This is a genomic window from Paeniglutamicibacter gangotriensis Lz1y (assembly GCF_000348945.1).
Taxonomy (GTDB): Bacteria; Actinomycetota; Actinomycetes; order Actinomycetales; family Micrococcaceae; genus Paeniglutamicibacter; species Paeniglutamicibacter gangotriensis.
Genome location: NZ_AOCK01000009.1, coordinates 1 through 57,671, shown reverse-complemented (window position 1 = coordinate 57,671; position 57,671 = coordinate 1). Strand labels below are relative to the sequence as shown.

Annotated in this window: 52 protein-coding genes (1 of these 52 running past the window's edge); 27 read left to right on the top strand and 25 right to left on the bottom strand. The window is 62.2% G+C overall.

Going from position 1 to position 57,671, the window contains the following annotated elements:
- Nucleotides 1-1,397, bottom strand: partial view of an FAD-dependent oxidoreductase gene (locus ADIAG_RS14400; RefSeq protein ID WP_007272129.1) — the 5' portion only. Its footprint begins 448 nt before the window's first position; only the first 1,397 of its 1,845 coding nucleotides appear in the window; the start codon lies at nt 1,395-1,397; the stop codon falls past the left edge of the window.
- A gap of 306 nt (nt 1,398-1,703) precedes the next feature.
- On the opposite strand from ADIAG_RS14400, the gene ADIAG_RS14395 reads away from it, so the two are divergent.
- On the top strand, nt 1,704-2,759 hold the full coding sequence (locus ADIAG_RS14395; RefSeq protein WP_007272128.1) for an AraC family transcriptional regulator: 1,056 nt from the start codon (nt 1,704-1,706) through the stop codon (nt 2,757-2,759).
- A gap of 16 nt (nt 2,760-2,775) precedes the next feature.
- Here ADIAG_RS14395 and ADIAG_RS14390 read toward each other — a convergent pair whose 3' ends face one another.
- Nucleotides 2,776-3,363, bottom strand: coding sequence for a type II toxin-antitoxin system PemK/MazF family toxin (locus ADIAG_RS14390; RefSeq protein ID WP_007272127.1), 588 nt, complete (start codon nt 3,361-3,363; stop codon nt 2,776-2,778).
- Nucleotides 3,364-3,498: 135 nt separating this feature from the next.
- Between ADIAG_RS14390 and lepA the strand changes: the two genes are divergently transcribed.
- Nucleotides 3,499-5,343 carry a translation elongation factor 4 gene (lepA, locus tag ADIAG_RS14385; protein ID WP_007272126.1) on the top strand — a complete coding sequence of 615 codons (1,845 nt, stop codon included), beginning with the start codon at nt 3,499-3,501 and terminating at the stop codon, nt 5,341-5,343.
- A gap of 2 nt (nt 5,344-5,345) precedes the next feature.
- On the top strand, nt 5,346-6,575 hold the full coding sequence (gene hemW, locus ADIAG_RS14380; RefSeq protein ID WP_007272125.1) for a radical SAM family heme chaperone HemW: 1,230 nt from the start codon (nt 5,346-5,348) through the stop codon (nt 6,573-6,575).
- 79 nt (nt 6,576-6,654) lie between these two features.
- On the opposite strand, the gene ADIAG_RS14375 is transcribed toward hemW, so the two are convergent.
- A complete protein-coding gene (locus ADIAG_RS14375; RefSeq protein ID WP_007272124.1) occupies nt 6,655-7,068 on the bottom strand; it encodes a DUF4870 domain-containing protein in 414 nt (137 codons plus the stop codon).
- A gap of 213 nt (nt 7,069-7,281) precedes the next feature.
- Nucleotides 7,282-8,139 (bottom strand): DUF3097 family protein, encoded by an 858-nt coding sequence (locus ADIAG_RS14370; protein ID WP_007272123.1) that lies wholly within the window; start codon nt 8,137-8,139, stop codon nt 7,282-7,284.
- A gap of 257 nt (nt 8,140-8,396) precedes the next feature.
- On the opposite strand from ADIAG_RS14370, the gene hrcA reads away from it, so the two are divergent.
- The 3 genes from hrcA to ADIAG_RS14355 are packed head-to-tail and all read left to right on the top strand — an operon-like array spanning nt 8,397 to nt 11,390.
- A complete protein-coding gene (hrcA, locus tag ADIAG_RS14365; RefSeq protein WP_007272122.1) occupies nt 8,397-9,410 on the top strand; it encodes a heat-inducible transcriptional repressor HrcA in 1,014 nt (337 codons plus the stop codon).
- A 49-nt stretch (nt 9,411-9,459) separates the two neighbouring features.
- On the top strand, nt 9,460-10,596 hold the full coding sequence (gene dnaJ, locus ADIAG_RS14360) for a molecular chaperone DnaJ (RefSeq protein ID WP_007272121.1): 1,137 nt from the start codon (nt 9,460-9,462) through the stop codon (nt 10,594-10,596).
- Nucleotides 10,593-11,390, top strand: a complete 798-nt coding sequence (locus tag ADIAG_RS14355) for a 16S rRNA (uracil(1498)-N(3))-methyltransferase (RefSeq protein ID WP_007272120.1) — start codon at nt 10,593-10,595, stop codon at nt 11,388-11,390. Before dnaJ ends, ADIAG_RS14355 begins: the two co-directional genes overlap by 4 nt.
- Before the next feature lie 85 nt (nt 11,391-11,475).
- On the opposite strand, the gene ADIAG_RS14350 is transcribed toward ADIAG_RS14355, so the two are convergent.
- Nucleotides 11,476-12,405, bottom strand: a complete 930-nt coding sequence (locus ADIAG_RS14350) for a GerMN domain-containing protein (protein WP_007272119.1) — start codon at nt 12,403-12,405, stop codon at nt 11,476-11,478.
- Nucleotides 12,406-12,797: 392 nt separating this feature from the next.
- Here ADIAG_RS14350 and ADIAG_RS14345 point away from each other — a divergent pair, with 392 nt between their 5' ends.
- From ADIAG_RS14345 to ADIAG_RS14315, 7 genes are all read left to right on the top strand, one after another.
- The gene (locus ADIAG_RS14345; protein ID WP_407636055.1) at nt 12,798-13,913 is read left to right on the top strand and encodes a PhoH family protein; all 1,116 of its coding nucleotides are present in this window, start codon (nt 12,798-12,800) and stop codon (nt 13,911-13,913) included.
- Entirely contained in the window at nt 13,910-14,383 is a 474-nt protein-coding gene (gene ybeY / locus ADIAG_RS14340) for an rRNA maturation RNase YbeY (RefSeq protein WP_007272117.1), read from the top strand. Before ADIAG_RS14345 ends, ybeY begins: the two co-directional genes overlap by 4 nt.
- Nucleotides 14,383-15,693, top strand: coding sequence for a hemolysin family protein (locus tag ADIAG_RS14335; RefSeq protein WP_007272116.1), 1,311 nt, complete (start codon nt 14,383-14,385; stop codon nt 15,691-15,693). The genes ybeY and ADIAG_RS14335 overlap by 1 nt, the downstream gene beginning before the upstream one ends.
- Nucleotides 15,690-16,661 carry a GTPase Era gene (era, locus tag ADIAG_RS14330; RefSeq protein ID WP_007272115.1) on the top strand — a complete coding sequence of 324 codons (972 nt, stop codon included), beginning with the start codon at nt 15,690-15,692 and terminating at the stop codon, nt 16,659-16,661. The genes ADIAG_RS14335 and era overlap by 4 nt, the downstream gene beginning before the upstream one ends.
- 272 nt (nt 16,662-16,933) lie before the next feature.
- The gene (gene leuA / locus ADIAG_RS14325; RefSeq protein ID WP_007272114.1) at nt 16,934-18,673 is read left to right on the top strand and encodes a 2-isopropylmalate synthase; all 1,740 of its coding nucleotides are present in this window, start codon (nt 16,934-16,936) and stop codon (nt 18,671-18,673) included.
- A gap of 112 nt (nt 18,674-18,785) precedes the next feature.
- A complete protein-coding gene (gene recO / locus ADIAG_RS14320; protein WP_043475252.1) occupies nt 18,786-19,538 on the top strand; it encodes a DNA repair protein RecO in 753 nt (250 codons plus the stop codon).
- Nucleotides 19,535-20,359 carry an isoprenyl transferase gene (locus tag ADIAG_RS14315; protein WP_007272112.1) on the top strand — a complete coding sequence of 275 codons (825 nt, stop codon included), beginning with the start codon at nt 19,535-19,537 and terminating at the stop codon, nt 20,357-20,359. Before recO ends, ADIAG_RS14315 begins: the two co-directional genes overlap by 4 nt.
- Before the next feature lie 14 nt (nt 20,360-20,373).
- Here ADIAG_RS14315 and ADIAG_RS14310 read toward each other — a convergent pair whose 3' ends face one another.
- Nucleotides 20,374-21,561 carry an alpha/beta hydrolase gene (locus ADIAG_RS14310; protein WP_007272111.1) on the bottom strand — a complete coding sequence of 396 codons (1,188 nt, stop codon included), beginning with the start codon at nt 21,559-21,561 and terminating at the stop codon, nt 20,374-20,376.
- Between the two features lie 61 nt (nt 21,562-21,622).
- On the opposite strand from ADIAG_RS14310, the gene ADIAG_RS14305 reads away from it, so the two are divergent.
- On the top strand, nt 21,623-22,714 hold the full coding sequence (locus tag ADIAG_RS14305; RefSeq protein ID WP_007272110.1) for a quinone-dependent dihydroorotate dehydrogenase: 1,092 nt from the start codon (nt 21,623-21,625) through the stop codon (nt 22,712-22,714).
- Between the two features lie 76 nt (nt 22,715-22,790).
- On the opposite strand, the gene ADIAG_RS21650 is transcribed toward ADIAG_RS14305, so the two are convergent.
- The 4 genes from ADIAG_RS21650 to ADIAG_RS14290 form a co-directional block, all read right to left on the bottom strand.
- Nucleotides 22,791-22,934 carry a hypothetical protein gene (locus ADIAG_RS21650; RefSeq protein WP_007272109.1) on the bottom strand — a complete coding sequence of 48 codons (144 nt, stop codon included), beginning with the start codon at nt 22,932-22,934 and terminating at the stop codon, nt 22,791-22,793.
- Between the two features lie 258 nt (nt 22,935-23,192).
- Nucleotides 23,193-24,728, bottom strand: coding sequence for a choline-sulfatase (gene betC, locus ADIAG_RS14300; protein WP_007272108.1), 1,536 nt, complete (start codon nt 24,726-24,728; stop codon nt 23,193-23,195).
- Nucleotides 24,729-25,760: 1,032 nt separating this feature from the next.
- Nucleotides 25,761-25,967: a hypothetical protein gene (locus ADIAG_RS20385; protein WP_152426176.1), complete on the bottom strand. Its 207-nt coding sequence runs from the start codon at nt 25,965-25,967 to the stop codon at nt 25,761-25,763.
- A gap of 332 nt (nt 25,968-26,299) precedes the next feature.
- Nucleotides 26,300-26,887, bottom strand: coding sequence for a DUF3043 domain-containing protein (locus ADIAG_RS14290; protein WP_007272106.1), 588 nt, complete (start codon nt 26,885-26,887; stop codon nt 26,300-26,302).
- A 71-nt stretch (nt 26,888-26,958) separates the two neighbouring features.
- Here ADIAG_RS14290 and ADIAG_RS14285 point away from each other — a divergent pair, with 71 nt between their 5' ends.
- The 6 genes from ADIAG_RS14285 (at nt 26,959) to ADIAG_RS14260 (ending at nt 33,009) form a co-directional block, all read left to right on the top strand.
- A complete protein-coding gene (locus ADIAG_RS14285; RefSeq protein WP_007272105.1) occupies nt 26,959-28,368 on the top strand; it encodes a dipeptidase in 1,410 nt (469 codons plus the stop codon).
- Between the two features lie 108 nt (nt 28,369-28,476).
- Nucleotides 28,477-28,851 carry a HesB/IscA family protein gene (locus ADIAG_RS14280; RefSeq protein ID WP_007272104.1) on the top strand — a complete coding sequence of 125 codons (375 nt, stop codon included), beginning with the start codon at nt 28,477-28,479 and terminating at the stop codon, nt 28,849-28,851.
- 207 nt (nt 28,852-29,058) lie between these two features.
- On the top strand, nt 29,059-29,934 hold the full coding sequence (gene ctaC, locus ADIAG_RS14275; RefSeq protein ID WP_043475205.1) for an aa3-type cytochrome oxidase subunit II: 876 nt from the start codon (nt 29,059-29,061) through the stop codon (nt 29,932-29,934).
- A 6-nt stretch (nt 29,935-29,940) separates the two neighbouring features.
- Nucleotides 29,941-31,659 carry an aa3-type cytochrome oxidase subunit I gene (ctaD, locus tag ADIAG_RS14270; protein ID WP_007272102.1) on the top strand — a complete coding sequence of 573 codons (1,719 nt, stop codon included), beginning with the start codon at nt 29,941-29,943 and terminating at the stop codon, nt 31,657-31,659.
- Nucleotides 31,660-31,661: 2 nt separating this feature from the next.
- Nucleotides 31,662-32,063 carry a cytochrome c oxidase subunit 4 gene (locus tag ADIAG_RS14265; protein ID WP_007272101.1) on the top strand — a complete coding sequence of 134 codons (402 nt, stop codon included), beginning with the start codon at nt 31,662-31,664 and terminating at the stop codon, nt 32,061-32,063.
- Between the two features lie 160 nt (nt 32,064-32,223).
- The gene (locus ADIAG_RS14260; protein ID WP_007272100.1) at nt 32,224-33,009 is read left to right on the top strand and encodes a GntR family transcriptional regulator; all 786 of its coding nucleotides are present in this window, start codon (nt 32,224-32,226) and stop codon (nt 33,007-33,009) included.
- A 752-nt stretch (nt 33,010-33,761) separates the two neighbouring features.
- On the opposite strand, the gene ADIAG_RS21645 is transcribed toward ADIAG_RS14260, so the two are convergent.
- The 5 genes from ADIAG_RS21645 to ctaE all read right to left on the bottom strand — a co-directional run bounded on the left by ADIAG_RS21645 (nt 33,762) and on the right by ctaE (nt 38,411).
- The gene (locus ADIAG_RS21645; protein WP_161623962.1) at nt 33,762-33,944 is read right to left on the bottom strand and encodes a hypothetical protein; all 183 of its coding nucleotides are present in this window, start codon (nt 33,942-33,944) and stop codon (nt 33,762-33,764) included.
- 183 nt (nt 33,945-34,127) lie between these two features.
- The gene (qcrB, locus tag ADIAG_RS14255; protein ID WP_007272098.1) at nt 34,128-35,804 is read right to left on the bottom strand and encodes a cytochrome bc1 complex cytochrome b subunit; all 1,677 of its coding nucleotides are present in this window, start codon (nt 35,802-35,804) and stop codon (nt 34,128-34,130) included.
- Between the two features lie 3 nt (nt 35,805-35,807).
- On the bottom strand, nt 35,808-36,851 hold the full coding sequence (gene qcrA / locus ADIAG_RS14250) for a cytochrome bc1 complex Rieske iron-sulfur subunit (RefSeq protein WP_007272097.1): 1,044 nt from the start codon (nt 36,849-36,851) through the stop codon (nt 35,808-35,810).
- Between the two features lie 68 nt (nt 36,852-36,919).
- Complete coding sequence (gene qcrC / locus ADIAG_RS14245; RefSeq protein ID WP_007272096.1) at nt 36,920-37,708, bottom strand: cytochrome bc1 complex diheme cytochrome c subunit; 789 nt, start codon at nt 37,706-37,708, stop codon at nt 36,920-36,922.
- 64 nt (nt 37,709-37,772) lie between these two features.
- A complete protein-coding gene (gene ctaE / locus ADIAG_RS14240; RefSeq protein WP_083874154.1) occupies nt 37,773-38,411 on the bottom strand; it encodes an aa3-type cytochrome oxidase subunit III in 639 nt (212 codons plus the stop codon).
- Nucleotides 38,412-38,557: 146 nt separating this feature from the next.
- Here ctaE and trpD point away from each other — a divergent pair, with 146 nt between their 5' ends.
- Nucleotides 38,558-39,610: an anthranilate phosphoribosyltransferase gene (gene trpD / locus ADIAG_RS14235; protein ID WP_043475203.1), complete on the top strand. Its 1,053-nt coding sequence runs from the start codon at nt 38,558-38,560 to the stop codon at nt 39,608-39,610.
- A 425-nt stretch (nt 39,611-40,035) separates the two neighbouring features.
- Here trpD and ADIAG_RS14230 read toward each other — a convergent pair whose 3' ends face one another.
- The 8 genes from ADIAG_RS14230 to ADIAG_RS14200 all read right to left on the bottom strand — a co-directional run bounded on the left by ADIAG_RS14230 (nt 40,036) and on the right by ADIAG_RS14200 (nt 48,379).
- Nucleotides 40,036-40,314, bottom strand: coding sequence for an Lrp/AsnC family transcriptional regulator (locus ADIAG_RS14230; protein WP_007272093.1), 279 nt, complete (start codon nt 40,312-40,314; stop codon nt 40,036-40,038).
- A 58-nt stretch (nt 40,315-40,372) separates the two neighbouring features.
- Nucleotides 40,373-40,756, bottom strand: coding sequence for a DUF3054 domain-containing protein (locus ADIAG_RS14225; protein WP_007272092.1), 384 nt, complete (start codon nt 40,754-40,756; stop codon nt 40,373-40,375).
- 66 nt (nt 40,757-40,822) lie between these two features.
- Entirely contained in the window at nt 40,823-43,081 is a 2,259-nt protein-coding gene (locus tag ADIAG_RS14220; protein ID WP_007272091.1) for a PQQ-binding-like beta-propeller repeat protein, read from the bottom strand.
- 379 nt (nt 43,082-43,460) lie between these two features.
- Nucleotides 43,461-44,258, bottom strand: a complete 798-nt coding sequence (locus ADIAG_RS14215) for an SGNH/GDSL hydrolase family protein (protein ID WP_007272089.1) — start codon at nt 44,256-44,258, stop codon at nt 43,461-43,463.
- Between the two features lie 161 nt (nt 44,259-44,419).
- Complete coding sequence (locus ADIAG_RS14210; RefSeq protein ID WP_007272087.1) at nt 44,420-45,565, bottom strand: glycosyltransferase family 4 protein; 1,146 nt, start codon at nt 45,563-45,565, stop codon at nt 44,420-44,422.
- 704 nt (nt 45,566-46,269) lie between these two features.
- Nucleotides 46,270-46,533, bottom strand: a complete 264-nt coding sequence (locus ADIAG_RS20995; protein ID WP_083874150.1) for a type II toxin-antitoxin system RelE family toxin — start codon at nt 46,531-46,533, stop codon at nt 46,270-46,272.
- Nucleotides 46,530-46,817, bottom strand: coding sequence for a type II toxin-antitoxin system RelB family antitoxin (gene relB, locus ADIAG_RS14205; RefSeq protein WP_051059949.1), 288 nt, complete (start codon nt 46,815-46,817; stop codon nt 46,530-46,532). Before relB ends, ADIAG_RS20995 begins: the two co-directional genes overlap by 4 nt.
- 938 nt (nt 46,818-47,755) lie before the next feature.
- A complete protein-coding gene (locus tag ADIAG_RS14200; protein ID WP_152426175.1) occupies nt 47,756-48,379 on the bottom strand; it encodes a hypothetical protein in 624 nt (207 codons plus the stop codon).
- A gap of 712 nt (nt 48,380-49,091) precedes the next feature.
- Here ADIAG_RS14200 and zapE point away from each other — a divergent pair.
- Both zapE and ADIAG_RS14190 read left to right on the top strand, forming a co-directional pair.
- Complete coding sequence (gene zapE, locus ADIAG_RS14195; protein WP_007272084.1) at nt 49,092-50,288, top strand: cell division protein ZapE; 1,197 nt, start codon at nt 49,092-49,094, stop codon at nt 50,286-50,288.
- Nucleotides 50,285-50,953 (top strand): peptide deformylase, encoded by a 669-nt coding sequence (locus ADIAG_RS14190; RefSeq protein ID WP_007272083.1) that lies wholly within the window; start codon nt 50,285-50,287, stop codon nt 50,951-50,953. Before zapE ends, ADIAG_RS14190 begins: the two co-directional genes overlap by 4 nt.
- 208 nt (nt 50,954-51,161) lie before the next feature.
- Here the strand turns inward: ADIAG_RS14190 and ADIAG_RS14185 are convergent, their stop codons facing one another.
- The gene (locus ADIAG_RS14185) at nt 51,162-53,201 is read right to left on the bottom strand and encodes a S9 family peptidase (RefSeq protein ID WP_007272081.1); all 2,040 of its coding nucleotides are present in this window, start codon (nt 53,199-53,201) and stop codon (nt 51,162-51,164) included.
- Nucleotides 53,202-53,241: 40 nt separating this feature from the next.
- Between ADIAG_RS14185 and ADIAG_RS14180 the strand changes: the two genes are divergently transcribed.
- From ADIAG_RS14180 to ADIAG_RS14165, 4 genes are all read left to right on the top strand, one after another.
- Nucleotides 53,242-54,114: a putative RNA methyltransferase gene (locus ADIAG_RS14180; RefSeq protein WP_007272080.1), complete on the top strand. Its 873-nt coding sequence runs from the start codon at nt 53,242-53,244 to the stop codon at nt 54,112-54,114.
- Nucleotides 54,115-54,273: 159 nt separating this feature from the next.
- Nucleotides 54,274-54,741, top strand: a complete 468-nt coding sequence (locus ADIAG_RS14175) for an NfeD family protein (protein WP_007272079.1) — start codon at nt 54,274-54,276, stop codon at nt 54,739-54,741.
- A gap of 59 nt (nt 54,742-54,800) precedes the next feature.
- Entirely contained in the window at nt 54,801-55,736 is a 936-nt protein-coding gene (locus ADIAG_RS14170; RefSeq protein ID WP_007272078.1) for an SPFH domain-containing protein, read from the top strand.
- Between the two features lie 181 nt (nt 55,737-55,917).
- Nucleotides 55,918-56,289 (top strand): RNA polymerase-binding protein RbpA, encoded by a 372-nt coding sequence (locus ADIAG_RS14165; RefSeq protein ID WP_007272077.1) that lies wholly within the window; start codon nt 55,918-55,920, stop codon nt 56,287-56,289.
- A 99-nt stretch (nt 56,290-56,388) separates the two neighbouring features.
- Here the strand turns inward: ADIAG_RS14165 and ADIAG_RS14160 are convergent, their stop codons facing one another.
- The gene (locus ADIAG_RS14160) at nt 56,389-57,117 is read right to left on the bottom strand and encodes a polyprenol monophosphomannose synthase (protein ID WP_007272076.1); all 729 of its coding nucleotides are present in this window, start codon (nt 57,115-57,117) and stop codon (nt 56,389-56,391) included.
- Between the last annotated feature and the right edge of the window lie 554 nt (nt 57,118-57,671).

Sequence of the window (57,671 nt, the reverse complement as noted above, 5' to 3'; positions counted from 1 at the left end):
TCCGGGCGGGGTCCGCCATCGGTGACCACGGCGCTGGAATCGTAGAACTGGCCGATCTCGGTGCCCTGGGCGTTGAACTCGTAGTCCTTGTTATCAAGTGCCTTGCGCAAGGCCTTGCGCCGGGCTGCCCCCTCGGGGGAATTTTCCTTGCGGAGCTTGAGTTTTTCGACGAAGTCCTCGTCGGTGGTTGCATCGGTCACGCCCAACGCGTCGAAAATCGGTTTGTACTCCCGCCCGGAGTTGTTAGCCCGGGTGACGATCTGCTTGGCGACCGGAGCACGTTCAACGGAGTAGGTCTCCAGCAGCTCTTCGCCGGCGTGCCCCTTGATCACCGCGGCAAGCTTCCATGCCAGGTTGTACGCATCCTGGATGGAGGTGTTGGAACCCAGCCCGTGGCTTGGCGGATGCTTGTGGATGGCATCTCCGGCACAAAAGACCCGGCCCTTTTGCAAGTGGGTGGCGTACTGCTCGTTGTTGCCCCACAGCGAGTACCCCAGGATCTCGACGTCTAGGTCCTCGATGCCCACCAAATTGCGGATGACGCGGATTGCCTCGTCGTTGTCGAGCACCGGGGGCTCACCGTTGATGTCGAAGCCCCAGCAGATCAGCCATTCGTTCCACGGCCGGACCATGCGGATCAACCCGGCCCCCAATCCGCCGATGTTTGAACCTGGATTGAACACCCAGTAGAGGATCGAGGGTCGGTGTGCCGCGAGGTGGGCGAGGTCGGCCTTGAAGGTGATGTTCATGGAGCCGCCGATGTCCATGGCCCCCTCCATCGGCAGGTCGATGTCCGCGGCGACCTTGGAGCGTGCACCGTCGGCGCCGATGAGGTACTTGGCCCGGATGGTGTATTGGTGCCCGGTGAGTCGGTTCAGCACCTGTACGCTCACGCCCTCGGCGTCTTGGGTGTGACTGAGGTACTCGGTGGAAAATTGAGTCTGGGTGCCACGCATGGTGGCGTTCTTGAGCATGATCGGTTCCAGTAGCGTCTGCGGGATGTCACAGGGCATCGAGGGGGAGGCCAGCTCGTAGTCGGCGCGGCGGTCGGGGCGCAGGCCCCAGGTGGGGCGGCGCCCGATTTCCTCGCCGGCCATCGACTCGCAGTAGACCGTGTCACCCATCAACTCATGCGGTGTCGCCTCGGCCAAGACCTGGTCTTCGATTCCCGCATCGCGAAGCACCTCCATGGTGCGCTGGTTGGTGATGTGGGCCCGCGGGGTGTTGGCCGTCCAGCGGTACTTGGTGATCATAATGTTCTCGATGCCCTGGTTGGACAGGAACAAAGCGGCCGAGCTGCCGGCCGGGCCGGAGCCGATGATCAGGACGTCGGTCTGAACGATATTGGCGGTCTCCGGGGAGATCGTTTCGGTGATTCCATCGTTGAAAACAGGCATTGGGTGCCTCCCTTGCTTGGAGTGGTGCTCACTGCCCGTGGCGGGAGGTGCTAGGAATTCCTCCAGTGTTGCAGCTCACAATCAGCTGCGGGCCGGCCGCGCAGGATCATGGCCGGAAAGTGTCAAAAGCCGTCTGTTGCGTGCAAAATTCGCATCCGGGAGCAGGCTGGAGCGTCGCCACCAGACCTTAGCGGGCAGCCTTGTCGGGCCGCCGACGCGAGACGAGGAAAGTGGACGGCGCACTATGCCATCGGGTCAATGGGTAGACTTTCGACCGGTTGTGATTCGCGCTACACTGCTGGGGCCATGGACAAAAACACACGTGATGCCCTGCGGCAGGTTGCTGCCACGGGCCAGGCGCCAGATACCCCGAGTGCTGTCGCGCCCGCGGCTAGGGCTGCCCAGCGCTTGCAATTCAGCACGAACGGGATTCCGTCGGGCAACCGGATGGAGTTGTGGGAACATCACAATGCCAAGGCGCTGCTACCTCTGGATATCCGCACCATAGATGACTCGCCCCTGCGGGCCAGGGAACTGAGCCTGCGTTACGGGTCTCTGCGGTTTGCTGGGGTGCGAGGCAGTGCGCAGGTCGTGGAGCGCAATGAACGATTCATCAGGCAGCATCCCACCGGCGTGGTGGCGATCTGCTTTGCCCTGGAGGGGGAAACGTTCTTCTTCCACCGTGACGGCAACGAATCGCTGAAGCCGGGACAGGCCATCATCTACGATGCGGACCTGCCGTTCATGCGTGGTTTCAGCAAGGGTCTCAAGGAGCTGGTCCTGACGATTCCGCGGGATGACTACATGGAGCTTTCCGGCGGCACATCGCTGGTTCGTCCACAGGTCGTGGATTTCAACCAGGGCACTGAAGCGAACCAGCAGATGCGGGCATTGGCCCGGCTGGTCAGCGACAGTCTGGCTGAGCGGGTCAGTGGTGACCCGGTCCCTGCGGTGTGCCCGGAAGGCGCCGCGCTGGATATGTTGGGGCTGTTGGCCTCCGGGGGCCGCGATGGGCCGGGGCCGGGGCACCTCTTCGCTGCCCGCAACTACATCGAGGAACACCTGCATGATCCGGGCTTGGATATCACGGGGATCTGCTCGGCCATTGGCGTCAGCGAACGCCAGCTCTCGCGGATCTTCGCGGCCGCAGGGGAGCCGCCGGCTAGCTTCATCAGAGAACGCCGACTGGGCAAGGCCCGAGAGGTGCTGATCGATCCGGTCCACGGGTCCAGGTCCGTGGGCCGGATTGCGGGGGAGCTTGGCTTTGCCTCGCAGAGCTACTTCACACGGGCTTTCAAGGCACGGTTCGGCATCGCGCCGTTGGCGCTGCGCCGGGAGGCCTTGGGCGGCACCGACACCTAGGCGGTGCCCCGCCGGGTCAATTGGACGAGAGTTTCTCGGCGACCTGGGCGAAGCGATTGCTGTCGAGGATGGCGCCCTCGCGGCGGACCCCTGCTTCGCTCAGGCGGATGACCCGATCCAGCTTCACTTCGCTGGGCCGCCCCTGCCTGTCCCACGGCCCGGTTCCGATGTCCACATAGTCGCGGTCACGGTTCTCTGCGTTGTTGTGGTCCTTGGATGTGAGCATCAGGGCGAGCAGGTGCTTGCCCTCGCGTCCAACCAGCAGCACGGGGCGGTCCTTGCCCTGCGAATGGTCCTCCTCGTAGGGGACCCACGCCCAGACGATTTCCCCGGGATCCGGCTGCCCATCTGCTTCGGGCGCATATTTGGCTGCCACACGCCCGACGTAGTCGCCCGGATATCCGCCGAACTCCCAGGAGTCGCCGGAGCCGGTCGCCGCCGGTGCGCTTCGGGGCGGGGTGCTTGCGGACTTTCGCCCCGCCGGTGCGTGGCCGGCCGTACCCTGCGGACCGGTGCGTCCGGGCCGCTGTGCGGTGGACCCCTTGAGGGCGGAGGAGAGCACGCGGCCCAGGAGCCTGAGGACGGTATTGGTATTGAACTTCATGTGCACAAACTATCAGTTGCGCGCCCTTCCCGAGTCGCAGTGCCACACCGTGGCCACAACCATGGGAGAATGGCCTGTGCAAAGTATTTTGCACATCATCCAATACTTTTCGTCCCCCTTAGCGAGGTCCCTTACGTGTCACCCATGGCCCGCACCGCACCGGTGCCTGCCGCGACTGATCCGGCGATCATCAGAAACTTCTGCATCATCGCCCACATCGACCACGGCAAGTCGACCCTGGCCGACCGGATGTTGCAGCTCACCGGAGTCGTCTCCTCACGCGATATGAAGGCCCAGTACCTGGACCGGATGGACATCGAACGTGAACGCGGCATCACCATCAAGTCCCAAGCGGTACGCATGCCGTGGGAACTCGACGGAGTCTCCTACGCACTGAACATGATCGATACCCCCGGGCACGTCGACTTCACCTACGAAGTCTCCCGTTCGCTGGCAGCCTGCGAAGGCGCGATCCTGCTGGTAGACGCCGCCCAGGGCATCGAAGCCCAGACGCTGGCGAACCTGTACCTGGCCATGGAAAATGACATGACGATCATTCCCGTGCTCAACAAGATCGACCTCCCCAACGCGGACCCCGAGAAGTACGCCGCAGAGATCGCCAAGCTCATCGGGTGCGAACCCGAAGACATCCTCCAGGTCTCGGGCAAGACCGGCATGGGTGTCGAAGCACTGCTAGACAAGGTAGTCAGCGAGCTGCCGGCCCCACAGGGCGACCCAAACGCTCCCGCACGTGCCATGATCTTCGACTCGGTCTACGACACCTACCGTGGCGTTGTCACCTACGTCCGTGTAGTGGACGGCAAAATCTCACCGCGCGAAAAAGTGCAGATGATGTCCACCGGAACCACCTACGAGCTGCTGGAAATCGGGGTCTCCTCACCGGAACCCAAGCCCAGCAAGGGACTAGGCGTCGGCGAGGTCGGCTACCTGATCACTGGCGTGAAGGATGTGCGCCAATCAAAGGTCGGCGACACCGTCACCAACTTTGCCAAACCTGCCGCCGAGTCACTGGGCGGTTACGAAGACCCGAAGCCGATGGTGTTCTCCGGCCTGTACCCGATCGACGGCTCCGACTACCCGGCGCTGCGCGACGCACTGGACAAGCTCCAGCTCAACGATGCGGCACTGACCTACGTCCCTGAGACCTCCGTGGCCCTGGGCTTCGGTTTCCGCGTCGGCTTCCTGGGTCTGCTGCACTTGGAAATCACCCGCGAGCGGCTCGAAGCAGAATTCAACCTCGACCTGATCTCCACGGCACCCAACGTGGTGTACGAGGTCATGACCGATGACAAGGTGCTGCGCACCGTCACCAACCCCTCCGAGTTCCCCGACGGGAAGATCCTCGAGGTCCACGAGCCCATGGTCGCGGCCACCATCCTGGCGCCCAACGAATTTGTTGGTGCCATCATGGAGCTGTGCCAGGCCCGACGCGGCACCATGCGCGGCATGGACTACCTCTCCGAAGAACGCGTGGAGATCCGCTACTGGCTTCCGCTGGCCGAGATCGTCTTCGATTTTTTCGACATCCTCAAATCAAAAACCCGCGGCTACGCCTCGCTGGACTGGAAGGCCGACGGCGAACAGGTCTCGGATCTGGTCAAGGTCGACATCCTGCTCCAGAGCGAGCAGGTTGATGCCTTCAGTGCCGTCACACACCGCGACAAGGCTTACGCCTATGGGTTGATGATGACCCAAAAGCTCCGCGAACTGATTCCGCGCCAGCAGTTTGAGGTGCCGATCCAGGCCGCCATCGGCTCGCGCATCATTGCCCGCGAATCGATCCGCGCCATCCGTAAGGATGTTTTGGCCAAGTGCTACGGCGGCGATATTTCCCGTAAGCGCAAGCTGCTCGAAAAACAGAAGGCCGGCAAGAAGCGCATGAAGATGGTCGGTCGTGTCGAGGTCCCGCAGGAAGCCTTCATCGTCGCGCTGTCTTCCGACGAGCCCAAGAAAAAGTAGTCATGCCCTCTGCCTTGCCCCTCGGGGATCCGGCGCCGTCGAACGGGTTGCTTCCGGCAACCTGCCTCGACGGCGCCGCGGAGCGCACCTTCTCCATCTACGTGCACATCCCGTTTTGCGCCGTGCGCTGCGGGTACTGCGATTTCAACACCTACACGGCGCATGAGCTTGGCTCCGGCTCCAGCCAGGACACCTACGCCGAGGCAGTCTCCACGGAGATCGCCTTCGGTGCGCAGGTGCTTGTCGATTCCGGGCTGCCGACACGCGAGGTCTCCACCGTCTTCTTCGGCGGAGGAACCCCGACGTTGCTGCCGGCCGCGGACCTGGTCCGGGTGCTGGCCGAAATCCGCAAGCAATGGGATCTGGCCCCGGATGCAGAAATCACCACGGAGGCCAACCCCGATTCGGTGACCCGCGAATCCCTGCAGGAGCTTAAAGACGGCGGGTTCACCCGCGTGTCGATCGGCATGCAGTCAGCGGTCCCACACGTACTGGCGACCCTGGACCGCACACACAACCCCGACCGGGTAGGCCTGGCCGTTGACTGGGCGAAAGAAGCCGGGTTGCAGGTCAGTGTGGACTTGATCTACGGCACGCCGGGGGAGTCGATCAAGGACTGGCGTACCTCCGTGGCCACGGCGCTGAGCTACGACCCGGACCACATCAGCGCGTACGCGCTGATCATCGAGGAGGGCACCCGGCTGGCCGGGCAGATCCGCCGCGGTGAAGTAGCCAACATCGACGACGATGACCACGCAGATAAGTACCTGATCGCCGACGAACTCTTTGCCGCCGCCGGGTACTCCTGGTACGAAGTCAGCAACTGGTCCAGGGACGAATCCACGCGTTGCCTGCACAACCTGGCCTACTGGCGCGGAGGCGACTGGTGGGGTGCAGGCCCCGGCGCGCACTCGCACGTGGGTGGGCTGCGCTGGTGGAACGTCAAGCACCCGGCCGCCTATCAGCAGCGCATCGACGCCGGCACCTCACCGGCCGCCGGACGGGAAACCCCCGACGCCGAAGCCCGCTATCTGGAGGAAGCCATGCTGCTGACCCGGATTGTGGACGGCATGGAAACCTCCGCGCTGCAGCCCGCGGGACGCGCGGCCATCGCCGGGCTGATCGCCGACGGTTTGGTGGTGCCTGAGGCGGCGTTCGCCAAGAAGGTCGTGCTGACCTTGCAGGGCCGGCTGTTGGCCGATGCGGTACTGCGCCGGCTACTGGACTTCTGAGCCCATAAAGAAAGACGGTGTGGTTGCCGGCCCCGCACAGGGGAAGGCAACCACACCGTCTTTTTTGGTGTGTGGGGAGTTAGCGGAAGAGTCGCAGGTTCAGGCCATAGCGGTAGGGACGCGACTTGTTGACGTTGATACCCGCGCGGACCCCGTTGATGGTCAGGAAGAGCCAGATGGCTACGACCAGGACCGCGAAGATCCATCCGATGCCCGGCAACAGGGAGAGCAAGTGGAGCACGATCGCCACGATGGTCAGCGGGAAGGTGAAGTTCAGTGCTTCCTTGGATTCCTGGGCGGTGAACGGGCCGCGTGAGCGGAACACCGAGTAGATGATCAACGCGGGGATGCAGCCAAGGATCGCCCCGAAGTGCGCAATGGTCGCCCACTGGCGATCTTCGGACGGAGTCAAGGGCAAGGGTGCGGCCGAGGAACCTTCGAATCGATCCGACTGGCTGTCGCCGCCGGGTGCATTTCGTGCCTCGTGTACCACTGCTGGAGTCCTCTTCGTCGCGTTGGGTGGATCGGTGGCCAGTTTATCCTCAATCCGATGTCTGAAGTGAACACGCAAGGCCCTTTTTGACGCATTTTGGCCCCGCGTTTGGTTTCGTTGTGGATTCGTGATGAATCAGGCCACTTTGCGGTGGCCTTCGCCACCAATCGGTGAGCAAACTCACGGGGGAATCGGGGAGCGGATCGGGAGCGGCTAGGTGTGGTCGCCTGCGGTGAGGAAGTCGATGACCTCTTCGACCCGGCCCAGCAGTGAGGGTTCCAGATCTGCATACGAGCGCACCTGGCCCAAGATCCGTTCCCAGCCCTGGGCAACATCGATTTGCTCGGCGTGCGGCCAACCCAGTCCCTTCAAGATCCCCGTCTTCCAATCGGTCCCGCGGGGAACCACCGGCCACGCGCGGATCTTCAGCACCGAGGGCTTGATGGCCTGCCAAACATCGACGTAGGGGTGCCCGACAATCAGCACGTTGCCTGCTGCCCCCGGAACCCGCATTGCCTCGGCGGCGATCTTCGCCTCCTTGGTCCCGGGCAGCAGGTGGTCAACCAGGATGCCGAGTTTGCGCTGCGGGGAGGGAGCAAAGGTGCGGATGAATCCGGCCAGGTCATCGACGCCATGCAACGGCTCCACGACGATGCCTTCGACGCGCAGGTCGTGGCCCCAGACCTTTTCTACCAGCTGGGCATCGTGCTTGCCCTCGACCCAGATGCGGCTGGCGCGGGCGGTGCGGGCCTTTAAATCGGTGACCACGCGTGAGCCCGAGGCGCTGCGTGCTGTTCCCCGGGCGGCCGGGGGAGCGGCGGCGGGTTCGATGATCTCCACCGGTTCTCCCTCCAGAAGGAAGCCGAAGCCGGCGCGGAAGGACTTGGCGCGCCCATGACGGTCCTCCAGAACGAGCACGCGCATGCCACCTGCTTTTTCGGTGCGCACCACCTCGCCGACCCACCCGCTCTCGACGTCTTCGAGGAGCAGGCCCAAGGCCAGGGGGACCTTGCGCAATGCGCGCTTCTTGGGGGCGCTGATGTCTTGCGCGCCCCAGCCGTGGTAGCTCATCGTGTCACTTTCGCTTCTTGCCCCGCACCCGGTTGCCGGGAACGGAAAGCCGTGGATGGTGGCTAATCGCACCTATGTGTCGAACGCGGCACCGCGGTCTCAGACCAAACCATGCTAACAAGAGCCGCCGGACGTATTAGACTTGGCAGTTGAACGTGTCGAGTGCCAACTTGTCCTCCCGGGGTCCGACGCCCCACCACGGGCTGCAACAATGCCCGGAGGGCCAAGGGGGAACTGTTTGTCAGGAGAGGGTGGGGATGACCGAACCGCGTCGGCTCGAAGTCCTTCGAGCCATCGTCGAGGACTATGTGCAGTCCCGTGAGCCCGTAGGCTCCCGTGCGCTGCTCGATCGGCACAACCTCGGCGTTTCCGCCGCCACGATCCGTAACGACATGGCGTCCTTGGAAGAAGAGGGCTTGATCGTCGCCCCGCACACCTCTTCCGGACGGATCCCCACCGAAAAGGGTTACCGGCACTTCGTGGACCAGATCGGTGACATCAAGCCGCTCTCTTCCGCGGAAAGACGTGCGATTGCCGCACTGCTCGAGGGCTCCCACGATGTGAACGACGTATTGGAAAATACCGTGCGGTTGCTGGCAGGGATCACCCGTCAGGTGGCCCTGATTCAGGTTCCGCACTATTCCAATGCGACGGTGCGCCACATCGAACTGGTTGGTCTCGGTGCCGGGCAGACGCTGGTGGTGCTCATCGCCTCCAGCGGCAAGGTCGACCAGCGGGTGATCCTGTTGCCCTCCCCGGTGGGCGAAGACGAGCTAGGCAGGCTGCGTACGCTGCTGCTCTCGGTGCTCGGCTCCAAGCCGATCTCACAGGTGGAACGGCTCTCGAACGGGATCAGCGATCTCCTTGATCCGCGCCTGGTCCCGGCGGCCACGGCCGTCACCGAGGCGCTGGGGGCCTTGGCCCGTAATTCGGCGGTGGATCGGATCATCACCGCCGGCACCGCGAACCTGGCCCGTTCCAATATTGATTTCCCGCTGAGCATCACCCCGGTGCTCGAAGCACTGGAAGAACAGGTGGTGCTCTTGCGCCTGTTCTCGGAGCTGGAGCAAGACGCCCACGGGATCGCCGTGGGCATCGGCACCGAAAACCAGTACGGTCCGCTGACCGAGGCCTCGGTGGTCGCCACCGGCTACGGCCCCGGTGAACAGGCCATGATCGGGGTGCTGGGACCCACGCGGATGAACTATCCGACCTCGATGGCCGCGGTGCGTGCCGTGGCCCGATATCTTTCCAGAATCCTGGCCGGCTGATGCAGGTCAATACAATTTTTTTGAAGCACGAAAGGACACAGCGAGCACTGTGAGCACCCATTACGAAGTCCTGGGCGTCAACAAGGACGCAACTGGCGAAGAAATCAAGAAGGCCTACCGCAAACTGGCCCGCAAGCTGCACCCGGATGTGAACCCGGGTGAGGACGCGAGCGAGAAATTCAAGCTGGTCACCCGCGCCTACGAGGTGCTCTCCGATACCGACAAGCGCGCCAACTACGACGCCACGGGCAACGAGAACGGCAACGGCCAAACCGGCTTCGGCGGCGGGGGAGGCTTTGGCGGCGGAGGCGGCTTTGGGGACATCTTCGAGCAGTTCTTCGGTGGCGGCGGAGCCCAGGGACCGGCATCGCGCACCCAGCGCGGCCGTGATGCGCTGATCACCGCCACCATCGATCTGGCCGACGCCGTCGCCGGGACCGTGTACCCGCTGGAAATGGAAACAGCAGTCACCTGCAAGACCTGTGAAGGCAGCTGCTGCCGCCCGGGTAGCTCGCCGGTGACCTGCACCATCTGCCGCGGTGCCGGACAGGTGCAGCGCCCGGTGCGTTCCTTCCTGGGCCAGATGATGACGGTGGAAACCTGTGCTGCCTGCCGCGGCTACGGCACCACCATCGATGACCCGTGCATCGACTGCAACGGCCAGGGACGCATCCGTGAACGCATCTCCAAGCAACTCAAGGTACCCGCCGGCGTAGCCAGCGGCACCCGCATCCACCTGGCCAACCAGGGCGAGGCGGGACCCGGCGGAGGACCCAACGGTGACCTCTACGTTGAGCTCGAGGTCCGCCGGCACAAGATCTTCGAACGCGACGGCGTTGACCTGCACGCACGCATGAACGTACCGATGACGGCAGCTGCTCTCGGTGCCGACCTGGAACTGGAGACCTTCGATGGCCTCCAAGTGATCGAGGTCGAATCCGGGTCTCAGTCCGGGGACACCGTGCGACTGACCGGTCTGGGCGTTCCGCGGCTGCGCGGCGGCAAGCGCGGGGACATCATCGTGCACCTGCAGGTTGAGACCCCCACCAAGGTTGATGCCGCACAGCGCGAGCTGCTGGAGCAGCTGGCCAAGCTGCGTGGCGAGGAATTCGCCGAGGGCCGCATGGAAAACAGCGGCGGCATGTTCTCCCGCCTGCGCGGGAAGCTGGGCAACCTGGGCGCATGAGCAACCAGTGTTTCTTTCTGGCTCCGGGTGAACTCGACGATGCCCGCGTAGGCACCGAACTGTGCCTCGAGGGGCCCGAGGGCCACCACGCGGTCACGGTCAAGCGCGTGCGCGTGGGGGAACTGATCGATCTGGTGGACGGCGGCGGGGCCCGAGCCGTTGCCGAAGTGACAGGCACGGAGAAGGCTTCCCTGGTGGGAGTCGTGCGCGATATTCAGCGCGAGCCCCGGCCGCCGGTGGCCATCACCCTGGTGCAGGCACTGGCCAAGGGCGATCGCGACCTGCAGGCCGTGGAATCGGCCGTGGAACTGGGCATCGACGCGGTGACTCCGTGGCAGTCCGAGCGTTCGATCGTACGCTGGAATGAAGCCAAGGCCGCTAAGGCGCACGCCAAGTGGGAATCCACGGTGCTGGCCGCGGTTAAGCAGTCCAGGCGCACCTTCCGCCCCGAGGTCCGCCCGATGCTGACCAGCGCCGCACTGACCCATGAGATTGCCGGGCGCATGGCCGGTGGTGCACCGACATTGGTGGTCATCCTGCATGAGGCGGGAACCGATTCGCTGGCCGGCACCGTGAACCGCTGGCTGGAAGCGAACCCCGCCACCCAGGAAACCGCCGGGGACCCGGAGATCATGCTGGTGGTGGGTCCCGAGGGCGGGATCACCGATGCTGAACTAGAGAAGTTCGTGGCAGCCGGCGCCCGAGTGGCGCTGCTGGGCCAGCATGTGTTGCGTGCCTCCACTGCCGGTCCCGCCGCGCTGGTGCTGGTCCGCCACCTGCTGGGCCAACTTTAGGCCCCAACACGAGAAACCACACAGAAGCACCCCCGGAGGAATTCCTCCGGGGGTGCTTCTGCTGTAACTACTTCTTGAGGTGTTGCTACTTTGAGACGGTGAAATCTTTGGTCTCGGTCCCGGCATGCTTACCCGTGGCGGCATCAACACCCCAGACGGAGAACGTGTATTCACCCGGGGAGAGCACGTAGGTGAAGGAGAACTCGTTCTGGTCCAGCGACTGCCCACCGGTGTGCAGATCACCCGAGGCCACCACCGCGTCGGAGGCCTCGGCCGGGTCGCGGCTGGTGATTTCCCAAAATTCCCCACCGGAGAAGGCTGCGCTGACGCCGTGGAAAGTGACTTGGCCGGACTTTGTGCTCCTGCCGAATTGCGGGTCAATGACCCACAGTGCCGCGGCCAATCTAATGTCGCGCACGAAGTTATGGTCCAGCGGGACTTGTCCGAAGGCGTTGTATCCCGACACCCCGTCGACCAGGATCCGCACGCTGGGCTGGAGCCCTTCGGTGAGGATGCCGGCGTTGGAGGCCGCCGCCGTTGCCGTGTACACCAGTTGCGCGATCGTGCGTTCGGCCAGGCCCTTGTCGAGTTTCGAACCGAAGGCCTTTTCGGAGAGATCCACGGTGATCACGTTGTCCGGGCTCACCGAGGCGCCGACCGTGGTGCTGGGACGCCAGGCGCTGAAGTAGCGCGGGTCCTGAGGCTTGTGCGAGAGCATGTACCCGATCGAATCCGCGATGGGATCCGCCGCGCCCTGGATCTCGACGAACTCGCGGTAAAGGGAGACCGTTCCGTCGGTCTCCGCCAACCAATACACCGGAAGGTGCGTGGTGGTGTTCAACGATTCCATCTCCGCGGAAGACTGCGGGGTGGGGGCTTGGAGGCTGGTCGCCGCCTTGGGCATGCTGTATTGCTCTCCCGGGCTCCCCACGCCGCAGGCGGCGAGGGTGCCAAGCACCGCGGTGAGCCCCAGCACCACAAGACGGGTTCTGGGGGAACGGGACGAATGAGACATCGGAATGGCAAAGCTCTCTGAAATATTGCGGCGGGGAACAGGTGGAACCAGGGTGCATGGGGAATGCCGTCTCCGGTTCCATTCCACCTTGGCATAACTTGGCTACCGTTAGGTAGGGAATTGCCGCTTTGGGCAGGACCGTTGCCCGATTGATATCTGCGGGGCTTAGTTGTTTCCGAATCGTTGCACATTTGCTTCAGATTCCTCTCGTGGGCGGGTTTCGACGGGTGTGAGCGGGGCCACTGCGCGCGCTTGATACTGCCTCAGGTGACTGGGGCACGGCATGGTCGGCGGCGTTCCAAGATAGGATTGTCCTTGTACGGGGAAACGTGGTGGCGGAGGGTCCGCGGATGCCAATTGCCCGTGCGGAATGCGGAGGCTGCAACAGTCGTATGGACCAACAAGTGAGCCAGGAGGACCGGCCGCGGGGAACCGACGCGCTGGTCCAATTCGACAGTTCAGACCAAATGGTCGCCACGCTCGGTGCGCACGATGAACTGCTGCGCGTCATCACCGGCGCCTACCCGAACGTGGAACTGCACGCCCGCGGCAACGACCTACGGGTCAGCGGCGAACCCACCCAGGCGCACAAGGCCCTGCGCGTGATCTCCGAGGCACGCACGCTGGCCGGAAACGGCACCCGCATCTCCGCCCAGACCATCGAACAGCTCGTGCGGATGCTGGAGAGCTCCGATGCGCCCGACGCCCAATCGGTGCTGGGGATGAAGATCCTCTCCGGCCGTGGCAAGGCCATCCGAGCCAAGACCGTGAACCAGAAGTCCTACGTTGACGCCATCGACGAGAACACCGTGATCTTCGGCATCGGTCCGGCCGGAACCGGCAAGACCTACCTGGCCATGGCCAAGGCCGTCGCAGCGCTGCAAGCCAAGGAGGTCAGCCGCATCATCCTGACCCGCCCGGCCGTCGAAGCCGGGGAAAAGCTCGGTTTCCTGCCCGGCACCCTCACCGACAAGATAGATCCCTACCTGCGCCCGCTGTACGACGCACTGCACGACATGATCGAACCCGATTCAATGCCCCGACTGCTGGCAGCGGGCACCATCGAGGTCGCCCCGCTGGCCTACATGCGCGGGCGCACGCTCAACGACGCCTTCATCATCCTGGACGAGGCACAGAACACCACGCCCGAACAGATGAAGATGTTCCTCACCCGGCTCGGTTTCGGATCCAAGATCGTGATCACCGGGGACATCACCCAGATTGATTTGCCCGGCGACACCAAGTCCGGGCTGCGGGTGGTCACCGAGATCCTTGAGGGCGTGGATGACATTGCCTTCTGCGAACTCGACGCCACCGATGTGGTCCGCCACCGGCTGGTCGGTTCCATCGTCAGCGCCTACGAGCGCTGGACCGCACGCCAGGATCCTAACTTCAACCGTTCCAAGGCCCGGGCCCGCCGCAGTGCGGGAACCGTACAGGCCACTGCGAACAACATGATCAGCAAACGACAGGGCCCCGGGCCCGCAGCACAGGAGCATTCGGCATGAGCGTAGAGGTCAACAACGAGTCGGGGATCGACGCGGACCTTGAGCGTGTCAGCGCCCTGGGCCGCCACATCCTCACCGAGCTTTATGTGCACCCGGAAACAGACGTGTCGATCATCCTGCTCGATGAAGAGCCGATGAGTGCGCTGCATGTGGAATGGATGGACCTGGACGGGCCCACCGACGTGATGAGCTTCCCCATGGACGAGTTGCGTCCCGGGGTCCCGGGCTCACCCACCGAGGCCGGCATGCTCGGAGACATCGTGATCTGCCCGCAGGTCGCCACCACCCAGGCCCAGGCAGGCGGTCACAGCGTGGAGGACGAGATCCTGCTGCTGGCCACCCATGGCATGCTGCACCTGCTGGGCTTTGACCATGCCGAGGCAGAGGAGAAAGAGATCATGTTCTCCCTGCAACGGTCGCTGCTTGAAGGATTCCTTGGCCGTCCAGCTCCCCGGGAGACGATGGACTAGTGACCGCGATCATCCTCGCGTTATGCGCACTGGTCTTCATCCTGTGCGCCGCCTTGCTCACCGCCGCCGAGTCTGCCTACCTGGATCTTTCCCGCCAGCAGGCCGAAGCGCTGCGCGGCGAATTATCCAAAAAACATCTGGGCAATATCCTGGCCGATGCCCTCAGCCATACCCACGCGGTACGCTTTTGGCGCATCTGGTTCGAGACCGCCTCGGCCGTCTCTGTTGCACTGTTCTACCATGAGCGACTCCAGAACGTGTGGCTGGTCGGACTGCTGGCCACCATCACGATGGCCGCGGTCGGCTTCGTGCTGGTCGGGGTCTCCCCGCGTCGCTTCGGCCGCTCGCACGCCGAGTCCGTGGTGCGTTACACCGCCCCTCTGGTGCGCTTCCTGCGTGTGGTCCTGGGACCACTGCCGGCCTGGCTGGTGGACATCGGCAAGGCCATGAGCCCGCGCTCGGTGGCCGAAGACGAAGGCTTCCTGTCCAAGGAACGCCTGCGCGATCTGGTCGATCGGGCCACCGAGGGCGACGAGCTCGAAGACGAAGCCGCGGAGATCATTAACTCGGTCTTCGACATGGAGGACACCTACGTCCGGTCGGTGATGGTCCCGCGCACCGACATGGTCACCATCGACAAGGGGCAGGACCTGAATGTGGCCATGGCACTGTTCCTGGCCTCGGGTGCCTCACGCATCCCGGTGATCGGGGAGGATGCCGATGACATCTTCGGCATCGTCTACCTCAAGGACGTCGCCTACAAGCTGCACCTGGAACCCGACACCGCAGACCTCGTCGAAGATTTGGCCCGCAAGACCCGCTACGTGCCCGAATCCAAGTCCGTGGCCGAGCTGTTGCCCGAGCTACAAAGGGAATCCACCCACATGGCCATCGTGGTCGACGAATACGGCGGAACCGCCGGACTGGTCACCTTAGAGGACCTCATTGAGGAAATCGTGGGGGAGATCGACGACGAGTACGACCGGGCGAAGATCGATATTGATGACCTCGGAGACGGCAGCTTCGTGGTGCGCGCACATACCGCCATCGACGAACTGGGCGAACTGTTCGACATCGAAATCGATGAGGACGAGGTCGACTCGGTCGGCGGGCTGCTGGGCAAGGTGCTCGAATCGGTCCCGGTGCTCGGCTCCCACGCCAGCTTCGAAGGCATTGAAATGAAGGTCCTCTCGCTGAGCGGACGACGCAACAGAATCGGCAAGATTCTGGTGCGCAAGGTAGTTGAACAAACCACGACCGGCGAACTAAACGCCGACAAGGATGCACGGCATCACAAGGAGCAGTCATGAGCCGGAACAACCCCACCCCCGCATTGATGCCCGAGGGCGGCTGGCCCAAGGACTTCCGCGCCGGATTCACCTCCTTCGTGGGCCGGCCCAACGCGGGCAAATCAACACTGACCAACGCCCTGGTTGGGCAGAAGGTCGCCATCACCTCGGCAAAGCCGCAGACCACCCGGCACACCATCCGCGGCATCGTGCACCGGTCCGACGCCCAGCTGATCCTGGTCGACACCCCCGGACTGCACCGTCCGCGCACGCTGCTGGGCCAGCGCCTCAACGACCTGGTTGCCGACACCCTCTCCGAGGTCGACGCCATCGGCTTCTGCCTGCCGGCCAACGAGAAGATCGGCCCCGGGGACAGATTCATCGCCACGCAGCTGGCGCAACTGCAGAAGAAGCCGATCGTCGCGATCGTGACCAAGGCCGACACCGTTGACCGTGCCGCCCTGATGGCCCAGCTGATGGCCGTCACACAATTGGGTGTCGACACCCTAGGCGAAGACGGCTGGGCCGCGATCGTGCCGGTCTCGGCCACCGGGGACTTCCAGATCTCCGAGGTCGCCGACGTGCTGGTGAAGCAGATGCCGCTGTCCCCACCGCTGTACCCGGACGGGGAACTGACCGACGAGCCCGAGGCCAAGATGGTCTCCGAGCTGATCCGCGAGGCCGCCCTGGAGGGTGTGCGCGACGAGCTTCCGCACTCCTTGGCCGTGGTCGTGGAGGAAATGGTCCCGCGCGAGGGACGCCCGGAAGACAGCCCGCTGCTGGATGTGCGCGTCAACCTGTATGTGGAGCGTCCCAGCCAGAAAGCCATCGTCATCGGCAAGGGCGGGGCCCGGCTGCGCGACGTAGGCACGCGTTCGCGCAAGGGCATCGAGGCGTTGCTGGGCACCCGGGTCTACCTGGACCTGCACGTGAAGATCGCCAAGGAATGGCAGCGCGATCCCAAGCAGCTGGGCAAGCTCGGCTTCTAGGCCCGCCAGCAACATCAGCGAAAGGGGTACCTCCGGATCCGTCCGGAGGTACCCCTTCGCTATGTGACACACACCTGCAACAAATCGTGACGCACTGCATGAGGCTGCCTTCTCGGTGTTATGTTAAATAGATGCATTTCGGACTACTTCTACTAAGCCGCCGCGGCGAGAACCACACAGGACTCTAACGCGTCCTTCGGCCGACCCCTCGCTGCGGAGTCACCCACTGTCACGGCCCACTTTCGCACCACCAAGGAAAAGGCCCACAAGAAATGCAAAACATGCAAAAGACCTCTGGAATGCCCGTCCACAAATATGTGCCGTTCCAAGAGCAGATCAACGTCTCGCTGCCTGACCGCACCTGGCCGGACAAATACATCACCACCGCCCCGCGCTGGTGCGCAGTTGACCTGCGTGACGGAAACCAGGCCCTGATCGACCCGATGAGCCCCGAACGCAAGCACAAGATGTTTGACCTGCTGGTCAAGATGGGCTTCAAGGAAATCGAGGTCGGGTTCCCCTCGGCGTCGCAGACCGACTTCGACTTCGTCCGCCAGCTCATCGAGCGCGGCATCCCGGACGATGTGACCATCCAGGTCCTCACCCAATCCCGCGAACACCTGATCGAGCGCACCTACGAGGCACTCGAAGGTGCCAAGCAGGCCATCGTGCACCTGTACAACTCCACCTCGGTGCTCCAGCGCCGTGTGGTCTTCAACCAGGACCAGGATGGGATCGTCGACATCGCCCTGACCGGGGCCCGGCTGTGCAAGAAGTACGAGGAGCAGCTCACCGGCACCAAGATCACCTACGAATACTCGCCCGAGTCCTTCACCGGAACCGAGCTCGAGTTCGCCAAGCGCATCTCCGACGCCGTGGCCGAGGTGCTGGAGGCCTCCCCGGAAAACAAGATGATCCTGAACCTGCCGGCGACAGTGGAAATGGCCACCCCCAACGTGTACGCCGACTCGATCGAGTGGATGCACCGGAACCTGGCCAACCGCGACTCCATCGTGCTCTCCCTGCACCCGCACAACGACCGCGGCACCGGCGTTGCCGCAGCCGAGCTCGGCTACCTGGCCGGCGCCGACAGGATCGAAGGCTGCCTCTTCGGCAACGGTGAGCGCACCGGCAACGTCGACCTGGTAACCCTGGGCATGAACCTCTTCGGCCAGGGCATCGACCCGATGATCGACTTCTCCGACATGGACGAAATCCGCCGCACCGTCGAATACTGCAACCAGCTGCCCGTCGCCGAGCGCAGCCCCTACGGCGGAGACCTGGTCTTCACCGCATTCTCCGGCTCCCACCAGGACGCCATCAAGAAGGGCTTCGAATCCATGGAGGCCGACGCCAAGGCGGCCGGCAAGACCATCGACGAGATCCCCTGGGGCGTGCCGTACCTGCCGATCGACCCGAAGGACATCGGACGCTCCTACGAGGCAGTGATCCGTGTGAACTCGCAGTCCGGCAAGGGCGGGGTCGCCTACCTGCTCAAGAACGAGCACTCCTTGGATCTGCCGCGCCGCGCGCAGATCGAATTCTCCTCAGTCATCCAGCGCAAGACCGACGGCGAAGGCGGGGAAATTTCCGCGGCCGAGATCTGGAACGTATTCCAGGACGAGTACCTGCCGGTCACCGAGGGCTCGGACGCACAGGATTGGGGCCGCTTCAAGCTCGGTTCGGCCACCGCGGAAACCGCCGAAGACGGCAGCTTCGTCTTGACCGCCACCCTGCTCATCGACGGGGTGCCGCACCACCGCACCGCCGCAGGCAACGGGCCGATCAACGCCCTGGTGAACATCCTGGGCAACGAAGGTGTCGACGTGCGGGTGCTGGACTTCACCGAACATGCGCTCTCCGAGGGTGGGAACGCCTCCGCGGCGGCCTACGTCGAGGCAGCCGTGGGCGAACGCGTGCTCTGGGGTGTGGGCGTTGATACCAACACCACGATGTCCTCGCTGAAGGCAGTGGTTTCGGCAGTCAACCGGGCGGTCCGCGACCTGGCCTAGGCTCCGCGGGCGAACCGCCAGCGGTTGCTCACCTAACGATCCGGCCCCCGGGTGCCACACCAACAGGTGGTGATGCACTCGGGGGCCGGCTTTGTCTGGGATAATCATGGACGTGTCACGATCATCCTTCGCAGCCAAGAGCTACCGCACCCGCGGCATTGTCCTGCGCACCCACAAGCTCGGGGAAGCCGATCGGATCATCACGCTGCTGAGCCCCGAGTTCGGGGTAGTGCGTGCGGTGGCCAAGGGCGTGCGGCGTACCAGCTCCAAGCTGGGCGCCACCCTTGAACCCTTCATGGAGGTCGACGCGCAGATCGTCGCCGGGCGCTCGCTACACACCATCATTCAAGCCCAACTGCGCCACCCCTACGGGCAGGCACTGGTCGCTGACTACCCCGCCTACACCGCCGGGGCGGCCATGCTGGAAACCGCCGAACGACTCACCGACGCCGACGCCGATTCCATTGCCCCCCAATACCGGTTGCTGCACGGAGCACTGGCCACCCTGGCCCGCGGTGGACACGAACCCGGCACGGTGCTGGACTCCTATCTGCTGCGCGCCTTGGCTTCGGCCGGCTGGGCGCCGAGCTTCACCCACTGCGTGCGCTGCGGTGAGGTGGGTCCGCACGGGGCAGTGAACATCCCACTGGGCGGGGCCGTCTGCCACGACTGCCGTCCGTCCGGGTCTAGCTCCCCGGCCCCCGAAACCATGGCGCTGCTCGCCGCGCTGCTGACCGGCGACTGGGCCATCATCGACGCCGCGGAGCCCGCCGCCCGCGCCCAGGCCGCAACGATCACCACCAACTACCTGCAATGGCACCTAGAACGCGCAGTGAAATCCCTCAAACTCGTGGAGAGACAATGAGCAAAGCCCTCAAGATCACCGGCAAGCCCGGACGTATCGTCCCGGCCGCACGGCCAGGGCAGAGCCCGATGCCCTACATTCAGCCCGAGCTGATCCCGCAGCATGTGGCGATCGTGATGGACGGCAACGGGCGCTGGGCCAACGCGCGCGGCCTGGCCCGCACCGAGGGTCACCGGGCCGGGGAAGCGGCACTGCTCGACGTGATGGCCGGTGCCGTGCAGATGGGTATCAAATATGTGTCCGTCTACGCTTTCTCCACCGAGAACTGGAAGCGCAGCCCCGAGGAGGTCCGTTTCCTGATGGGGTTCTCCCGCGACGTGCTGCGTCGCCAGCGTGACACCCTGAGCAGTTGGGGTGTGCGCATCCGCTGGGCCGGCCGCGAACCGCGGCTCTGGCGTTCGGTGGTCAACGAGCTCAAGGCAGCCGAGGAACTCACCAAGGCCAACCAGAGCTGCCAGCTGACCATGTGCGTGAACTATGGGGGACGGGCGGAGATCGCAGACGCGGTGAAGGCCATCGCCGAACAGGTCGCCGCAGGAAAACTGAAGCCCTCACAGGTCACCGAGAAGACCGTTGCCAAGCACCTGGACGAGCCCGAGATGCCGGACGTGGATTTGTTCCTGCGCACCAGCGGCGAGCAGCGCACCTCCAATTTCCTGCTCTGGCAGTCCGCCTACGCGGAGATGGTGTTCATCGATGAATTGTGGCCCGACGTCGATCGCACCACGCTGTGGGCCGCGGTGCGCGAATACGCCAGCCGCGACAGGCGCTACGGTGGAGCGGTGGACAAACCGGCACACTCCACAGGCGCCCAGGCATAATTCCTAGAGCCCGGCTATACGCTGCGCTCCGCGGTGGACCGCAGATAGCCCGAGCCCCAACGGTCCATCGCCGCGTAGGCGGCCGCCCGCGGGTCGGGCAATGAGGAAAACACATCGTGCATGGCGCCGTCCAACATCACGTTGGTGACCTCGCGACCCAACTTCAGGGAACGCTCGCGCACCACATTGACCTCCAGCACACTGTCGTTGTGCAGCATCGATTCGTCGAAGCTGGTACCCAGATGCGAGGTCTTGGAGGTCATCACCAACACCGGGATCCGAATATCCAGGCCTTTGGACACCTCCCGGTGCCCGGCCATCACCGCGGCGATCCAACCGGCGGTCACGGGGAATGAAAGCGGCGGCCTCCAGTGCCGATGCAGGTCCCAGGAACCATGCGAGAGTCGGGAGAGCGTGCGCCAATAGTTGTCGCTTTCGGGCAAATGCAGCTTCGCCCGCGGCCGCAACCGGGCAATGGGATCGACCACACCGGATGCTGCATACCGGACCAGGTAGCTGCCCTGCATCTCCAGCCAGGGACTATTCAGCACCAGCGCGGCGAAGGCCGTGGGGTTCCGGTTGACCCACAGGCTGGCAATCAACCCGCCGGTGGAGTGGGCCACGCACACCCCAATGGCATCCTCACCTTCCAGGGTACGGATCATCGCTAAGGCCGCTTCCAGATCAGCATCGTACTCATCCAATGCGGAGGTGTATCCCGGGTCCAGGTGGTAGGCGCGTAGGCTGCGCCCGTAGCGGCGTAGATCTAGCGCGTAAAACGCGTAGCCGCGCGCTTCCCAGTGTTTGGCCTGCTCGGTGTTGTAGAAGTAGTCGCTCCACCCGTGTAGGGCCAGCACAAATCGGCGGGGCTCGGCCGGTGCGCCGCTTCTTGGGGCGGCCGCTGCGTGGCCGCCGGGAAAAAGTCCCCGTAGCGCGGTGCCAAACCGGGACAGCGCCCGCGTGAGCGTCGACGTTTGTGGGCCCGTGGCATCCGCTGCCCGGCGATAGCGCACCAGCGTCGCGCACAGTTCGCCCTCGGCATCCCGACCCAGTGGCAGGGTCGTGTAGTCGAACCCCTCACCGAGGATGTCCGACTCCCAGGCCCCCGGGTCGGTGCTCGGGGAAAAGTCGGGCCAGTCGGTGCTGGGATCCGACTCCGGCGTGGGAGGACGGGTGGAATCGGGGGAGGGGACATGCGACATATGTTGAGCATAACGAACGCCAAGTTGTTTCGAACGGCACCCACGGGGAAGACTAGGATCCATGCGCATATACCCCACGATTTTCCGGTTGCTTTTCCAGAAGATGGATCCGGAGAAGGCCCACCACTTTTCCTTTGACGCCCTGCGGATCGCGGAGAAGGTCGGGGTGTCGGTGATCGCCCGGAAGCTGTGTCTCCCCGATGCCTCGCTGCGCCGCACCGTGATGGGCATCGATTTCCCTTCCCCGTTCGGTCTGGCCGCCGGGTTCGACAAGGAGGGGGCGGGCATCCTGGCCCTGGCCGACCTCGGGTTCGGTCACGTGGAGGTCGGTACCATCACCGGTGCCGCGCAGCCGGGCAATGAAAAGCCTCGGCTCTTTCGCCTCGTGGAGGACAAAGCGGTGATCAACCGGATGGGGTTCAACAACGACGGAGCACGCGCCGTAGCACCGCGCATCCGCGCCGCACGCCTGGCCCTGGCCACCCGCTTCGGCTCGCACCGTCCGGTGATCGGAGTGAACATCGGCAAGACCAAAACCGTGGAGCTGGAACAAGCGAACGAGGACTACCTGGTCTCCACCCGGGAACTGGCCGTACATGCCGACTACCTGGTGGTCAACGTGTCATCGCCCAATACCCCGGGCCTCCGCCTGCTCCAGGGTATTGAAACCCTGCGCCCCCTGCTGACCGCCGTCGGTGTCGAAGCCGACCGGGTGGCCGGACGCCATGTGCCGCTGCTGGTGAAGATTGCCCCAGATCTGGACGACGCGGATATCGCGGACGTTGCCACCCTGGCCACCGAGTTGGGTCTCGATGGCATCATCGCCACCAACACCACCATTGAACGCCAGCCGCTGACCTCCGACGCGTTCAAGGTCGCCGAGATCGGTGCCGGTGGGCTGAGCGGAGCCCCGCTCAAGGCCCGTTCGTTGGCGGTGCTGAAGATCCTGCGCGCAAAGGTCCCGGCCGGGATGGCCATCATTTCCGTGGGCGGAGTGAGCACCGGAGAAGACGTCATCGAACGCCTAAGCGCCGGCGCAGACCTAGTCCAGGGTTACACAGCGTTCCTGTATGAGGGTCCGGCATGGGTTAGGGGCATCAACAAGGCCCTGGCCAAGGCGCTCGCTCAGGGCCGTTCGCTGTCCAAGGCGTAGCACCGCAAGACATCGCGGGTCCCGGATGCGAAGGCGTCCGGGACCCTGGTCAATCCTTGACCGGTGTCAAGCGGTCTCACAGTTCTTCTTTCGAAGAAGTGGACCTAGCTATGCTGCCATCGCGCGAATACTCACGCGGGCTGATCTGGGCCATGATGAGGTGCTCCTTGAGGGTGGCATCGCTGTGCAACAGTTGATTGGTGCTCTGCCGAAGACTCATCCTTTCTCCTTTTAGGCTCAAATAACACCTGAGATGCCTTCTAGGACCAGATCCCCGCCGACCGCTAAGACCTTGTATTAACCGAGCGGACAGGGGTTCCGGTTGCTGTTCTGATCTTGCGAAGGTCGCGAGGGCGATGCGCAGGATCATTCCTGCGCGACGTCAACGCACGATTCGGTGAGACTTCCGCAAGCCCGGTGCAATCAATGGAACCGGCGGGTGACGATGAACGGGGGATGACGCTGTAGGCCCTTTGGTTCATACGGACGGATCGGAAATCGTCCCATAGGCCAGAGAATTCCAGAAGTCACCGCGGACGTAGCGTTGCTCGGGCCTGGGTTCGAAGTCCCAGTGGTGTGCCCTTCCCTGTTGCAGGGCCTGGGCAACCAGCTGCCGATTGGACTGACTTGCCAGGACTCCGGATTCGAGGGCGTCAAGGTCGTAGCGGGCTTCGACGCCCTTGTGCAACTGTGCGATCACATCCGCATACTGCGGATCCGCTGCCCGATTCCGCAATTCGTCCGGGTCCTCGGCCAGATCGAAGAGTTGATCCGGGTCCCCGGGGCACACGACGAATTTGAACCGGCCGCGGACGAAAGTTATCTGCGGACGGTACGTACCTTCCGCCAGATACTCGATCACGATGTCGCGCGCCTCGGGGGCGACATCGCCCGAGAGCTCACGGCGGATGGATTCCAGTAACGACAGGCCGGTTGTCCTTGCCTCCGGTGCGCCGGAAAGCTCGACCAGCGTCGGCATGAGGTCAAGGAGACACACCGGGTTCGCGAATCGTCCCCTGGGTACCAGTTTCTCCGCGCCATGCATGATCAGCGGCACGCGGGACGATTGCTCGTAGGGTGACATCTTGAACCACAGGCCCTTCTCGCCGAGCATGTCTCCGTGGTCACTGGTAACGATGATTACCGTGTTGTCGGCCAACCCCAGATCCTTGAGCCGCCCGTGGATCCGACCAATGTGGTCATCAATGTAGCTGACTGCCGCGTAATACGCGCGACGGGCCCTACGAACCTTGTCGATGCTTGGGTCGCGCGTGTCGAACCCGCTCATCGCCCGTAGTCGATGGGTATGCGGATCATGGTCAGCGTGAGGCACTGAAGGGTTCTTGGGGTCCGGGATCGATTCTCCTTCGAAACGATCCCAGTGCTCGCGCGGCGGTTCATACGGGTCGTGCGGGTGGATGAATGAAGCCACCATGAGAAAGGGGAGGTCCTCTCCGGCGGCCTGGTTTGCCCTGACCCGGTCATTCAGGTGGCGGAGCGCACGAAAACCGACTTCATCGTCGAAATCTTGTTGCACCGTCGCCTTCGAAACCCCGGCGTTGAAGACCGCATCAGCATCGTGGTACCACTGCATCCGCTGGTCTAGCGACCGGGTCCAGTCCGGCACCATATCAAGATCTGCCGGATAGACATCTGTCGTTAAACGTTCCTCGAACCCGTGCTGTTGATCGGGGCCGATGAAGTGCATTCGGCCGATTAAAGTGGTGTGATAGCCGACTGCTCGCAGGCGATGCGCAAAGGTCGGCGCGGAGGCCGCAAAGTCATCGCCGTTGTCATAGCAATCGATCTCGGAGGGCATCATTCCCGCCATCATTGAGGCCCGAGACGGCGCACATAACGGGGTGTTGCAGTAGGCCCGCTCGAACACCGCACCATCTTCTGCCAGGGCGTCGATGTTCGGGGTTTTAGCTGCCTTATCACCGTAGGCGCCCAGAGCTTGGGCTGCCATCTGGTCGGCTTGGATGACTACGATATTCGGTCGTTTCTGAGCCATGAGAATTCCTATCTGTGAAGGTGCGCATGAAATTGCTGTCGCCCGTTGCGGGCGACGCCAAATGCGGTGTATCTGATCTTTCGCAGCATACGGAAAAGCTGGTATTGCCACGGCGGCGCGATTAGTGGATCCGACCAGCGCTAAAAGCCACGGGGACGAAGGCCCCATGCTTCCTGCTTCTGTCCAAACGTTGCGCTATAGCCACAGCCATAGCGGACAAGCCGCTTGCCTAAGAATTGGTTGCCAGAGCGCTGGCGCGGGGGACACCCGTTATCGCAAAGGGCGCTAAAAAGTAGCCTGAAGGAGTCGTTCAAAAAATGTGCGTGGTGGCGAACAAGTAACTAGCTCTGCAGACCTGACGTGACTCCGAAGGGGAATCTAGCGGTCTTTAGGGCTCGCCGCCCCACCATCCGATTGCAGCTGCTGTCCATGAGTCATTCGCATATCCCAGAGTGGGGAACGAGGGGAAAGACTTCCTCAGATTGCGAAAGATGACCGAAGCCTCGACTCTAATTGCACGTCCACGCCTGCGGCGGTGGGATGCGAATAAAGTGGGGTTCATCATGGGATAGGACACTAGCCCGTCGATAAATTACTGTCAACGGGGCGATGTCTTGTCCAAATCTGCACGCGAAGTGGGCAGAGCGTGTACATGGCAGAGGGTTCACGCGATGCTGGTCAGTTACTTGGGGACATCGAGAGGTGACGGTTCACTTAGCACCATGCCGTGGTCGGTCAGGATCCTTTGCACTACCCGAGGGAGGCGGTGTCCGTCTTGACGAACACCAGGGCCACCCCAAGTAGATGACCAGAACGAAGCGGGAATGCACATCCAGGAGCTGGAGGATCACGCACTCACGTACGGGGATGGGCACACGAACCCGCGGTATGCGGCCCCGGGGGGCCTTCTTCGGTGGTTGGAGACGTGGCATGTTCTTTTCGCGAAAGATATATGCCAATGAGACCACGGATGAGGACGGCATCTTCAGCGGACACTTACTTGTCGTGCACGCTGATAGCTCGGTGGCCCAATCAGGAGCATTCCAGGGCGGCCGGGAGGTTCGCCGCCTCTTGCTTGAGTTCCTTGGCGAGTATCTTGGGCGAGGCCTTCGAGCGCCACAAGCGGGAGTTCGGGGCAGCGGCCTGGTGCTTCCTACGCGTACCGGCCCGGACCGCGGAGAACGTCTTGCTGGTGGTGCCATGCTCGGAGCAGCGTGCGGTGACGGGCCCGTATGGCACGTCATCGGTTGATCGGGCGATGGCAAGCCGGATAGGAACATCGCCAGGATCGTTCCCATGTACCAAGCATTCTTTATGCTCGTGTGCCATGCCGGTCAAAGCCGTATTGTTCCTCGGGAGGTGCCACGACCGAAACCTGTCGAAGTGTCACTGATCCTTGTGACGGTGCTGTCGCCGCTGGCCTGAGACGGCGAATTTGTGAGAACTGTCAACGCCTACTTCTTGGCTACCAACGGGCATGAGAAAGGCGTGTGGCTTCCGGTGCAGGACAATAATTCCTGGCTCCGGAGGCCACACGCCTTGGTGTGGTTTCATGAACGCTGGTGCGTAGGTTAGAGGCGCGGTTCTTCTCCGCGGCGGACCTGAGGCTTGGGCAGGCGCAGCTTGCGGAACTGCATGCCGCGCATCACCGCGTACCAGACGACGCCGCGGTCTACTGCGTCGTAGCGGGCCACCAGGCCCTTCTTCAGACCGCGGGTCATGAAGAAGGAATCGATAACGACCGCTACCACCAGGAACCAGAGTGCGAAGGTGATGTAGGCCGAAACCTGTGGGTACTTCGTCAAGCTCAGGGTGATGATGAGGAATGCGAACACCGCGAACATCAGGTACTCGCCGACCATGAATCGGCGGTCGACGTAGTCGCGGGCGAAGCGCTTCTGCGGTCCCTGGTCGCGGGCCGCCATGAAGCGCTCGTCACCGGTCTCGTTGGCGAGGCGCATGCGGTTCTGCGCTTCAAGGCGTGAATTGCGCTGGGCCGCACGCGCGAGCTTGCGGTCCGTTGGAACCAGGGGTCGCTGGTTCTGCGCCTGCTGCACGCTGCGCTTCGGGGTCGGGGCATTTTTGCCTACGGGCTTTGTGGTCTCTTCTGTGGGGGCGTCTACGGAAGCCGCCTGATCCTTCTTGCGTCCAAACACCATTTCAGTCTAGCGTGCGCACGGCGCGCCGTGCGCATCGAAGACACCGATGGTGCAGTTGTAGGCTTTCTCGTATGACTACCAAGAATACCGCCGACCCGGCGTCCTTTGGCGTGGATCGCGCCTCGTTGAGCAACCACGTCGACACGGATTTTGACCGTATCGTGACCGAATTGAGCCAGCTGGTGGCCATCCCGGGCATCGCCTGGGATTCCTTCGACCCGGACCAGCTGGACCGCAGTGCCGAGGCCGTGGCCCAGCTGGTCCGCGATGCGGGCATGGAGCAGGTTGAGATCCTGCGGGTTCCCACCGCTTCGGGAGCCATGGGTGGACCGGCCATCGTGGCCAACCGCCCGGCCCGCGACTCCAAGCCCACCATTCTGCTTTATGCCCACCACGACGTTCAGCCCCCGGGCGATGAGGAGCTATGGAACACCTCGCCCTTCACGGCCACAGAAATCGATGGTCGCCTGTACGGACGAGGGGCCGCCGATGACAAGGCAGGGATCATGGTGCATATTGCCGCCCTGCGCGCGGTCCTGGATTCGGTGGAGGACTTCGGCCTGGGCGTCACCTTCTTCCTTGAGGGTGAAGAGGAGGCCGGCTCGCCGAGCTTCCGCCAATTCCTCGAAACCCACCGCGACCGGCTGGAAGCCGATGTGATCGTGGTGGCCGACTCCTCGAACTGGAAGGTCGGGGTCCCGGCGCTGACCACTTCGCTGCGCGGCATGGTCGGGGGAGTGGTCGAGGTCCGCACGCTGGACCATGCGGTGCACTCGGGCATGTTCGGCGGACCGGTGCTCGACGCACCGACCGTGGCGGCACGGTTGATCTCCACCTTCCACGATGCACAGGGCAATGTGGCCATCGAGGGTTTGGTCTCCAACGACCATGCGGTGGTCGACTACCCGGAAGAATCCTTCCGGGCCGATTCCTCGGTGTTGGAATCGGTGACGCTGGCCGGGTCAGGGAACCTCGCGGACCGGCTGTGGAACAAGCCGGCGCTTTCGATCATCGGCATGGACATCCCCTCGGTTGCGGTGTCCTCGAATACCTTGCTTCCGATGACCCGTTTCAAGCTGAGTCTTCGCGTGGCCCCGGGGCAGGATCCGGATGCCGCCACCGAAGCAGTGCGCGCGCACATCATGGCCCAAGACCTGGGTGGTGCGCGGGTGAGCTTTGAGGCCGAAGAAGCGGGGCAGTCCTTTGCCACCGATACCTCGGCACCTGCAGCGCAGGCCAGCCTCTGGGCGCTGGGAGAGGCCTGGGGCGTGCCAGCGGTCGAAACCGGCATCGGCGGTTCCATCCCCTTCATCTCGGACCTGCTCGACGTATTCCCGGAAGCACAAATCCTGGTGACCGGAGTGGAGGACCCGGATTCGCGGGCGCACTCGGCCAATGAGTCGCTGCACCTGGGGGATTTCCGTCACGCAATTTTGGCCGAGGCCTTGCTCTTGGCACGCTTGAACAGCCACGGGCTTTAAGCTCTGGGGGCGGGATCGCGACAGTAAGTGCGCAAACGCCGTACCATTGGACAATGAGGGGCCACGCTTGAGGCGTAGCCCAAGTGAGCAGTATATGGAGGATCACGCATGACAACTGCAGCCGATGAAACCACCGCTGACCCGACCGAGCTTCCGAGCCACGAGGTCCAGCTCTCCGATGTCGCAGCAGACAAGGTCCGTTCACTGCTTGAACAGGAAGGCCGCACCGATCTACGGTTGCGCGTCGCCGTTCAGCCAGGGGGATGCTCGGGCCTGATTTACCAGCTCTACTTCGACGAGCGTCTGCTGGAAGGCGACGCAGTGAAGGACTACGAAGGCGTTGAAGTTGTGGTCGACAAGATGAGCGTTCCCTACCTGGACGGTGCCTCGATCGATTTTGAGGACACAATTTCCAAGCAGGGTTTCACCATCGATAATCCCGCAGCCGGTGGATCTTGTGCCTGTGGAGATTCCTTCCACTAAGCCGGAACCAAATACACCGCCCAAACGTTGAGACATCTTCGTTCCCGGGCGGTGTTTTGGTCCGCATTGGCATGCCCGAGAGGGTAAGCTCTACGATAAGTAGTAAAACTATGGTTTTCTTCGACCTCATCAGCGTTGATTCATATTGAGTCCGGCCGCTGGGAGTCGAAGACTCATCTCAGCACCAACAAAGAGGAAGGGCCGTCTGTGAGTTCGCAAGACCGAACCAGCAGCCGCCGGAAAGGCATAGCCAAAGTCATGGCTATCGCCGGCTCCGGTGCGTTGTTGTTGACGGGATGTTCAGCGGAAGTCCAGCGAGGTTGGCTCCCAAACGTCGAACGTGACACCACCAACCACACCGGTATGATCCAGGATCTCTGGGTCAACACGTGGATTACCGTACTTTTGGTCGGTATCTTGACGTGGGGCTTGATGCTCTGGTGCATCATCGCCTACCGCCGTCGCAAGACTGACACTGGCTACCCGCGCCAGCTCAGCTACAACTTGCCTATCGAAATTTTTTACACGGCTGTGCCCCTCGTAATGGTCCTGACGTTCTTCACGTTCTCTGACTCCACCGAGAAGGCCATCAACACACCCGTGGACTCCGAGCTCGTGGTTGATATCCGTGCCAAGCAGTGGGCATGGGACTACAACTACACGTACCAGGACCAGGAAAAGTACGACGCTACCGTGCAGGCACACCTGACCGGTGAGGAAGGCCGTAAGGCCGAGCTTCCGACTTTGGTCCTGCCCGTGGGCAAGACCGTCACGCTCGAGCTGAATAGCCGCGACGTCGTCCACTCGTTCTGGGTCCCGGCATTCCTGCAGAAGCTGGACATGATTCCGGGCCGGACCAACTACATGTACCTCACGCCTGAAGTCGAAGGACAATTCGACGGTAAGTGCGCGGAGCTCTGCGGTGAATACCACTCGGAGATGCTCTTCAACGTGAAGGTAGTCTCCGAAGGTGAATTCCTGAACCACCTGGCCACCCTGAAGGATGGTCACGTCGGCGAGGAATATGACCGCAAGCCGGGCGAGGTCAATCAGCTTTCGGCCCACACCACGGAAGGAAAGTAATCCGTCGTGACTACCTACGAATACGCAACTGACGAGGCTAAGACCCTCGCTCCGCGGGTGGTTCCGGTATCCAAGGGACGCATCGTCGTCAACTGGATCACCTCCACGGACCATAAGACGATCGGGTACATGTACCTGATCTCGTCGTTCATTTTCTTCTGCATCGGCGGTGTGATGGCTCTGGTCATCCGTGCCGAGCTGTTTGAACCCGGTATGCAGATTCTGCAGACCAAGGAGCAGTACAACCAGCTGTTCACCATGCATGGCACCATCATGCTGTTGATGTTCGCGACCCCTCTCTTTGCAGGCTTCGCCAACGTCATGATGCCGTTGCAGATCGGTGCCCCGGATGTGGCCTTCCCGCGTCTGAACGCCCTGGCCTTCTGGTTCTTCTCCTTCGGCTCGACCATCGCGTTGGCAGGCTACCTCACCCCTCAGGGTGCAGCCTCCTTCGGCTGGTTCGCCTATGCACCGCTGTCCAACACGACCTTCAGCCCCGGCGTGGGTGGAGACCTCTGGGTCTTCGGTCTGGCACTGTCGGGCTTCGGCACCATCCTTGGCGCCGTCAACTTCATCACCACGATCATCTGCCTGCGAGCACCTGGAATGACCATGTGGCGCATGTCGATCTTCAGCTGGAATACGCTGATCACCGCGATCCTCATCCTGATGGCCTTCCCGCCGCTGGCAGCTGCTCTGTTTGCCTTGGGCGCGGACCGGCGGTTTGGGGCGCACGTCTTTGACGTCGATGCCGGTGGGCCGATGTTGTGGCAGCACCTGTTCTGGTTCTTCGGACACCCAGAGGTCTACATCATTGCGCTGCCGTTCTTCGGCATCGTCTCGGAGATCTTCCCGGTGTTCTCCCGCAAGCCGATCTTCGGCTACAAGGGTCTGGTCTTCGCGACCATCTCCATTGCGGCACTCTCCGTCTCGGTGTGGGCACACCACATGTACGCCACCGGCCAGGTCATGCTGCCGTTCTTCGGCTTCATGACGATGCTGATCGCCGTACCCACGGGTGTGAAGTTCTTCAACTGGATCGGTACCCTCTGGCGCGGATCGATCACCTTTGAAACCCCGATGCTCTGGAGCATCGGTTTCATGGTGACCTTCCTCTTCGGCGGACTGACCGGCGTCATCTTGGCGGCCCCGCCGCTAGACTTCCACGTCTCGGACACCTACTTCGTGGTGGCACACTTCCACTACGTGGTCTTCGGAACCGTTGTCTTCGCGATGTTCGCAGGCTTCTACTTCTGGTGGCCGAAGTGGACCGGCAAGATGCTCAACGAGCGTCTGGGTAAGATCCACTTCTGGATGCTGTTCGTCGGCTTCCACGGCACGTTCCTGATCCAGCACTGGCTGGGCGTCATCGGTATGCCGCGTCGTTACGCGGACTACATGCCCGAAGACGGGTTCACCACCATGAACCAGTTCTCCACCGTGTTCGCCTTCATCCTGGGCATGTCGATGATCCCGTTCTTCTGGAACGTTTGGGTCACGCACCGCCACGCGAAGTTGGTTACCGTGGATGATCCGTGGGGCTTTGGGGCATCGCTGGAATGGGCAACTTCTTGCCCGCCGCCGCGCCACAACTTCCACTCCATCCCGCGTATTCGCTCCGAGCGTCCGGCGCTTGACCTCCACCACCCGGAGTTGAGCTCGCGCTTGACCCCGGATACCCCGGCGGCCAAGATCTTCGGCCCGGCAGACCAGAAGGATAAGTAGAGATGAAAGTTGAATCTTGGATCTTTCTGGGCGGCTTGTTCTTCTTCACGCCGACCGCCATTGTCTACGGGTACATGACCAATTGGGAAGAACCGGTCGGCATGCTCGCCTTGTTCATGCTTGCTGCCATGACCCTCATGGTCGGTTGGTACCTGCTGCACACCTCGCGTCGGGTAGGACCTCGTCCCGAGGACCGCGTTGACGGCGAAATCCACGAGAACGCTGGGGCCGTTGGCCTCTTCGCCCCGTGGAGCTGGTGGCCGTTGATCCTGAGCACCGGCGCCGCAGTCGGCTTCCTCGGCTTGGCCGTTGGGTTCTGGGTCCTCTACATCGGTGCGGGCCTGACGGTTATCGCACTGGTCGGCTGGGTCTACGAATTCAGCCGTGGCAACCACGCCCACTAATCCGGGTCTGGCGCCAAAGCCATAACATCGACTGAAGCGGTGTCTGTTCCCCCTCGGGGGACCGGACACCGCTTCTCTCGTTTAACCCCCGAGGTGCCCGATGCGCGATAATGGGTAGGGACGAGCCACCGACCCGCGGTCGCCATCCCACGGAGAACATGTGAACCCCTACGCCCCGCAGCCCAAGGTCAACGGCACCCTTGATCCCGATTCGCCGCTGGGCAAGTACCGGCAGATCCGGGAGATCCTGCGCGCCCACGCCCGGAGCGTCTGCGAACCGGGCTACAGGCTTCCGCCCGAACGCGAATTGGCGCAAGGCTTCCACGTCGCGCGCAAGACCCTGCGCCAGGCCATCGATTCCCTCGTGGAGGAACAAGTCCTCAAACGCGTCGTGGGTGTCGGTACGTTCGTCGCCCACCCGAAGGTGGATCTGCAGGTTCGCTTGAACTCCTATAGCGAGGAAATGGTCAGGCGCGGCATGGTCCCCGATGCCCGGGTGCTTCGCTTCGACGAGGTCCCGGCCTCCAGTTCCCTCTCGCGGCACATGGAAATCGACGAGGGCGCAGCGGTGATCCGCTTTAGCCGCCTGCTGTTGGCCGACGGCAAACCGATGAGCCTGGATGAGAACTTCATGCCCAGCAAGCTGGTGCCCGGCTTCCTGAACGACCCGCCGCCAACTTCCCTCTACCAGTCGCTGCACGAACGCTACAACTTGATCCTGGAATGGGGGGAGGACCAAATCGAGAGCACCGCGGCCACCAACGAGCATGCCGGGCTGCTGCAAGTAGACGTCGGCTTTCCGCTGCTGCGCATCACCCGCTACGCGTTTGTGGGGGAGGGACTGGTCGACTATTCGGTCTCGCTGTACCGCTCGGACCGCTACAAGCTCTTTGTGCCCCTGGAGCGGCAGGGAAGCCGTAGCCCGCGCTACACGACCATTCGCTAGCGCCGGACTGTCCTAGAGCTCTTGGGTGGCGTTTGGGACCATGCTGGCCCGAAGGGTGTCCCGGAGTGATAACACGAAGTAGTGTGCTCGGCATGCCTGCCCATTGGGGGAGTAGGGCAACGCCTTGACGTTGATCACGACCTTCCCTCGGGCGTGACCTGCCAGCTGGTGAGCAGCTGTTGGCACTTCCCGGTCGACAGGAACGGCTTCGCTGTTGACGGGTTGACCCGGAGGGCACGCGCGCTTTAACGGTCGCATCTCCGGCGAACGATCCAAGCATTGCGGCGATTGCGGATGCCTTGATGTCGGGCCCCACTATTTCTCCTCGTCGTCGGTCGATGCGTTGTCAGAACGGTCGTCTGTTCGGGCGCTCATGAGCCGTACGCCGGTTGCAAGCATCCCCATGAGTCAGGCGGTGGGGCCGGGTGGCCCCACAAACAGGACCGCCGAGCCGTCATCGATCGCGAGGCTGGCCACCCCGGCGGCGAGCAGCAGGCTTCCCCTGGCCACGCCGAGCAGTCCTTGCGCTGGTGGCGCATCCGGCTCGTAGGCGCAGCCAGCGCAGCGATGATGAAGTTTCTGCCGAGCGCCGGCATCGTCAGGGCGGATGCTGCTGCATGCAGCAGCCAGGCGAGCTCGGCGGCGGATTGCACGACTCCGATCCGCTGAACGGCGTAGAGCGCTGAGAGGCTCGCATCCGCGGCTGGGACAGTTGTGCGCCACAAGCGCGGGGCTCAGGTCCTTGGGGCGAGTTAAGACTTGTAGCCGAGCCGCCTGAAGATACCGACGATCCGGTCCGCGGGCGAGGAGGTGTCAGAAGCGACGATCGTGCCCGCGGCCACCACGGCACAGATCCCATTGACCTGATCGTTGACGGTGCTGAACATTTTCAGTGGCGCGTTGGCCAAAATAGTACGGTTCCAGGTCGCTGCCACACTCATCCCGGGCCGCGGCGAAACGGCGCATCGGTGGGGGAGCAGTCGCGCGTCGGGTCTGCATCGGCGTTCGGGGGAGTGCGCGGAACTGGAACGCGGGAAGAAGACCAAACGGTTGTTAAACACCGCTGGGGCCCACCAAATGGTGGGCCCCAGCGATTTGGGAATCAATCCCGGCAGGTGCTACTTCTCGATGGAATCCGAGGAGGAGCCTTCAACTTCTGCCGGACCATGTCCGTGCTCTGCCTTCAGTGCTGCCAACTCGGACGGCGTCACCGGAGCGACGCGGTCCTCGAAGAAGAACTTCGACAGTGCGCCGCGGTTCTTCTCGCTGCGGCTGATGTGGCCAGCGGCGTTCGGCTGCGCGGGGATGACCTTGCGGTCCTCGTAGTTGACCAGCTGGTGCAACTTGTAGGCGTCCAGGTCCTCGTGGCGCTCTGCGAAGGCACCCTCGGGAGCCATCTCGATGATGCCAGTTTCGCGACCGTGCAGCACGATCTCGCGGTCCTTGCGCTGCAACGCCAGAGCGATGCGGCGGGCCACGATGAAGCCGAGGATCGGGCCGAGGATGAACAGCACACGCAACCAGTACGTGACGTCGTTCAGCGAGACCAGGAAGTGCGTTGCGATCAAGTCCGAGGAAGCGGCAGCCCACATCACGCAGTAGGAGATAACCCCTGCAACACCCATGCCCGTACGGAACGGGGCGTTGCGCGGGCGGTCCAACAGGTGGTGTTCGCGCTTGTCCTTGGTGATCCAGCTTTCGATCCATGGCCAGGTGAACATGATCATGAACATGATGCCGGCCGGAACCAGCGCCGGGAACAGCACGTTGAGGCTCAAGGTGTTGGTTCCCCACGGGAAGGGGATGAGCCACTCGAACGAGAAGTTACCGAACATACCAGGCATCAGGCGCAAGGCGCCGTCAACGAATCCGATATACCAGTCCGGCTGGGTACCTGCAGACACCGGTGAGGGGTCATAGGGCCCGTAGTTCCAGACGGGGTTGATCGTCAGCAATCCGGAGATCGCCGCGACGATGCCGAAGACGATGAAGAAGAATCCACCGGCCTTCGCTGCGTAGACCGGACCGACCGGGAAGCCAACAACGTTGTCGTTGGTGCGACCCGGGCCAGGGTACTGGGTGTGCTTGTGCACGACAACCATGAACAGGTGGATACCAACCATTAACAGGATGATGGCAGGAACGATCATGATGTGCAGCGCGTAGAGGCGACCGATGACGGCGGTTCCCGGGAATTCCCCACCGAAGAGGAACAACGAGATGTAGGAGCCGACCACCGGGATGGCCTTGACCACACCGTCAATGATGCGCAGACCGTTACCGGAGAGCAGATCATCGGGGAGGGAGTAGCCGGTGAAGCCTGCAGCCATCGCGAGGATGAGCAGAACGCCACCAACAACCCAGTTCAGTTCGCGCGGCTTGCGGAATGCACCGGTGAAGAACACGCGGAGCATGTGCACCGAAACGGCTGCAACGAAGAGGATTGCCGACCAGTGGTGAACCTGGCGCATGAACATTCCGCCACGCACATCGAAGGAGATATCCAACGTCGATGAATAGGCGGCGGACATGCCGATGCCCTTAAGCGGGTTGTACGAACCGTCGTAGACGACGTGAGTCATCGTCGGATCGAAGAAGAACGTCAGGAACGTTCCGGAGATCAGCAGCAGGACAAAGGTGTAAAGTGCCACCTCGCCGAACATGAACGACCAGTGGTCGGGGAAGATCTTGCGACCGAATTCCTTGACCATTGCCGATCCGCCGACACGAGAGTCGACGAAGTTCGCAATGCGACCGGTGGTCGTCTTAGGAGTGTACTCAGTAGTGGTGCTCATGGATTAGCCACGCTCCCAGTAACTCGGACCAACGGGCTCGTGGAAGTCGCTCTGTGCGACCAGGAAGCCGTCGGCATCAACCTTGATGGGCAGCTGCGGCAAGGCGCGTCCGGCTGGGCCGAAGATTACCTTGCATTCCTGCGTGAGGTCGAAGGTGGACTGGTGGCAAGGGCACAGCAGGTGGTGCGTCTGCTGCTCGTACAGAGCAACGGGGCAACCGACGTGGGTGCAGATCTTCGAGTAGGCAACAATGCCTTCGTAGTGCCAGTCCTCGCGTCCCTCGGAGATATCCATCTTCTTGGGATCAAGGCGCATCAACAGCACGACGGCCTTGGCCTTTTCGTTCAAGACGTTCTCCGCCTCGTCAAGACCCTCGGGGATGACGTGGAAGACCGAACCGATCTGCACATCCGAAGCCTTGATGGGGGTTCCGGAAGGATCGCGGGTGAGGCGAACATCCTTGTCCCACATGGTGTGGCGGAACTGCTCAACCATTTCACCAGCGGTCTTGCCGGTGCGGTCGAGGTCGCGGAACATGAAGATGGCCGGGATAGGGGCCAAGGCAATGGCACCGATCAGGGTGTTGCGAATGAGCGGACGGCGCTTGATGCCAGTCTCTTCGATCACCTGGTCAATGATTTCCACGGCGTCCAGTCGATCTGCCTCGGGGCGGATCGGGTGGCGCATCTCCGAAATTTCGTGGTCCGGCATCAGGGTCTTTGCCCAGTGAACGATGCCGATACCGATGCCAAGCATGGCAAATGTGGTGCCAAGGCCGAGCATCGCGTTCTGAACACGGATATCCGAAAGGTTATCCGGACGTCCCAGAACGAAGTAAGCAATAAAGAACGACAGCGTTCCGATGATGGAGATGATAAACAGCAGCGCTACCTGACGCTCTGCTCGCTTCTCTGCACGCGGGTCGGTATCTGCCAAGCGCTTCCGATGCGGCGGAAGGCCCGGGTCCTGGAATTTATCCAGGGTTCCCGTGCCAGCCTTAGCAACGGTGCCCGAGTCGTCCGGACTGCCGTGACTATGGTCGCCCATGTTGTCTCTCATCCTTTTCTCAAGATTCATTAGTACGTAGTGATGTGGCGGCGTTGGCCGCCGGCGACCTAGGAGGGACGCGAGGTGAGCCAGATGGTGAAGCCGATGATGATACCCAAACCAGCGGTCCAGATGAAGAGACCTTCAGCGACCGGACCCAGCGAGCCAAGCTTGGCGCCGCCCGGTGAACCCTGGGATTCAATTTCCTTCAGGAAGGTGATCACGTCACGCTTCTCGTCGGGGCTGATATTCGATTCGTTGAAGACGGGCATGTTCTGCGGACCGGTGATCATGGCCTCGTAGATGTGCTTCTCCGATACGCCGGCCAAAGCCGGGGCGAACTTGCCGCGCGTAAGTGCGCCGCCGGCAGCGGCGGCGTTGTGACACATTGCGCAGTTCACGCGGAATACCGTACCGCCTGCGGCGGAGTTGCCCTGAGACGTATCGAGTACGTCGTCTGACGGGATGGCCGGACCGGCACCCAGGCTCGCCACGAAAGCGGAAAGCTGGGAGATCTGGTCATCGTCGAACTGTACGGGCTTGGCCTGGGCCTGGGGGCCCTGCATCTGCATCGGCATACGGCCGGTGCCAACCTGGAAGTCGACGGCAGCGGCGCCCACGCCAATCAGCGAAGGACCGTCTGCCGTTCCTTCTGCGTTCAAGCCGTGGCAGGTAGCACAGTTCGCGACGAACAGCTTTTCGCCTTGTTCGATGTCACTTGCGCTATATCCAGTGGCCGCCTTGGCCTCGTTGACGCTGCCGGCTGCCATATACAGGCCTCCGGTGATGAGCAGGCCCATCAACAGCAGTGCGACGGCGGCGAGTGGATGGCGGCGCCTTTGCGAAAGAGCCTTCACTTGCTGGTTCCTCACTTATTTCTTAGAACGGGAGTTGCCTGAAGTAGGCAACAAAATAGTTTGCCTACTTCAGGAAGTAGATGATCGCGAACAAGGCGATCCACACAACGTCGACGAAGTGCCAGTAGTAAGACACAACGATCGCACCGGTTGCCTCGAAGTGACCAAACTTACGTGCAATAAGTGCACGTCCGATGATCAACATGAAGGCAATGAGGCCGCCAGCCACGTGCAAGCCGTGGAAGCCGGTGGTCATGTAGAAGACAGAGCCGTAGGCGTTGGAGTTCATTGCAATGCCGTGAGCAACCAGTTCGGTGTACTCGTAGGCCTGCACGGAAACAAAAATGGAACCGAGGATGACGGTCAGGACGAACCATTCCACCATTCCCCATTCCTTCAAGTTGAACAGTCCGCCGGTACGACGAGGCTTAAGATCCTCGGCACGGAAGACGCCCAACTGGCAGGAGAATGAGCTCGAGACCAAGATGATCGTGTTGATAAGTGCGAACGGAACGTTGAGTTTCGCGGTTTCGGTCGCCCACATCTCCGGCGATGCAGCACGGAGTGTGAAGTACATGGCAAATAGCGCGGCAAAGAACATCAGCTCGCTGGCAAGCCAGACGACAGTTCCTACCGACACCATGTTGGGACGGTTCGGCGCAGCTTGCGCCGGGGCATTGAGGGCATGAGTCGCAGTTGTCACAGAGCCATTATGTCTATAAAAGTGCCTCTGACACCAATGCATTAGGGCCCGCGTGGCGGGAAAGTTCACCGGTTCGGGCCTACAGCCGCGGAAACACGCGGTATTAACATTTTAGATTTTCTACGTTTCGTAGATAACCTTGTGGCGTGTCAACGATTCGAACGAAGCAAAAGTTCCCCACATGGCCAACAATCCTCTCTGCCTTGATCGCCGGCAGCGATCTCGAAAGGGACCAAGCGTACTGGGCCATGGGCGAGGTGATGACCGGTAACGCCACCGATACGCAAGTGGCCGGTTTCCTTGTCGCGCTCCGTTCCAAGGGCGAAACCGTGGACGAGCTCACCGGCTTGGTGGAGGCGATGATCGCCAACGCCGTCCCCCTGGAGGTGGAGGGTGAGCATCTGGACATCGTGGGTACCGGAGGTGACAGACAGAACACCGTTAACATCTCGACCATGGCATCGATGGTCTGTGCCGGAGCGGGCGCACGGATCGTCAAGCACGGCAACCGGGCCTCGTCCTCCTCGTCGGGTTCTGCCGATGTGCTTGAGGCGCTAGGAGTCAGGCTCGATGTGCCAGTCGACCGCCTCCACGACGTGTTGGATGCCGCCAACATCACATTCTGCTTCGCCAATCTCTTCCACCCGTCGATGCGCAACGCCGCGGTGCCGCGCCGCGAGTTGGGTGTGCCCACCGCGTTCAACTTCATGGGTCCGCTGACTAACCCCTCGGAACCTACGGCCTCGGCGATCGGCTGCGCGGATCTTCGCATGGCGCCGCTGATGGCCGGGGTGCTTGCCGCCCGCGGCGTGCGCGCACTGGTGTTCCGTGGCGACGATGGCTTGGACGAGCTGACGACCACCGCGGGAAACCGGGTCTGGGAAGTCCGTGACGGGGAAGTGCACGAGTCTGTGTTCGACGCCCAGGACATCGGGATGCCGCGGGTCACGATAGAAGATCTGCGCGGAGGCGACGCAGCCTACAACGCCCAGGTGGTGCGGGATGTGTTCGACGGTGCCCAGGGGCCGGTGCGTGACGCAGTGCTGCTCAACGCGGCGGCGGGTCTGGTTGCTTTCGACGTCGAGGGGGTCGGTTCCTTGCAGGACCGTCTGGCGAAGGCCGTCCTCAGGGCCGCGGATTCCATCGACTCGGGCTCCGCACGTCGGGTGCTGGACACCTGGATCGCAGCCACGAGCTAGTCGCCCACCATCGATTCGTGCACTAGCACTGGCGCGCCGACCACCCTCAAGGGTGCTGTTGGGGCGCCAGTGCTGTTTTGCGGGCCTCGCACACCGAATGTGACCAGAGGTCCGCTTTGCGGCTCAGTAGGTCGCAGGCCGGCCTCATGGGGTCTTGGGGGGCATCGGTTGGTTGTTGTCGGCGCTGCACGCCTCAGCTGCGCACGGTAGTGATTTGGGGCAGTGGCGCGTAACAATCAACGTCACATAAAGGATTTTTTGGCCGCCGCCCGATGATCTGTTGGTCGGTGGAAAGGCTCCGGACGCAATCGCCTCGCGCCACGTCTTAATCGCTTAACAACATAAGGCGGGTGTGTGAAGTGAGCCGAAACTAATGTCAGCTCACCTCACACACCCGCCGCGGGGCGCTCATCCAGTGCGGAGATTTATTCCAGACCGAGCGAGAACGCCGCGTCCAGATCGTGGCTGGAATATGCACGGAAGGCAATATGGGTCTGGGTCCCGGTGATTCCCGGGACCTTGGAGAGTTTGTTGGCGATGACTTCGGCCAAGTCCTCGTGTTCCCGGACCCGTGCGATAGCAATCAGGTCCCAGTCCCCGGCCACCGAGTAGACCTCGGAGATGCCTTCGATGTCCGAAATCTTTTCGGCGCACTCGGGAATGCTGTCAGATGCGGTTTGGATCATCACGAATGCAGTGACCACGTTGATACCTCCAGATGGTTGTGGGTAATGGTTCCCGGAACGTTGCGTTGAGCCTAGTTCAGGATGCGGTGCTGCGCACGCCGCGGCGTGCAATCACAGTGGTGGCGATGCGGCGACCGACCAAGAAGACCCCCAGCACGATGCTGGCCACGATGATGAACGGCACCTCCGCCGTGGCGCCGAAGAGCACCCGCAGCGCCAGACCCAGTGCCACGGTCCCCATCCAGACCAAGAGGCCCGTGGGCCAGATCCGCGAGTGGGTGACCCATGGACGCGAGATGAGCGTCAACACGCCCAGCGCCAGCAGGAACGGCGCCGCGGTCTGCAATACGCCGAGGACCGTGAGTGATTCTTGGTGTGAGCCTCGTCCGCTCCAGGCAAAGATGATGACGAGAAGGGCATCGATCGCCAGATAAGCGATCCAGGTCTTGCGAGAAGTCATGTGGCTATTCTACCGCTTGTAGTATGGCCTCGTGTCAGCCGGGGAGCTCCGCGGGGGAGTGCCGAGCTAGCTGCTGGAGGTTGGTGCGGGTGACGGAGAGGTTTTCGAGGCCCGGCCGGTGGCCCGGGGCCGGGGCGGGCGGGGGAGTAGGTCGAGTTCGACCAACACCGTCTTGTCGGTGTAGCCAAAGACCCTTCCCGAGGGGGTGGCGGCAAGCCGGGACCCGAAGCGGTCCTTGGTCTCGGGGGTGCCGATGATCGAGCGGGTGCCGGCGCGGAAATCCACGACGGTCGTGGTTCCTGCGGCGCTGTGCACCACCTTGGATCCGTCGCCCACCTGGGCGATGTCGGCGTTGGCCCAGCCCGGACGGCTCGCAGCGTTGTTGGCCTGGGTCAGCCGATGACGTGCCGCGAGCTTGCCGGTGGCGGTGTCGATCACGTTGATGCCCTCGATGTCCGCCACCACCAGCCACCCGGCAATGAGCTTGGGCGCGTAGAGCGCTCCGGCGTCGGAGACCGGCGCGGTCTCCCAGACCTTTTTCCTCGTCTTGATATCCAGCTTGAAGACCTTGCCCGGGCCCTGAGTGTCAGGGATTCCGTAGCCGTTGCGCACCGAGGTGGTCCCATAGACAAAACGTTCGTCGGCGGCCAGACCGATGATCGAGTGCGCTTTGACGAATCCGCTACCCCCGCCATCGAGCACCCAATCGATCTTGTTGGCCTGCGGGTCGATCATGCCCAGCACGCCACCGGCACGTCCGTAGTCCGGCACCGTGCCCAAGAACACGTTTTTTGTGTTGGCGGCCCAGCCGAAGGGTCGGGACTGGTGGTATTCGCGGCTCAGGCGCTCGAGCCGGGTGTAGCCCTTTGCGCTGTCCTTCTTCGCGCTTTCGAGCCCGATGATGTCGGCCGATCCGTAGGAACCGAGGTAGCTGTGTTCGGCATCGAACTCGATCATGGCCTCGATCTGGTTGATCAGCTTTTCCTCGTGCGGGGAGTGCCAGCGGGCCCCGGTGTCGGGGTTGACGCTGGCCAGTCCCTGGCCCATGTAGCCGCCGACATAGATGTTGCCATCGGAGTGGCCCAGCAGTGATTGGATCTTGTATTCGCCGGCGGTCAGCGCGAGGGTGTGCACGGATTCGACGGTGCCGCTGGGGAAGCTGAAGTGTTCCAGGCGTAGGCCGGTGGGGATTTCACCGATCACGAGCACCCCTGTGGCATCGGCCCGTAGCTCCAGCGGGGCGCTGATGCCGATTGGTCCGAGCATGGTGTCCTGCCAGGTGTCTGTGCCGGTGGCGTGGAGCCGGCCATCGGTGACGCTGTAGAAACGCCCGCCGTCGGCGGCCGGCCCCGAGGTGTTCCTGGAGGCCCAGACCCGGTCCAAGGAGCCGACCCACTTCTTGGTGCGTGGATCGAGCAGCAGTTGCTCGGTGATATCGCTGGCGGTGACCACCACACGGTTGCCCTGCACCCTGATGGAGGAGATGAAACCGTTGGGCATCGGATCGGGTAGCTGGATTTCGGTGCGCCGGCCTGGGTCGGAGGCCGGGAAGGAGAACAGCCGAGGGTTCAGCGAGCCGGTTCCGGCCCAGACGGTGTCGTCGGGGCCGATGGCCAGCCGCCTGACGTAGTCGGTATCCGGCGCCAGCCGGGAGTGGGCGCGGATTTTTTGTGTCGCCACGGTGTAGGTGAAGGTGGAGCCGTTCGGGTAGGTGCCGCCCCAGATGTTTCCGGCCGAATCCAATTGCAGTTCATACAAGGTGGTGGCACCGGGGACCTTGCCGATCCGTCTCACGGTCTTGGGGTTTGCCGGGTTCCAGGCCAGCAGGGTGGGGCCGGTGGTCAAATACAGGGTGGTGCTTCCCTGGTCCCAGATCAGCGATTCGAGCCCGCCGTTGTGGCTGTCGGGGATGCTGACCACGTGTTCGGGTGTTCCGGCTTCAGGGTTGATGATCTGCAATTGGTTGACCGGTCCGACGATGGAGACGGCAAGCCAGGGGTTCTTGGCCTTGTACAGTCCCGGCAGCGACACCACTGTCTTGGTGTTCAGCGCGGGGAAGGCCCCCTCGAAGCGGGCGATTGCGCCGCGGGTGTTCCCGGCCTTTTTCAACGTCTTGGTCAGGAGTGGATCGCGGTTGCCGAATGGCGGTGGTCCGGCCGGAGGGGTCCCACTGGGTGCTGACTTGTGGGTGCCCGGTGCCGGAACGTCGGTGGAAGTGGGGGAGTGCCAGGGGGAAAGCGCCACCCCTCCGGCCAGTACTGCAGCCAAAGACAGTACGGCGCGCCGGGTGGCCGGGTGCGAAGACGGATTCCCGTCGTGAGGCAAGGTGGTTCTCCCGTTGTTGAATGGTGGTCGGCTACCGGCTTGAGGTTAGCAGCCCATGCTGGTGGAACACGGAATGTTTCCACGAGCCTTGTCCTATCTCACATGGGGATACTCGGCCTGGTGTGGTGCTAACGCGGAACATTTCCGCACAGATAATCGGCGGCGTTGCCCCCTCTATCCGGTTGGAGGGCTTCAAAGTCGGACCGAGCAGCTTGCCTGAGGTTGGTTTTCTTCGACCCAACCGCCGTGTTCTCCTCGCAGAGGTTGGACATTCTTTTCCCATCCGGGGGAGTGGGGCTCCGGATCCAGCAGCTCGGCAACGACCATCCGTGCTTTTAAGGTGGGCACCTACGACCAGGGGTCATCGTTCAGGCTGGCCCTACTTGGTCAGTTTTTTCAGCCCCTTTTTCGGCGGCACCCGTACAGGCTCGGGCCAACGCGGGCCGAGGGTGTCGCCCAAGGTGGTGCCCCGGAGCTTGCGCCCGACCAGGGGAAGGACCCAATCGGTGACCCACACGCGATGGTCCCGCGCCCGCTGTCGTACCCCGCGCGTGGCCTTCCGCTTCTCCTGATGCGTGATGCCGTGTGGCACCGTAAGAACATCTAGGACCTTTGCCGCCAAGTATTTGTGGCCGGCCTTGGACATATGCAGCCGGTCGGGTCCCCACATGCGAGAATTCGCATAGGCGGTGAAGGTGGCGTAGTCGACCAAGAGGGCACCGTACCTCACGGCAATGAGCCGGACGCCGTCGTTGTAGGCATGGTTCTTACGGCGGAGGGGTCCCAAAATGGGTGAAACCTCGACGTCGTAGCCGGTAAAAAGCACTAGCGTGGCACCCGTGTCTGCCAGCCGTCCGACCAAGAACTCATAATTATCCAGGATGTCGGCGATCTTCGTCCCAAAGTCCATGACGTCGTTGCCGCCTGCATACAACGTGATGAGGGTCGGATTCATGGCGATGGCCGGTTCCAACTGCTCAGCGATGATGTGCCGAAGCCGCTTGCTACGAATGGCCAGATTCGCGTATTCCCAGCCGGGGGAGTTCCTGGCCAGCCCTTCGGCTACTCTGTCGGCCCAGCCCCGGACGCCGTTGGGGCGCCGCTTGCTGCTATCGCCGACGCCCTCCGTGAAGGAATCTCCCACGGCTACATAGCGGCCCGGTCCATGATCAGCCATATGAAGTTAGACGGCGGTCAGGGACGTTGCCGAGCGTGGAGGTGCTAACAGGGCCTCACTAGCGGTCAGCAGGAACAGGAAGCCGAAATCGTCCGCAGCCGTGGGTGCCGACGCGGGCAGAAGACCTGATCCACGATTGTCGGCGCCGATGAGTGGGAGTTTCATTTGCTCTTTCGCAGGGAGGCCGTGAGCCGCGGGTGCTCGTCAATGGCCTGCGTGTAGAGGTTCATCAGCTGTTCGCATACTACCTGCCAGCTGCGGCCTTGCACCTGGTGGAATGCTGCGGTTCCAAAGGCCGCACGCTTGGTCTCGTCGCCCATCAGGTCCATGGTGTAGTCACGCAACTGGGACAGATTGCCCGGCGCGTACAGCCAGCCAGTGCGGGAGGAATCCACGAGATCCACGGGGCCGCCGCGTCCGGTGGCAATGACGGGAACCCCCGACGCCATGGCTTCCTGGATGGTCTGGCAGAAGGTTTCGAGTTCGCCCGGATGCACAAACAGGTCAAAGGAGGCCATGGCTGCTGCCAGCTCGTCCCCACCGAGGAAGCCGGGGAAGTGTGCTTCGGGTATGAGTGATTCGAGCGCCTCGCGCTGGGGTCCATCGCCGACTATGACTAGCTGGGTGCCAGGGATCTTGGCTAGAACGGCTAGATCTTCCACTTGTTTTTCGAGGGCGAGGCGTCCCACATAGCCAATGATCTTTTGACCCGCCGGCGCAACCGAAAGACGGAACTGTGCGCTGCGTTTGTTGGGGTGGAAGCGTTCGGTATCCACACCGCGGCGCCACAACTCCAGCCTCGGGACGTCGTGGGCCTGTAGTTTTTGCAGTGAAGCCCTAGAGGGAACGAGTGTTTTCGTGGCCGCGCAGTGGATCTGCCTCACACGCTGCCAGGCCCAATTTTCTAGAAACGGGATGCCGTAACGGGCTGTATATCCGGGAACGTCGGTCTGGTAGACGGCGACAGAGGGAATTCCCAGAGCCGCTGCGGCCCGGACTGCGCGCCACCCCAGGACAAAGGGCGATGCCAAGTGGACAACGTCAGGGTCGAACTCTGCCAGCAGGTTTTTCACCCGCATAACCCCACCCATGGCTACCCGAATGTTCCGGTAACCGGCGAGAGGAACGGCGGGAAGCCGCCTAACCATTGCACCTTCGACACTAGGAGGCGCGTTCTCCAACGTCGATGGCGCGATGACCAAGACTTCGTCTCCGCGCGCATCCAGGTGCTGCAAGATTTTCAGTAGTGAATGGGTAACACCATTCATCTCGGGAAAGAACGATTCAGCAACTATGGCAACCTTCACGCCTCAACCATCACCGGTGAAGGTTGCTACCAAGCGCAGCTACAGGAACGCTGAGGTGACGATCGGGTGAACGGCTGTGCGCGGAACTGAGTTGGCTGTGCCGTTGTCGGCGACGCTGAAGACTGTTGGTGGTGCTGGAGAGCCAGAAAATTCGCCAACTGGGGTTGCGGACGGGTAGAGCGCAGTGACCACGAGCGTTAGAGTGTCTGCCTGCTGGGGGAGTGCTGCAGCCAGATCGCCATAGAAGCCCGTAGCCACTGAGAAATCCATGAAGTACTCGTCCCTACATCCAGGCGATGGTTTCGACTGCTTCGAACCCCTGCAAGTCATCGCCGGTCCAGAGCGAACGTGTGAGGCAGATGAAACGTTCACGGTTGACATAGGGCTACTAGAGGGAGCAGGGACCGCGGATGTCCGTTGTCTACTAAGTTGAAGCACGAAAGGCCAGGAATCTAGGCTTTTGGTTCAACTGTCATGAAACGATTCTCCCCACTTTTGTCACTGCAGTTGAATCAAATCCTTAAATCTTGCCTGCGATCGAACTCGAACCACGTATTGCTATCGTTGGAAACCGACTGTCCCGTTCGGGGAACCTCGACTGGGACGGACTACTGATCGCGGATGCACCTACCGCCAGCCTCGAGCCCCGCTGTGAGCGGTGGGTCCAGAGGGGACTGAAGCGCCGCAGATCAATAGTCATGCGTTCAACCATAGATACTGCTGCGATGATCGACGTCAATCACTAAAATGACCAGTCGTGTGTCTTGAAGATCGCAGACAATTCGAAAGTCACCGACGCGATACCTCCACAAGCCAGCCAGGTTTCCGGTGAGCGCTTTGCCCCGGTCCCGAGGGCTGTCGAGTGTGGAGATTGCTCGGAGTGCGGAACGTATGCGGCGGGCATTTTGCAGGTCGGCTTTCCGAAACCACTTCGCCGCGTCGGGCCCCAGTTCGACTTTCCAGCTCACTCGATCTCGTCCAGAATGCTGGCATCAGCCAGGGCATCGTTTAGCTCAAGCTCGTGCTCAATCTCAGCAAGCGGCACAGATTGGGCACGACCCGATCGAAGATCCGCAGCACGAGCAACTATGCGCTGTTCCCATTCCAGCTCCGAAAGATCGCGCTCCAATACTTCGCGCACAACGTCGCCTAGGCTTCGCCGGGTTGCTTTGGCGAGCGCTTCGACACGCTCACGCAGATCTTCGGGTAGACGCACCGAGATGGGCCGGCCAAGAGGCGTTACTGTACTCATGTAAACATTGTATGCGATGTTTACATTGATCCATAGTGTTCGTGCCTTGACATACCCGGCCAATGTCACTGTTGACAGTCTTTCTGTCCACTTTCTCGTTGGCCAAACGACACTTCGACAGCGTGTCCACGATGCTGCCCGCAGGCGGGCCTTATACGGGACGCCAATACTTGGTATCGAAGGGCTTTCGTCACGAGAGCTAAGCACCTGGATCTGGCAGTGGAATTGTGGTGGAACCCGGGCTTCCCGATGTCCAGTTCAGTACCATCCAGTACGTAGTGGGGGTCGAGGCTCGCCGTCGTTTTCAACTGTCAGTGATCTGAGTAGCTGGCCCGTTTCAGGAGGGAATCGGAATGAGGCGAGCACGCGAGACGCCACCAGTAGGGGGATGTGAGGGTGGTGATCAGCAAAATCGCGGACGGGTAGAGCGCAGTGCCCAAGAGCGCTTGAGTGTTTGCCTGCCGGGGGAGTGCTACAGCCAGATCGCCATAGGGGCCCGAAGTCGCTGATAAATCCAGGAACGACTCGTCACCACCTCCAGATGATGGTTTCGAGTGGTTCGAACCCCGGGCGAACCTGCTGTTGGCTGTCCGGCGGGATGAGGTTCTTGTGTGATGTCAGGCAGGGTGATTTGCGGGCAGTCACCCACGCTGAACGGGTCCACAATCCGCGCAAGGCTTCACCGACTTAGAGTGAAGGCGTGGGGCGGATGGCACGCTCACGGTTGTCGTAGGCTTCCCAGCGGGATCGGGTACCGCCGGCAACTGTCCTTTTTCATTTCAGGTGAGGCAAAGGGGCCCTGCTTTCCGCGGTTGCCTCAGGTGTAATGAGACAGAAATCGGGGTTTGTCTCATTACACCTCAGGCATTTGGGAAGATCTCTGGTTTTGGGGGACCGTGGTGTCTTTCCTGAGGTCGATTGGTGCCGGAACCGTGGGTTCAGGTGTCCCAGTTTCGTTCCTTCCAGCTGCGGAGGGGGTCGTGTGCCCCGGTGGGCCTCCAACCTTCGGTGATGCTGGTGCTGATGCGGTCAAGGAAGTCATCGGGGTGGTTTGAGTGCGCGATCTTGGCCCAGTAGGGGCTGGCGACGGCGGCAGCCAATTCCACGATGGCCGGATAGAGCGACGCGGCAACCATGGGCTGCTGGCTTGCCCGGTGGGGCCGGCTCGTGGCGAGATCGTCATAAACATTGGCCGTGTAGCTGAAGTGGTGGAACTGGTCGTACCACTGCCAAGTGATCGTTCTTGAGGTTTCAAAGGCCTTGCGGGTACGGTTGCGCACCTGACGTTGGATGATGTTTTTGTGGTGGTGCCAGGTCGCGGGTATTTCCGGACAGGCACTGATCGACAGCTGGTCGTCCGGGGTGGCTGTTCCTTCGCCAATCCAGAGGCCGTGGTTGGGACAGATGACGTGTTCGTGTGTTGTGTGGATTTCCACGAACCGGCCCGCATCGTGTGCCAATGCGCAACGTTGGCAGGCAGGGCCGTGGGTCCGGTGGGCCCGGCGTCCGGCGAAGTGCCTTGGGTTGATCAGGCCATGTTGCTGCAGTCCGAGCTGCGGCATGGCGTAGGCCAAGGATTCGAGCGATTGGTCGCACCAAAGCGAAATCGTCTCGATCCAGGGCTCGGAGATTTTGTGCAGGGTCTTTCTCGACTCACCCGGACGCCAACAGTGCGCGTCCCATGGCACCCAGTGTAAGCCGAGAACACCCGAATGCTTCGGGTGTTCTCGACTCACCCGGACGCCAACAGTGCGCGTCCCATGGCACCCAGTGTAAGCCGAGAACACCCGAATGCTTCGGGTGTAGTGAGACGGAATCACCTAATGCCTCGGGTGTAGTGAGATTGCCTCACCTGCAATGAGACAGGACAGCAACAGGGCTTGAGCGGGCTCTCTAGGAGTTCCTCAAACCGCTACTTGACATAATGTAGATTATCGGCGAAATGGACGAAGTTCTGAAAGTGGGTAAATCTGCACATTTCCGGACATTACAGCCGACAGGTCAAAGTGCCCGAATGCCCCGCAAACAAACAGCTTTTTGTTTGCCGCCTCCACAAAGTTCTGCTGTCCGTGCGCCGCGGCCGAAGCCGGCGGTGGGCACCGCAAGAAGTCGGAGGGTGACGACCTCAGGAAACGGCGAAATCCTGAAGTACCTCTCCGGAAAACCAGCGGTTCAACGTATCGCACGGGTTTCCGCCCCAGATAAATATTGGTTGACATAACTAGAATCCGCCACGTTTTGGCGGTTGCATAGTTATTCAGGGAAACTCGATGTATGCCACAGCAATATTCAGCCGTCCATGCAGGTGCACATCACCAAGCGCCGGACGGCTTCATCGACGAAGTCCAGCAGGCCGTCTTCGCCAAGGCGAGTACCGATGGCATCGTCCTAGACCCCGGACAGCAAGATACGGTGGGGTTACTGTCCCGGAACGCGATGCGATACTTGTCCCGGGCAACCGCCTCCCCTTCCGGTGACCACGTGTACTTGTGGGGTCCTCCGGGCCGCGGCAAGACCTGGATCTTAGGGGCGTTCTTCGATGCGTTGCCCACTCCCAAGAAGCGTCGGTTCCACTTTCACGACTTCTTCCGGCAATTACACGCCTCGGCACACAAAGCGACCACCGAGGCACTGGCTCTGGTAGAAGAACCAGACGCCCGCGGAAGTGCATCTCGCGGACGATCCGATCGTGTCGCCGCGCGCACCAGTGCCATCGAACAAGCCATCGAATCCATGCTGGGCGACGTCGAAATTCTTTGCTTCGACGAATTTCACTGCAACGACCCCGGCGATGCGATGTTGCTGGCCAGAATGCTGAAATTCATTATGGAACGCCGCATCTTGCTCATCACGACGTCGAACTATCCGCCCGAAGAGCTCCTGGCTGATGAGTACTACCACCATCTGATCCTGCCCACGATCGCCACCATTCGAGAGCACATGACCGTTCACGAACTTGATGGACAGAAGGACTACCGGACCTTTGACGTAGCCACTTCAGCACGCCGAGGTTACAACACCGGAAGCTTTCTGATTGGAGCCAAGCCCCAGACGCTACAGAGCATCGGGCTTACCGAACCGTTGCCACATGAAGCCGTCAGGCTAAAACCAACCAGCCACGAAATCGCTGCTCGTAGGGCTGTTCCCGGCCAACTTTGGTTCGACTTCAGCGAGCTCTGTGAATCGTTGACAGCACCATTGGACTACCTCGAGCTGGCCAAAGACTACGAACATTGGATCATTTCCGATGTTCCGGGGAGCCGCAGCATGACACCGTTCGGACTGCGACGCATGGCCAATGCCATTGACGTACTTTATGATCACGACATCCGTCTTGACCTGCTGGTTCACGCGGACTTCAGCGAGTCTCTGCAGCACTTACCCGAACTGGATGCGGCACGCCTGACAAGCAGGCTGAACGCGCTGCAAAACAACGTCACCCAAACCACTACCGAAGGTGCCAACGCATGAGCCAGGAACTCACTCCCCTTGCCAAAACGGAGCCCTACTCCCCCGCCTGGATCCACGAAGAAGTCACCCGACTGGTCGAAATCCACGAGGCGGGTGAGATCCCACCCATCGTTCAACTGGGGCACCCGGTACTGCGGATGCAAGGCCAAGAGCTCACCGACCAGCTAGCGCCGACCCTGCTTCGCCGCTTCCTGGACACCATGCGCGCGGTCATGATCGATGCCCCAGGGGTTGGCCTCGCCGCCCCGCAGCTCGGGATCCCGCTGCGGATCGCCGTATTGCAGGATCTCTACGACACCAGTGCAGAGAACTCGGTGGCACGGGAACGCGAACCTCTCGACTACCTGGAAATCATCAACCCACGCTACGAAGCCATCGGTCAACGCAGGGCAGCATTTTACGAAGGCTGCCTGTCCTTCAACGGATACCAGGGCGTCGTTGACCGCCCAGCAGATATCACCGCAACATACCTGGACGCGGTGGGAACGCCATGCGAACGCACCTTCTCCGGATGGCAGGCGCGGATCGTCCAGCATGAAACCGACCACCTGGATGGCATGCTCTACATCGATAAGGCCCTCACCCGGTCACTGTGCGCCAACGAGGAATATCCGCGCTGGGCCAACCCTGGGATCGACGAAGCGCGCGCTGGACTGGCCTTCTAGATTCCGAAGTCCTCGCCTGCTCAGCCAAGGCGGATGGCACTCAGGAACGCACGGGCATGGTCTCTGAGGCCATGCGGATCGGACCGGGCTCGCGCAATCCCCAGGAGCTGCCCGGCATCCTCGTTAGCGAGACCCGGCGGACGCACCGGAAACTGTGCACCGCTCACCTCTGCTGCCAGGTGTTCGGCGTGGCAACAGAGGTGAATCGCTAAGCCTCCTGCTGGGCCTCTGGGGTCTTGGCGGGCAGATACTTGTTGAACCAGTCAAGGATCGCTTCGAAACGCTGCCGGCGGTGCCAAGGAGAACCTCCCCGACTGAGCCCGTGGCTCTCCCCCGGGAACAGCACCAACTCCGTGGGCACCTGGCGCTGCTTGAGGCCCACATAGTAGCGCTGTGCCTGCTCCAGAGGGCAGCGGTAGTCCCCTTCGGAGTGCATGACCAGGGTCGGGGTCTGAACCTGCCCAATCTTGGCCATCGGCGATTGGGCGGCGACCTGCTCCGGGTCAGATCCGGTGTAAGCCTCGGCGAAGAACCACCCGATGTCGCTGGTTCCCACAAACGAGAGCGAATCAAGGAAACCGCGTTCGACCATCGCCGCGGCAAAGCGATGCTCATGGGCGATCGTCCACGCCGTGAGGTAGCCGCCGTAGGACCCGCCCAGGATGCCGGTGCGCTGGGCATCCAAGACCGGCTCGGCGGCGCAAGCGCCCTGAAGGAACGCCAACACGTCGGCCATGTCTACGGTGCCCATGGCGTGTTTGATCGCCAGCCCGTGTTCCCTGCCGTAGCTGGCACTGCCGCGCGGATTGCATTGAAGCACCGCATACCCGGCTTCGGCATAAACCTGCGCCTCATCAAAATAGGCGGGTCCGTATTGCGCGAACGGACCACCATGGATGTTCAACAGCACCGGGTGCGGTCCCGCTCCCTGCGGCAGGTGGATCCAACCGTGGACCGGGTAACCATCAGGAGCAGTGAATTCAACCTCGCGTGGGGCACTGAGGTTGGTCCCCTGGTGCAGCGGCGCGGCAAAGTCGGTGAGTTGGACAATGGCGCCGCCTTCCAACCGGCCGCACTCCCCCGGCGATCTCGCCGACTCATAGGAAATAACCACGTGCCCGTCCGCCGAGGCAGCACCGTGGATGTTCTGTCCTCCGGAGCCAAGCACCGTGTGTGTCCCGTCCGCCGTGACCAGATGTAGTTCCCCGGTGCCTCGCACCCGCGCCGTGGCCAGGACTCCGTCGGCCCCGTGCGGCACCAAAATCTCGCATTCGGTGTAGTCGAACGCGTCCATGTCGCTCAGTACACGAGCCTCGGGGATGCCCACCTGATCTGCTGCCACGGCGCATACAGCCACGTGCCGGGCCAAAAAATCCACGCCCGAGGATCCCAACTGCTGGCCCAAGACGAATAGGGTCGCACCGTCAGTGCTAAATTGCGGGGCGCGGTAGGCCCACTCGCCGTGAGCTACACCCAACACCCACTCCGGTGTGGCAGGCGCCGTCCCCGCCCGGGGAACTCTATGGATGTGCGAGCGCAGGTCAGTGTCGGCTTCCTCGTGCAGGGCCGCGGTGAAGTAGATCCATTTCCCGTCGGGGCTGTAGCAGGGATCGGAGACGTCACTGGTGGTTTCCGCACGCCGGGCGGATTCCGGCAGGCCCGTGGGGAGCTCTCGGACCTCGTGAGCCGCCCGACCGCGAGGCTTGACGAACGGTTCCGCGCCGAGTGCCGGCACAGGCAGGGTAAACAGTCCCTGGACCTTGTCCCGGAAGAATCCGACCCCGTCTGCGCGGTACTTCAGGGTGGAGATGCGGCGCGGTGCTTCTGCGGTGGTTCCCACGTCTTTGATTGATCCGTAGCGACCCGTCTCGGCGGTGCGCGAGGTGAAGGCCAGCTCGGTGCTATCCGGCGCCCAGACAAAGCCTGTAACCCCCAGTTGGCGGTTTGTCAGCAGCCGCGGCTCTCCACCGAGTGCCTCCACGACGGCGAGCTGACCACGGCCATCTGCATCGGTGCGGAGGAACGCGATCCACTGACCGTCCGGTGAATACTGCGGAGAGTGATCTGATTCGCCTCGGGTCAACCTTCGCGGCGAATCGGTGTCGCCTAGGCCCAGCAGCCATAGCTGCCCAACGTAGGTGTCGGACTCGAAGCTGGGCCGTGAGGCGGACACGGCGGCGGCGGATGCATCGGGGGCCACGCTTGGCGCCGATACAGTGGTCAGTAGGTCTAGCTGCTCTGGTTTCACGGCGCTAGCCTATCGAACTCCCACGAGACGAAGGACACACGTGCAGCAGCAAACACCTCTCGAAGCGGGGCTCCGCTGCCCCGTCTGCCGGCTGCCACTGCTTCTGGAGCTAACTCCGGGCAGCGCGCCACGTCTGGGGTGCACCAGCGGTCACGGTTTTGACGCCGCCAAACAGGGCTATTTCAACCTGCTCACGGGCAAGGGCACCAATTTCACCGAGGACGGCGCCGCCATGGTCGCGGCCCGGGCATCGTTCCTGGATGCCGGGCACTACGAATCACTGGCCGAGGCGCTGGGACACTTGGCACGCAACGCCCTGCACGGCAACGAACACCCCCGGGTGCTGGACGCCGGCGCCGGAACGGGTTACTACCTGCGCCAGGTACTTGAAGCATTACCCGGCACCACCGAGCCCGGCGCGGTGGCGTTGGACATTTCCCGCTATGCCATGCGCCGCGCGGCCAAGGTGCCCAACACCGTGGCATTGGTCTGGGACCTGTGGCGCGAGCTCCCCGTGGATGACGAGTCCATCGATCTTTTGCTCAATATCTTCTCCCCGCACAACGGATCGGAGTTCGCTCGGGTGCTCCGTCCCGGCGGGACCGCGCTGGTGGTCACGCCGCTGCCCGAGCATCTCTCCGAGGCCGCTGGGCTGTTGGGGCTGTTGGGGATCGGCGCCGACAAGGCCGCAGGAGTGGTCGCGTCCATGGGTGATCGGTTTGTCCTGAAATCCACCGAAGAGGTCAGGGTCCCCCTGGTCCTTGACGCGCAGGCAGCCTTTGAACTGGCCATGATGGGTCCGGCTGGACACCATCTGGACCCCGAGGTCCTGCGTGCGAAGTTGGCTGAGGCAGGAAGCGCAACACTGGTCACCGCTGCCTTCCGTATCCAAGAGTTTCGCCGGAACGACTGAGGGGCCGATCCGCACGCGATGGCGGGCCGTCATCACAATGATGAGGGCCCGGAATGGAACATCGTCCCTTGTGCTGATTCGAACCGACCACCCCATCAGGCAAAATGGAGTAGTAAGAATAAGATGTGTATCCAACACATCTGGACCCGAGGGGGAATTATGTATGAGTGGCTCGTAGCCAACGCTTGGGTGGTTTGGTTGGCGCTCTTCCTCTTGCTGGCAATCATTGAAATGATTTCACTCGATTTGTACTTCATCATGCTCGGTGTCGGCGCCTTGGGCGGCGTGACCGTGGCCTTGTTTGGAGGAGAATTCTGGGTACAGGTCGTGGTCTTCAGCGTCACGGCCATGCTCATGATCATGCTGGTACGGCCTATCGCGCTTCGACATCTGCGCAAGGATCCCGAAGCGCTCCGTACCAACATGGACCGGCTGATAGGCGAAGACGCCCTGGTCCTGGAGCCCACCTCCAGGATGAACGGCCGTGCGAAGATCGGCGGGGAAACCTGGTCGGCCCGCACCGAGGATGAGACATCCATGCAGCCTGGAACCTACGGATCGGTGGTGCGCATCGACGGGGCAACTGCGTACATCACCCTGCGGACCCACCTTCCTGATCTGGACTAGACAGCTCACCAAAAGTTTTCGGTGCCTGGAACATGGCGCCCCAACGAAAGAGAGAAGAGATGCAAACATCGGGTCTAGGCATAACTGTCGTCCTGGTAGTACTGGCAATCTTCGTGATCATCGTGCTGGTGCGCTCCGTGCGCATCGTGCCGCAGGCTCGGGCCGGGATCGTGGAGCGGCTGGGTAAGTACCATCGCACCCTGCTTCCCGGGCTGACGATCTTGATCCCGTTTGTCGACCGCTTGCTGCCCATGCTTGATCTTCGCGAACAGGTTGTCAGCTTCCCGCCGCAGCCGGTCATCACCGAAGACAACCTGGTGGTTTCCATCGACACCGTGGTCTACTTCCAGATCACCGAGCCGCGTGCAGCGACGTATGAAATCGCCAACTACATCATGGCCGTTGAGCAGCTGACCACCACCACGCTGCGTAACGTCGTGGGCGGGTTGAATCTCGAAGAAGCGCTGACCAGCCGCGACCGGATCAACGGTCAGCTCCGCGGAGTTCTTGATGAGGCCACCGGCAAGTGGGGCATTCGTGTCTCTCGCGTCGAGCTCAAGGCCATCGATCCACCGCTGTCGATCCAGGACTCCATGGAGAAGCAGATGCGTGCAGAGCGCGACCGCCGTGCCGCGATCCTCACCGCCGAAGGCACCAAGCAGTCGGCCATCCTGACCGCCGAAGGCCAGCGCCAGGCATCCATCCTGAACGCGGAGGGCGATGCCAAGGCCTCGATCCTGCGAGCCGACGGTGAAGCCCAGGCCATCCAGAAGGTCTTCGATGCAATCCATGCGGGCAAGCCGGATCAGAAGCTACTGGCCTACCAGTACCTGCAGACCTTGCCGAAGATCGCGGAAGGCTCCGCCAACAAGTTGTGGATCATTCCCAGCGAGGTCGGCGAGGCGCTGAAGGGAATTGGCGGCGCGCTGGGCAACTTCACTGAAGGTGCCGGCGACGAAGAGAAGCCGGAAGGCACCACCGACACCCTGATGTAACGGCCGATTTCAGACCGGCAACACGCGGGCGGGCTACCTCACACACGAGGTAGCCCGCCCGAAGCCGCGTCTGGGCCGTATAATGGAAACTTCGAGACTTGCGCCCCGCGGGAATTTTATGCTGAACCGGGACGTTGAAATCGGTAGCCGAACCCGTATGTAGTCGCAGTAGGGAGACAATATGAGCGATCGCAGCCTGCGAGGAATGCGCCTTGGCGCACAGAGCATGGAAACTGAGGCTGGCGTCGAGCCAGCAGCGCGTCAGCGCGTTGAATATCGTTGCGAGGACGGCGAGCAGGTGTTCGTGATTTTTGCCATAGAGGCAGATATCCCGGCAACCTGGATGTCCAAGACCGGCAAGGTAGCCAAGCTGGTTAACGGCGAAGCCAAGGTCGAGGAATCCAAGGAGAAGCCGGTGCGTACCCACTGGGATATGCTCCTGGAACGCCGCTCCGTCGAAGACTTGGAGACGATCCTCAAGGATCGCCTGACCAAGTTGCGCACCACCCGTAGTGCAGCCGAAGCTGCGGTCAAGGCAGCAGCCAAGGCCTAAACGAACCAGCTACGGTTTAACAAGCGGCGAGGGCCCGAATGGATAATTACCATTCGGGCCCTTGCCGTTTGTCTGCGCAGGGGCGATACCCCGGCGCTGTTAGTTGCGTCCGGTGAGCTTTTTCCAGCGGGCGCTCAAGCCCCATCGGGTCACGTTCAGCATGGCCTCGACCACGATGTTCCCGCTCATCTTCGAGACACCGAGCTCGCGCTCTACGAAGGTGATGGGCACCTCGACGATATTCTTGCCCAGCTGGGCCACGCGGAAAGTCATGTCGACTTGGAAGCCGTATCCGACAGATTCGATGGCGTTGAAGTCTAGGGCCTCGAGAGTCTCGCGACGGAAGGCGCGGTATCCGGCGGTGATGTCTCGCAGGTTCACTCCGAGCATCGTGCGGGAGTAGAAGCTGCCGACCCGGGAGATCATCTTGCGGTGCAGCGGCCAGTTCACGACCGATCCCCCCTTGACCCAGCGGGAACCAATGACCAGATCTGCGCCCTTGGGGATTTCGGCCAGGAGCAGGGGAAGCTGCTCGGGCTTGTGGGAGCCGTCCGCATCCATTTCCACCAGTACGTCGTACCCCGCATCCAGTGCCCAGGTGAAACCGGCCAGGTAGGCGGCTCCGAGGCCGGCCTTGCCCGTGCGGTGCATGACATGGATGGCTTTGTCATCGGCGGCCATCTTGTCGGCGAGGGCGCCGGTGCCGTCAGGTGAGTTGTCGTCAACGATCAGGACGTCCGAATCGGGCACTGCGGCACGCAGTCGTGCCACGGTGATGGGCAGCGATTCAAGCTCGTTGTACGTTGGAATGATCGTGACTACGCGCACGCGGCAGTCCCTTTCTGCTGATGGATCGATCCGCGGAAGAGGGCCGCATGTGGCCGAGAACCAACGTGCCGCACGGCGTAAACCCGCTGCGACTGGTTTCAGGGATCGGGTGGTGGTCAGTGCACAATTATACGCAGCCGTTGCGTCTAAACCCGGTTCTTTGTCATGTGATGCGCAAGACGATGGCGCGAGGGTATTCCGGACACAAATCGACCCCGAGGCTTCGGTCCGTCCCACGCGGCCGACGAGCGGCCACAGGGTGTTATCTAATGCCTACGGGGTCGATTTGTTCTTGCAGACCGGTATGCCGGTTAGCCGGATCGAAGGATCAGACATTCACTACAGCCTACCGCCCAGTTTTTCGCTGTCAACCGTTCTCGGACCACCGGTTACGTGGATTTGGTCAGGTCAAACTCGAAATGGCGGCCTATCGGTCAATTCGCGAAAAATAATCCCAACAGTTTTCCTAACGCGGTTCAGCCGAACGCTGAAACCTGTTACGGGGCAGCTCTTGACCCGTCTGGAACTCCGCGCTGCGCCTGACCGGGGTCTGA

Bases quoted from the DNA above. Each gene is read 5' to 3' on its own strand.
- era (WP_007272115.1), top strand. From the start codon at position 15,690: ATGAGCCGGAACAACCCCACCCCCGCATTGATGCCCGAGGGCGGCTGG.
- zapE (WP_007272084.1), top strand. From the start codon at position 49,092: ATGCCACAGCAATATTCAGCCGTCCATGCAGGTGCACATCACCAAGCG.
- ADIAG_RS14285 (WP_007272105.1), top strand. From the start codon at position 26,959: ATGACTACCAAGAATACCGCCGACCCGGCGTCCTTTGGCGTGGATCGC.
- ADIAG_RS14200 (WP_152426175.1), bottom strand. From the start codon at position 48,379: ATGCCGCAGCTCGGACTGCAGCAACATGGCCTGATCAACCCAAGGCAC.
- hemW (WP_007272125.1), top strand. From the start codon at position 5,346: ATGCCCTCTGCCTTGCCCCTCGGGGATCCGGCGCCGTCGAACGGGTTG.
- ADIAG_RS14305 (WP_007272110.1), top strand. From the start codon at position 21,623: ATGCGCATATACCCCACGATTTTCCGGTTGCTTTTCCAGAAGATGGAT.
- hrcA (WP_007272122.1), top strand. From the start codon at position 8,397: ATGACCGAACCGCGTCGGCTCGAAGTCCTTCGAGCCATCGTCGAGGAC.
- betC (WP_007272108.1), bottom strand. From the start codon at position 24,728: ATGGCTCAGAAACGACCGAATATCGTAGTCATCCAAGCCGACCAGATG.
- ADIAG_RS14170 (WP_007272078.1), top strand. From the start codon at position 54,801: ATGCAAACATCGGGTCTAGGCATAACTGTCGTCCTGGTAGTACTGGCA.
- ADIAG_RS14310 (WP_007272111.1), bottom strand. From the start codon at position 21,561: ATGTCGCATGTCCCCTCCCCCGATTCCACCCGTCCTCCCACGCCGGAG.
- ADIAG_RS14290 (WP_007272106.1), bottom strand. From the start codon at position 26,887: ATGGTGTTTGGACGCAAGAAGGATCAGGCGGCTTCCGTAGACGCCCCC.
- ADIAG_RS14355 (WP_007272120.1), top strand. From the start codon at position 10,593: ATGAGCAACCAGTGTTTCTTTCTGGCTCCGGGTGAACTCGACGATGCC.
- ADIAG_RS14165 (WP_007272077.1), top strand. From the start codon at position 55,918: ATGAGCGATCGCAGCCTGCGAGGAATGCGCCTTGGCGCACAGAGCATG.
- qcrA (WP_007272097.1), bottom strand. From the start codon at position 36,851: ATGGGCGACCATAGTCACGGCAGTCCGGACGACTCGGGCACCGTTGCT.
- relB (WP_051059949.1), bottom strand. From the start codon at position 46,817: ATGAGTACAGTAACGCCTCTTGGCCGGCCCATCTCGGTGCGTCTACCC.
- ADIAG_RS14190 (WP_007272083.1), top strand. From the start codon at position 50,285: ATGAGCCAGGAACTCACTCCCCTTGCCAAAACGGAGCCCTACTCCCCC.
- leuA (WP_007272114.1), top strand. From the start codon at position 16,934: ATGCAAAACATGCAAAAGACCTCTGGAATGCCCGTCCACAAATATGTG.
- ADIAG_RS14265 (WP_007272101.1), top strand. From the start codon at position 31,662: ATGAAAGTTGAATCTTGGATCTTTCTGGGCGGCTTGTTCTTCTTCACG.
- qcrB (WP_007272098.1), bottom strand. From the start codon at position 35,804: ATGAGCACCACTACTGAGTACACTCCTAAGACGACCACCGGTCGCATT.
- ADIAG_RS14175 (WP_007272079.1), top strand. From the start codon at position 54,274: ATGTATGAGTGGCTCGTAGCCAACGCTTGGGTGGTTTGGTTGGCGCTC.
- ADIAG_RS14225 (WP_007272092.1), bottom strand. From the start codon at position 40,756: ATGACTTCTCGCAAGACCTGGATCGCTTATCTGGCGATCGATGCCCTT.
- ADIAG_RS14350 (WP_007272119.1), bottom strand. From the start codon at position 12,405: ATGTCTCATTCGTCCCGTTCCCCCAGAACCCGTCTTGTGGTGCTGGGG.
- ADIAG_RS14370 (WP_007272123.1), bottom strand. From the start codon at position 8,139: ATGAGCTACCACGGCTGGGGCGCGCAAGACATCAGCGCCCCCAAGAAG.
- ADIAG_RS14345 (WP_407636055.1), top strand. From the start codon at position 12,798: ATGGACCAACAAGTGAGCCAGGAGGACCGGCCGCGGGGAACCGACGCG.
- ADIAG_RS14315 (WP_007272112.1), top strand. From the start codon at position 19,535: ATGAGCAAAGCCCTCAAGATCACCGGCAAGCCCGGACGTATCGTCCCG.
- ADIAG_RS14395 (WP_007272128.1), top strand. From the start codon at position 1,704: ATGGACAAAAACACACGTGATGCCCTGCGGCAGGTTGCTGCCACGGGC.
- ybeY (WP_007272117.1), top strand. From the start codon at position 13,910: ATGAGCGTAGAGGTCAACAACGAGTCGGGGATCGACGCGGACCTTGAG.
- ADIAG_RS21650 (WP_007272109.1), bottom strand. From the start codon at position 22,934: ATGAGTCTTCGGCAGAGCACCAATCAACTGTTGCACAGCGATGCCACC.
- ADIAG_RS14280 (WP_007272104.1), top strand. From the start codon at position 28,477: ATGACAACTGCAGCCGATGAAACCACCGCTGACCCGACCGAGCTTCCG.
- ADIAG_RS14390 (WP_007272127.1), bottom strand. From the start codon at position 3,363: ATGAAGTTCAATACCAATACCGTCCTCAGGCTCCTGGGCCGCGTGCTC.
- ADIAG_RS14215 (WP_007272089.1), bottom strand. From the start codon at position 44,258: ATGGCTGATCATGGACCGGGCCGCTATGTAGCCGTGGGAGATTCCTTC.